This is a genomic window from Xenorhabdus griffiniae (assembly GCF_015163655.1).
GTDB classification, from domain to species: domain Bacteria; phylum Pseudomonadota; class Gammaproteobacteria; order Enterobacterales; family Enterobacteriaceae; genus Xenorhabdus; species Xenorhabdus griffiniae.
Window position 1 is genome coordinate 1 of record NZ_JADEUF010000022.1, and the last position, 43,077, is coordinate 43,077.

General features: G+C 44.0%; 43 protein-coding genes. 13 read left to right on the plus strand and 30 right to left on the minus strand.

The annotated features are described in order from the left end of the window. The 9 genes from IQ211_RS05535 to fkpA form a co-directional block, all read right to left on the minus strand. Nucleotides 1–327: GTP-binding protein (locus IQ211_RS05535; RefSeq protein WP_228011612.1), on the minus strand; the 327-nt coding region annotated here is incomplete at its 3' end. 70 nt (nt 328–397) lie between these two features. Next, nucleotides 398–2,506 (minus strand): elongation factor G, encoded by a 2,109-nt coding sequence (gene fusA, locus IQ211_RS05540; RefSeq protein WP_189759324.1) that lies wholly within the window; start codon nt 2,504–2,506, stop codon nt 398–400. Between the two features lie 93 nt (nt 2,507–2,599). Next, nucleotides 2,600–3,070: a 30S ribosomal protein S7 gene (rpsG, locus tag IQ211_RS05545; protein WP_047770766.1), complete on the minus strand. Its 471-nt coding sequence runs from the start codon at nt 3,068–3,070 to the stop codon at nt 2,600–2,602. 98 nt (nt 3,071–3,168) lie between these two features. Beyond that, nucleotides 3,169–3,543: a 30S ribosomal protein S12 gene (rpsL, locus tag IQ211_RS05550; RefSeq protein ID WP_010848548.1), complete on the minus strand. Its 375-nt coding sequence runs from the start codon at nt 3,541–3,543 to the stop codon at nt 3,169–3,171. Between the two features lie 210 nt (nt 3,544–3,753). Further along, the gene (gene tusB, locus IQ211_RS05555; protein ID WP_189759325.1) at nt 3,754–4,041 is read right to left on the minus strand and encodes a sulfurtransferase complex subunit TusB; all 288 of its coding nucleotides are present in this window, start codon (nt 4,039–4,041) and stop codon (nt 3,754–3,756) included. A 19-nt stretch (nt 4,042–4,060) separates the two neighbouring features. Beyond that, nucleotides 4,061–4,420 carry a sulfurtransferase complex subunit TusC gene (tusC, locus tag IQ211_RS05560; RefSeq protein ID WP_189759326.1) on the minus strand — a complete coding sequence of 120 codons (360 nt, stop codon included), beginning with the start codon at nt 4,418–4,420 and terminating at the stop codon, nt 4,061–4,063. Between the two features lie 34 nt (nt 4,421–4,454). Further along, nucleotides 4,455–4,850, minus strand: a complete 396-nt coding sequence (gene tusD / locus IQ211_RS05565) for a sulfurtransferase complex subunit TusD (protein ID WP_189759327.1) — start codon at nt 4,848–4,850, stop codon at nt 4,455–4,457. Continuing rightward, nucleotides 4,850–5,587, minus strand: coding sequence for a helix-turn-helix transcriptional regulator (locus tag IQ211_RS05570; RefSeq protein WP_189759328.1), 738 nt, complete (start codon nt 5,585–5,587; stop codon nt 4,850–4,852). Before IQ211_RS05570 ends, tusD begins: the two co-directional genes overlap by 1 nt. 482 nt (nt 5,588–6,069) lie before the next feature. After that, the gene (gene fkpA, locus IQ211_RS05575) at nt 6,070–6,834 is read right to left on the minus strand and encodes an FKBP-type peptidyl-prolyl cis-trans isomerase (protein WP_189759329.1); all 765 of its coding nucleotides are present in this window, start codon (nt 6,832–6,834) and stop codon (nt 6,070–6,072) included. A gap of 244 nt (nt 6,835–7,078) precedes the next feature. Between fkpA and IQ211_RS05580 the strand changes: the two genes are divergently transcribed. Next, entirely contained in the window at nt 7,079–7,297 is a 219-nt protein-coding gene (locus IQ211_RS05580) for a SlyX family protein (protein ID WP_189759330.1), read from the plus strand. 90 nt (nt 7,298–7,387) lie between these two features. Here IQ211_RS05580 and slyD read toward each other — a convergent pair whose 3' ends face one another. After that, nucleotides 7,388–7,924 (minus strand): peptidylprolyl isomerase, encoded by a 537-nt coding sequence (gene slyD, locus IQ211_RS05585; protein ID WP_189759331.1) that lies wholly within the window; start codon nt 7,922–7,924, stop codon nt 7,388–7,390. A gap of 248 nt (nt 7,925–8,172) precedes the next feature. Further along, nucleotides 8,173–8,376 carry a YheV family putative zinc ribbon protein gene (locus tag IQ211_RS05590; protein ID WP_189759332.1) on the minus strand — a complete coding sequence of 68 codons (204 nt, stop codon included), beginning with the start codon at nt 8,374–8,376 and terminating at the stop codon, nt 8,173–8,175. Nucleotides 8,377–8,625: 249 nt separating this feature from the next. Here IQ211_RS05590 and IQ211_RS05595 point away from each other — a divergent pair, with 249 nt between their 5' ends. Beyond that, nucleotides 8,626–10,581, plus strand: coding sequence for an ABC transporter ATP-binding protein (locus IQ211_RS05595; protein ID WP_189759333.1), 1,956 nt, complete (start codon nt 8,626–8,628; stop codon nt 10,579–10,581). Between the two features lie 400 nt (nt 10,582–10,981). On the opposite strand, the gene IQ211_RS05600 is transcribed toward IQ211_RS05595, so the two are convergent. Then, nucleotides 10,982–11,875 carry a LysR family transcriptional regulator gene (locus tag IQ211_RS05600; RefSeq protein ID WP_189759334.1) on the minus strand — a complete coding sequence of 298 codons (894 nt, stop codon included), beginning with the start codon at nt 11,873–11,875 and terminating at the stop codon, nt 10,982–10,984. A 1,164-nt stretch (nt 11,876–13,039) separates the two neighbouring features. Here IQ211_RS05600 and murQ point away from each other — a divergent pair. Further along, nucleotides 13,040–13,945, plus strand: coding sequence for an N-acetylmuramic acid 6-phosphate etherase (gene murQ / locus IQ211_RS05605; protein WP_189759358.1), 906 nt, complete (start codon nt 13,040–13,042; stop codon nt 13,943–13,945). A gap of 27 nt (nt 13,946–13,972) precedes the next feature. Beyond that, nucleotides 13,973–15,433, plus strand: coding sequence for a PTS N-acetylmuramic acid transporter subunit IIBC (murP, locus tag IQ211_RS05610; RefSeq protein WP_189759335.1), 1,461 nt, complete (start codon nt 13,973–13,975; stop codon nt 15,431–15,433). On the opposite strand, the gene IQ211_RS05615 is transcribed toward murP, so the two are convergent. Beyond that, complete coding sequence (locus IQ211_RS05615; RefSeq protein WP_189759336.1) at nt 15,430–16,035, minus strand: LysE family translocator; 606 nt, start codon at nt 16,033–16,035, stop codon at nt 15,430–15,432. The two genes, murP and IQ211_RS05615, sit on opposite strands and share 4 nt — an antisense overlap. A 188-nt stretch (nt 16,036–16,223) precedes the next feature. Here IQ211_RS05615 and IQ211_RS05620 point away from each other — a divergent pair, with 188 nt between their 5' ends. The 3 genes from IQ211_RS05620 (at nt 16,224) to crp (ending at nt 18,511) form a co-directional block, all read left to right on the plus strand. Continuing rightward, entirely contained in the window at nt 16,224–16,442 is a 219-nt protein-coding gene (locus IQ211_RS05620) for a YheU family protein (protein WP_074020044.1), read from the plus strand. Nucleotides 16,443–16,508: 66 nt separating this feature from the next. Further along, a complete protein-coding gene (locus IQ211_RS05625) occupies nt 16,509–17,378 on the plus strand; it encodes a phosphoribulokinase (protein ID WP_189759337.1) in 870 nt (289 codons plus the stop codon). A gap of 500 nt (nt 17,379–17,878) precedes the next feature. Beyond that, on the plus strand, nt 17,879–18,511 hold the full coding sequence (gene crp, locus IQ211_RS05630; RefSeq protein ID WP_086954621.1) for a cAMP-activated global transcriptional regulator CRP: 633 nt from the start codon (nt 17,879–17,881) through the stop codon (nt 18,509–18,511). A 60-nt stretch (nt 18,512–18,571) separates the two neighbouring features. Here crp and IQ211_RS05635 read toward each other — a convergent pair whose 3' ends face one another. From IQ211_RS05635 to IQ211_RS05650, 4 genes are all read right to left on the minus strand, one after another. After that, nucleotides 18,572–19,789: an aspartate aminotransferase family protein gene (locus IQ211_RS05635; protein ID WP_189759338.1), complete on the minus strand. Its 1,218-nt coding sequence runs from the start codon at nt 19,787–19,789 to the stop codon at nt 18,572–18,574. 123 nt (nt 19,790–19,912) lie between these two features. Beyond that, nucleotides 19,913–20,488 carry an aminodeoxychorismate synthase component II gene (locus IQ211_RS05640; RefSeq protein WP_189759339.1) on the minus strand — a complete coding sequence of 192 codons (576 nt, stop codon included), beginning with the start codon at nt 20,486–20,488 and terminating at the stop codon, nt 19,913–19,915. 280 nt (nt 20,489–20,768) lie between these two features. After that, nucleotides 20,769–21,335 (minus strand): peptidylprolyl isomerase A, encoded by a 567-nt coding sequence (gene ppiA / locus IQ211_RS05645; protein WP_189759340.1) that lies wholly within the window; start codon nt 21,333–21,335, stop codon nt 20,769–20,771. 217 nt (nt 21,336–21,552) lie between these two features. Further along, the gene (locus IQ211_RS05650; protein ID WP_189759341.1) at nt 21,553–22,512 is read right to left on the minus strand and encodes an AEC family transporter; all 960 of its coding nucleotides are present in this window, start codon (nt 22,510–22,512) and stop codon (nt 21,553–21,555) included. Nucleotides 22,513–22,701: 189 nt separating this feature from the next. Between IQ211_RS05650 and IQ211_RS05655 the strand changes: the two genes are divergently transcribed. Both IQ211_RS05655 and yihA read left to right on the plus strand, forming a co-directional pair. After that, nucleotides 22,702–23,607 carry a LysR family transcriptional regulator gene (locus tag IQ211_RS05655; RefSeq protein ID WP_189759342.1) on the plus strand — a complete coding sequence of 302 codons (906 nt, stop codon included), beginning with the start codon at nt 22,702–22,704 and terminating at the stop codon, nt 23,605–23,607. Between the two features lie 102 nt (nt 23,608–23,709). After that, nucleotides 23,710–24,333: a ribosome biogenesis GTP-binding protein YihA/YsxC gene (yihA, locus tag IQ211_RS05660; RefSeq protein ID WP_189759343.1), complete on the plus strand. Its 624-nt coding sequence runs from the start codon at nt 23,710–23,712 to the stop codon at nt 24,331–24,333. A 76-nt stretch (nt 24,334–24,409) separates the two neighbouring features. On the opposite strand, the gene spfP is transcribed toward yihA, so the two are convergent. The 5 genes from spfP to IQ211_RS05680 form a co-directional block, all read right to left on the minus strand. Beyond that, nucleotides 24,410–24,457 carry a small protein SpfP gene (spfP, locus tag IQ211_RS20315; protein WP_438361642.1) on the minus strand — a complete coding sequence of 16 codons (48 nt, stop codon included), beginning with the start codon at nt 24,455–24,457 and terminating at the stop codon, nt 24,410–24,412. Nucleotides 24,458–24,785: 328 nt separating this feature from the next. Continuing rightward, nucleotides 24,786–27,578: a DNA polymerase I gene (gene polA / locus IQ211_RS05665; protein WP_189759344.1), complete on the minus strand. Its 2,793-nt coding sequence runs from the start codon at nt 27,576–27,578 to the stop codon at nt 24,786–24,788. A gap of 409 nt (nt 27,579–27,987) precedes the next feature. After that, entirely contained in the window at nt 27,988–28,611 is a 624-nt protein-coding gene (gene dsbA, locus IQ211_RS05670; RefSeq protein ID WP_189759345.1) for a thiol:disulfide interchange protein DsbA, read from the minus strand. Between the two features lie 17 nt (nt 28,612–28,628). Further along, nucleotides 28,629–29,615, minus strand: coding sequence for a serine/threonine protein kinase (locus IQ211_RS05675; RefSeq protein ID WP_189759359.1), 987 nt, complete (start codon nt 29,613–29,615; stop codon nt 28,629–28,631). A 21-nt stretch (nt 29,616–29,636) separates the two neighbouring features. Then, nucleotides 29,637–29,906, minus strand: coding sequence for a YihD family protein (locus IQ211_RS05680; protein ID WP_189759346.1), 270 nt, complete (start codon nt 29,904–29,906; stop codon nt 29,637–29,639). 187 nt (nt 29,907–30,093) lie between these two features. Between IQ211_RS05680 and mobA the strand changes: the two genes are divergently transcribed. Together mobA and mobB are read left to right on the plus strand one after the other, a co-directional pair. After that, complete coding sequence (gene mobA / locus IQ211_RS05685) at nt 30,094–30,696, plus strand: molybdenum cofactor guanylyltransferase MobA (RefSeq protein ID WP_189759347.1); 603 nt, start codon at nt 30,094–30,096, stop codon at nt 30,694–30,696. Continuing rightward, nucleotides 30,693–31,217, plus strand: a complete 525-nt coding sequence (gene mobB / locus IQ211_RS05690; RefSeq protein WP_189759348.1) for a molybdopterin-guanine dinucleotide biosynthesis protein MobB — start codon at nt 30,693–30,695, stop codon at nt 31,215–31,217. Before mobA ends, mobB begins: the two co-directional genes overlap by 4 nt. Before the next feature lie 152 nt (nt 31,218–31,369). On the opposite strand, the gene lsrG is transcribed toward mobB, so the two are convergent. Genes lsrG through lsrA form a run of 6 tightly spaced genes read right to left on the minus strand, consistent with a single transcriptional unit; the run spans nt 31,370 to nt 37,256 of the window. Then, complete coding sequence (gene lsrG / locus IQ211_RS05695; RefSeq protein ID WP_189759349.1) at nt 31,370–31,678, minus strand: (4S)-4-hydroxy-5-phosphonooxypentane-2,3-dione isomerase; 309 nt, start codon at nt 31,676–31,678, stop codon at nt 31,370–31,372. A gap of 1 nt (nt 31,679) precedes the next feature. Beyond that, nucleotides 31,680–32,564 carry a 3-hydroxy-5-phosphonooxypentane-2,4-dione thiolase gene (gene lsrF, locus IQ211_RS05700; protein WP_189759350.1) on the minus strand — a complete coding sequence of 295 codons (885 nt, stop codon included), beginning with the start codon at nt 32,562–32,564 and terminating at the stop codon, nt 31,680–31,682. Nucleotides 32,565–32,610: 46 nt separating this feature from the next. Then, nucleotides 32,611–33,630, minus strand: coding sequence for an autoinducer 2 ABC transporter substrate-binding protein LsrB (gene lsrB / locus IQ211_RS05705; protein WP_189759351.1), 1,020 nt, complete (start codon nt 33,628–33,630; stop codon nt 32,611–32,613). A 53-nt stretch (nt 33,631–33,683) separates the two neighbouring features. Continuing rightward, nucleotides 33,684–34,694: an autoinducer 2 ABC transporter permease LsrD gene (gene lsrD / locus IQ211_RS05710; protein WP_189759352.1), complete on the minus strand. Its 1,011-nt coding sequence runs from the start codon at nt 34,692–34,694 to the stop codon at nt 33,684–33,686. Next, nucleotides 34,694–35,707 (minus strand): autoinducer 2 ABC transporter permease LsrC, encoded by a 1,014-nt coding sequence (gene lsrC / locus IQ211_RS05715; protein WP_189759360.1) that lies wholly within the window; start codon nt 35,705–35,707, stop codon nt 34,694–34,696. Before lsrC ends, lsrD begins: the two co-directional genes overlap by 1 nt. Continuing rightward, entirely contained in the window at nt 35,685–37,256 is a 1,572-nt protein-coding gene (gene lsrA, locus IQ211_RS05720) for an autoinducer 2 ABC transporter ATP-binding protein LsrA (RefSeq protein WP_189759353.1), read from the minus strand. Before lsrA ends, lsrC begins: the two co-directional genes overlap by 23 nt. A 238-nt stretch (nt 37,257–37,494) precedes the next feature. Between lsrA and lsrR the strand changes: the two genes are divergently transcribed. Both lsrR and lsrK read left to right on the plus strand, forming a co-directional pair. Next, nucleotides 37,495–38,505, plus strand: coding sequence for a transcriptional regulator LsrR (lsrR, locus tag IQ211_RS05725; protein ID WP_223281670.1), 1,011 nt, complete (start codon nt 37,495–37,497; stop codon nt 38,503–38,505). A 74-nt stretch (nt 38,506–38,579) separates the two neighbouring features. Next, nucleotides 38,580–40,172 carry an autoinducer-2 kinase gene (gene lsrK, locus IQ211_RS05730; protein WP_189759354.1) on the plus strand — a complete coding sequence of 531 codons (1,593 nt, stop codon included), beginning with the start codon at nt 38,580–38,582 and terminating at the stop codon, nt 40,170–40,172. A 79-nt stretch (nt 40,173–40,251) separates the two neighbouring features. Here lsrK and gorA read toward each other — a convergent pair whose 3' ends face one another. Beyond that, nucleotides 40,252–41,604 (minus strand): glutathione-disulfide reductase, encoded by a 1,353-nt coding sequence (gorA, locus tag IQ211_RS05735; protein WP_189759355.1) that lies wholly within the window; start codon nt 41,602–41,604, stop codon nt 40,252–40,254. Between the two features lie 194 nt (nt 41,605–41,798). Then, on the minus strand, nt 41,799–42,641 hold the full coding sequence (locus tag IQ211_RS05740; protein ID WP_189759356.1) for a 23S rRNA (adenine(2030)-N(6))-methyltransferase RlmJ: 843 nt from the start codon (nt 42,639–42,641) through the stop codon (nt 41,799–41,801). Nucleotides 42,642–43,077 lie beyond the last annotated feature (436 nt).

Consider the following 43,077-nt stretch of genomic DNA (forward strand, 5'->3'; position numbering starts at 1 on the left):
AGTTGCAGCAACTACCAGGATCGCGCCGTCCATCTGAGCAGCACCGGTGATCATGTTTTTCACGTAGTCGGCGTGGCCTGGGCAGTCAACGTGTGCGTAGTGGCGAGTTGGAGTATCGTACTCTACGTGAGAAGTAGAAATGGTGATACCACGCGCTTTTTCTTCTGGTGCGTTATCGATCTGGTCGAATGCACGCGCGCTACCGCCGTAAGTTTTTGCCAAAACAGTAGTGATTGCAGCAGTCAGGGTAGTTTTACCGTGGTCAACGTGGCCGATAGTACCAACGTTAACGTGCGGTTTGGAACGTTCAAACTTTTCTTTAGACACGACTCTATTCCTTAATACCGCTCCCCCGTCACAAAGATGAGGGAGCCAAAAAGATAGTAAACTCGAAAACTTATCTAGATTTACGAGCTTCGATAATAGCCTGAGCGACGTTGCTAGGCGCTTCGTTGTACTTCAAGAACTCCATGGAGTAAGAAGCACGACCTTGGGTCTGAGAACGCAGGTCAGTAGCATAACCAAACATTTCAGACAATGGTACTTGAGCACGAACAATTTTGCCCGTAGCTATATCATCCATACCATCGATCATACCACGGCGACGGTTCAGGTCACCGATGACGTCACCCATGTAATCTTCTGGTGTTTCCACTTCAACTTTCATGATAGGTTCCAGCAGAACTGGTTTCGCTTTCATGAAGCCTTCTTTAAATGCCATGGATGCAGCAATTTTAAAGGCGATTTCTGAAGAGTCAACGTCATGGTAAGAACCATCGAACAGGGCAACTTTAACGTCAACGATTGGGTAACCAGCCAGAACACCGCTCTTCAGCTGTTCCTGAACGCCTTTGTCAACACCTGGGATGTATTCTTTAGGAACAACACCACCAACGATTTCGTTCGCGAATTCGTAACCAGCACCACCGGCTTCCAGAGGCTCGATACGTAGCCAAACGTGACCGTACTGACCACGACCACCGGACTGTTTAGCGTGTTTACCTTCCTGCTCAACAGAAGCACGAATGGTTTCACGGTAAGCAACCTGAGGTTTACCTACGTTCGCTTCAACGTTGAATTCACGACGCATACGGTCAACCAGAACGTCGAGGTGCAGCTCACCCATACCTGCGATGATAGTCTGACCAGACTCTTCATCACTGCTCACGCGGAAAGATGGGTCTTCCTGAGCCAGACGGCCTAAAGCGATACCCATTTTTTCTTGGTCAGCTTTAGTTTTTGGCTCGATAGCAACAGAGATAACTGGCTCTGGGAATTCCATGCGCTCCAGAATGATTGGGGCGGTCAGGTCACAGAGAGTATCACCAGTGGTTACATCTTTCAGACCGATAGCAGCAGCGATGTCGCCTGCACGGACTTCTTTAATTTCTTCACGTTTGTTAGCGTGCATCTGAACGATACGGCCAAAACGTTCTTTTTTGTCTTTTACCGGGTTCAGTACGGTGTCACCAGAGTTAACCACACCAGAGTAAACGCGGAAGAACGTCAAGTTACCCACAAATGGGTCAGTCGCGATTTTAAACGCCAGTGCAGAGAACGGCTCTTCATCGCTGGAGTGGCGTTCTGCTGGAGTGTCTTTACCGTCTGGCAGCATACCTTTGATGGATTCAACGTCCGTTGGCGCTGGCAGATATTCAACAACTGCATCCAGCATTGCCTGAACACCTTTGTTCTTAAATGCAGAACCACAGGTAACCAGGATAATTTCGTTAGCCAGAACACGCTTACGCAGAGCTGCCTTGATTTCTTCTTCAGTCAGCTCTTCACCGCCCAGGTATTTATCCATCAGATCTTCTGATGCTTCTGCTGCGGATTCGATCAGGTTTTGATGCCATTCCTGAGCCTGCTCAAGCATGTCAGCCGGGATATCTTCGTATTCGAAGGTAATACCCTGATCTTCGTCGTTCCAGTTGATTGCTTTCATTTTCAGCAAATCAATAACACCGGTGAAGGTATCTTCTGCGCCGATTGCCAATTGCAGAGGAACAGGGTTGGCAGCCAGACGAGTTTTGATCTGCTCAACAACGCGCAGGAAGTTCGCACCCATACGGTCCATTTTGTTAACGAACGCGATACGTGGAACGTTATATTTGTTCGCCTGACGCCATACAGTTTCAGACTGTGGCTGAACACCACCAACTGCACAGTAAACCATTACTGCACCGTCAAGAACACGCATGGAACGTTCTACTTCGATAGTGAAGTCAACGTGGCCTGGGGTGTCGATGATGTTGACACGGTGTGGCTCATACTGCTTAGCCATACCAGACCAGAATGCGGTAGTCGCAGCAGACGTGATGGTAATACCACGTTCTTGTTCCTGCTCCATCCAGTCCATAGTAGCAGCGCCATCATGAACTTCACCGATCTTGTGGCTTACACCAGTGTAGAACAGAATACGTTCGGTGGTAGTGGTTTTACCCGCGTCAATGTGCGCACTGATACCGATATTACGGTAACGAGTTATAGGGGTTTTACGAGCCATTTTTTCCTCTCTCGTGGGCGTTCAATTTAGAGAACGGGTAGCCAGACAGCCACCCGGAACATATTCACTGCCGATGAAATACCCAATAGGGGATTACCAACGGTAGTGTGCGAACGCCTTGTTAGCTTCTGCCATACGGTGAACGTCTTCACGTTTCTTCACAGCAGCGCCTTTATTTTCAGCCGCATCAGATAATTCATTTGCCAGGCGCAGAGCCATGGACTTATCACCGCGTTTACGAGCAGCTTCAACGATCCAACGCATTGCCAGAGCATTACGACGAACCGGACGAACTTCAACTGGAACCTGATAAGTAGAACCACCAACACGGCGGGACTTAACTTCGACAGTCGGGCGCACGTTATCCAGTGCCAGCTCGAATGCTTCCAGATGATCTTTACCAGAACGCTGAGCCAGGGTCTCAAGCGCACCATATACAATTGCTTCTGCGACAGACTTTTTACCGTCTACCATCAGGATATTTACAAATTTGGCCAGCAGTTCAGATCCGAACTTTGGATCTGGCAGAATTTTACGTTGACCAATTACACGACGACGTGGCATGGAAATACTCCGTTTCGAATTTCAGGGTTGTCCAAAACTCTACGAGTTTATTTTGACATTAATGTGAAAAATGTTTGGCCTTACTTAACGGAGAACCATTAAGCCTTTGGCTTCTTCACACCGTACTTAGAACGACCTTGTTTACGGTCTTTAACACCGGCACAGTCCAGAGCGCCGCGAACGGTGTGGTAACGCACACCTGGCAAGTCTTTAACACGACCGCCACGGATCAGGATAACGGAGTGTTCCTGCAGGTTGTGGCCTTCACCACCGATGTAGGAAGAAACTTCGTAACCGTTAGTCAAACGCACACGGCATACTTTACGCAGTGCGGAGTTTGGTTTTTTAGGAGTGGTGGTATATACACGAGTACATACGCCACGTTTTTGCGGGCAAGCTTCCAGAGCAGGAACGTTGCTTTTCACAACTTTCGAGCTACGAGATTTGCGAACCAGCTGATTAATAGTTGCCATTATTAAAAAAGCTCCTGGTTTTTTGCTTCGTAAACACGGATTTTATCCTCTCTCTGTCATTATGACAAAACAAGAGGACGCGGAATTTTATTGCTGACTTGACGAGGTGTCAAGAAATATACAGTTTTTCTATATCGGCAAAATAATATCGGTAAGGTACTACTGGTAAAGCGCTGAGCGGGTAAAGTTACTGAAAAGTGCCATTCACATCTACCAGGCAAAATTTTGCTGATGTTTTACCGTTAAACTAACAAAACCATTGTAATCAATCACCCTTACACGGTCTGAAATCTGTTCAATCAGCCCACGTGCATTGAGATCTTCCTTCAAAACATAAATGCCTGCCCCGGTACGGAATAACTCAGCCAAATAACGGTTATCATTGATACCCAATAACACTCCATTTTGCATCAATAGAACATCATCAGTATCAGATACAAGACCAAGCATTGCATTGAAGTCGTCATGGTAAGGTGAGCGACTGACAGTATATAACATGTTACCTGCCTGAAATAGATTAAAATTTCAACACAAAATCATAGCCCGCCAACAATTTTCGGATTGTTGCGGCAGAAAGAAATTCAGCTTCCAGCACAAAATTGCTGGCTGGACTGCCTCCTCGCATCACCAGATCATCCAGACAAACGTAACATTTATCAATGTCATAAAGCGGCAAAACTTTAAAGGTTGAGATGTAGTCACGAGCCAGGATTTTATCCGGCTGCTGATCAGACAGTAATTGAAATACGCCATCAGAAATAAAGAATACACCGATCTGTTCAGTCAATGCTGACGTCGCAAGCAGTGCATCCAACCCTTCCCTACCGGCAGAAGAGCCGTGAGGAGCTTCAGTAAAAACAAAGGCAATTTTTTTCATCGATACCCACGAAGATTCCCAAACCTAACCAGCGCTAAAATTGTATGACACGATCACATAGCATCATGGCTTCCGCTAACGATCCCAATCCACTAAGCTCAAACCCTTCAGCTAAATTAGCAGCGGGTAGATTCAATTCACGGGCTTGTTGTTCATCTACGATACCACGGCGCAATGCCGCGGCAACACAAATAAACAGATCGAATTGATGTTGGACTGCCAATATCTGCCAGGCTTTGACCAAATCAAACTCATCATTGGCAGGGGCAACCAATTGATTGCCGTTTTGGACACCTTCGCGATAAAAAAACACGCTATGCAGTTTATGACCTGAGGCGATCAGCGCCTGAGCAAATTGGTAAGCACTGCTGGCTTGTTGAGTACCGTAAGCTGGCCCAGTGACCAGCAAACAATAAGACAGTGACGACATTACTTCTCCGAACCCGCACATTCACCATTTTTAAACTGGCGAATATAGAGGTATACCGTATGCTTGGAGATATTCAAACGATCAGCGACCTGATTGATGGCATCTTTAATATCAAAGATACCTTTCTCATAAAGGTTCAGCACTACCTGTCTGTTTTTCGCATTATTGGAAACATTGCGATCAGCATTCACTTCTTCAATAGTAAATTCCAGCGTTTGTGCGACCAGATCATCCACGGAAGAGGCAAAATTGACGTTTGAAGCAACTTCATGGGTTTTTTCTGGGATAAAGGTCTGAATAATTTCAGAGAAAGGCACATCAAGGTTCATATTGATGCACAAAAGCCCAATGACTCGACGCTGACGATTGCGGATAGCAATCGTGACAGATTTCATCAACGAGCCACTTTTAGCCCGTGTGAAATACGCCCTGGAAACGCTACTGTCTTCATCCGTAATATCATGCAACATTCGCAACGCCAGATCAGTAATCGGAGAGCCAATTTTACGCCCTGTATGCTCGCCATTAGCTATTCTGACGGCTGAACATTTAAGATCTTCCAGTGAATGAAGAACTATTTCACAATGCCCACCAATCAACATAGCCAGGCCATCAACAGCAGCTTCGTAAGATTTTAAAATTTCGTGATCAATTTCACTAAACGGTTGGTTTTCCAGTAAATCAATATCACTGTTATCAGTTGAGATATTATCACCAATTAATAGTGGGGTAGACATGTAATACACCATCCTTCAAATTCTGACTTTGCCTCACAAAAACACCAGGGCAAGATTTATTATAAAATCATATTACTGCAACTCAGCATCAACTACTTCGATAACTACCTGTTGTTACAAGCAAGTTAAATAGCCTTATGTGATAAGCTCAAAAAAACAAAAGGTTAAAATATTTGTTCTATATTCTATTCGGACTATTCAGAATAGTGACGTTAAAACCACATTGAACTGCCGTCAAGCTCTTGCTGAGTATAGCGCAGGGTTCTATCACAGCTTTATGCCGAATCCACCTGAAATACGGAAAGCAATATCCCATTTAATACCGTGGGAAATAATAAGCAAATAAATTTATTATTCTTTCCATGCTTATTACTAATTACTAATCAAATAGTGATAAATATCAGCAGCAAATCGAAAGGTGGAAGAAATGTATGATAAAGCAGGAGCCTCAAGCCCCTGCAAATATCTTTTAATTACAGGAATTATTTTGCCTTAGCAGCAGGCTTAATATCCAGTAATTCAACATTGAAAACTAAAGTGGAGTTAGCTGGAATTTTAGGTAAATTTGCCTGATCATAAGCTAGCTTAGGAGGAATAACTAATGTGATTTCCCCCCCCTTCTTCACATGCTGTATACCTTCTCTCCAACCCGGAATAACACTGTCCAAACGAATTGTCAGAGGCTCTTTACGGTCATAAGAGCTGTCAAAAACCTGACCATCAATCAAAGAACCTTTGTAGTTAACAACGACAGTATCAGTCTCTTTAGGTGCGTTACCAGTACCCTCTTTTTCAATTTTGTAAAGCAGCCCGGTTTTGGTTTCCACTACACCCGCTTGCTTAGCAAACTCTTTGCGATATTTAGCCCCTTTTTCACCATTTTCACTGGCTTCTTTTTCTACCTTGGCCAAGGCAGCACTTTTCACTTTAGATTCAAAGGCCTTCAAAGTTTCCTGAATTTCTTTGTCCGTCAGTTTGGCTTTATTATTTAATGCATCTTCAACACCGGCCAGCAACTGTTCTTTTTCTATATTGATACCGAGCGTTTTCTGCTCTTGCAATGAGTTGGCCATGTAGCCTCCCAAAGAAGCACCCAGAGCATAAGAATTTTGCTGTTCTGCTGTTTTAAAAGCATTATTTAGTTTTACTTCGTCTTTGGTTTCGGTGTTAGCAGCCAAAACCGAAGGTACGCTAAATGCCACCGCTAGAGTTGTTGCCAGCAGAGTTGTTTTAAACAATGATTTCATCCTATTCTCCAATAAGTTTGGGTGGGGTTACCATCAGCATAGGTCATAACGTTTACTATAACCGCCTAAGGAAACCAATGACAATATTTGCTATACCTTGCCATAAAAATCGTTGAGACAACATTAAAGCAAAGAGGTTTCGTGAGATCCTATTTCATTGGATATATGTGCATTATAGTGGCATCTTGATCGAATTATCGGTTCGTCATTTAAATTAATTGATTCAGAGGCAGGAGGAAAGATAATGGAGTTATCTGAATTTGAACGAAGATTTGAACAACTAGAAACCAAGCTTGCTTATCAAGAAGCCACCATTGAAGCATTGAATCAGGAAGTGATAAAGCAACAGATCGAAACTGACAGATTGAAAGAACAACTAAAATTAATTACTGAGCGTCTAAAAAACCACCAAACATCCATCATTGCACCACTTTCTGAAGAAACACCGCCCCCCCATTACTGATATTCATCAGGGAAGTTCGCTGCCAGGGAAGGCTAAACGCAAAATAAAAAAGAGAAGCTTAAAACCCGCTTCCCTTTTTCTGCTTAAATCTTAATGGCAGCTACCACCGCAGCATCCATGGTCACCGTGATCGTGATCATGGTGGTGATCACCACAGCCACCCTGACCATGTACATGGCCATGAGCCAATTCTTCTTCGGTTGCTTCGCGGATCGCAACAATTTCAACATTGAATTTCAGATTCTGGCCAGCCAGCATGTGGTTCGCATCAACAACTACTTCATCACCTTCTATCGCAGTGATTTCTACTGGAATAGGCCCCTGATCTGTGTCAGCCAGGAAACGCATACCAACTTGAAGATCATCAACACCAACAAACACATCTTTTGGTGCACGCTGAACCAAGTTGTCATCATACTGACCGTATGCATCTGCTGCTTCTACGCTCACATCAAAACGTTCACCCACCTCACGGCCTTCCAGTGCTTTCTCTAATCCGCTGATCAGAGAACCACGGCCATGCAGATAGTCTAACGGTGCGCTCACCGAGGACTCATCAACTAAAACACCGTCTTCTGTTCTTACTTGATAAGCCAGGCTGACCACCAAGTCTTTTGCTACTTTCATGACAACTCCTACATACCCGAGGGGAAAAACCCGTGAGGGAAAATTTTTACTGCTTAAAAAAATGCTGCCAATTGTAACGGAATTCTACGTTACTGTACCTAGGCAATAGCAAAATTTATCCACAATTCGTTGTATATACCAATCTCACTTCAAGATGCATGTAATTTCTCCCCGCGAAGCGGGGAGAAATCAGGTTTCATATCGTGTTGTAAATTGCAGCTTGAAGTTTAATGCGTATATGTATTGAGTTACTGTGGTGTAAAGATGCCAATGACCTGTTCCTGCTCTCTGACATGCGAGGTGACAGCTTCATCCGTCTGCCGCTGTATATGACCACAATGGACACATTCAACAACATCAACCTTATTCTCCTGCCACATTGCCAGCGTATCCTGTGATTGGCATTTCGGACAAACCGCTCCTGCAATAAAACGCTTACGACTAATTGACATAATTCCCCCTAAGACGTGTCAGAACCTCTATTTTCCGCTACCATGCACACCAGACACTTAAAATTGCATACATATACCCAATAGCTTTCAAATTGCGGCACATCGATCACTATACGCATCAACGGCCACTATGCATATCAATATACGATTGGTATGGGGAACGCAGTCAACAAAGCAGCAACTTGAAAGATGAAGGATATATAAATCTAACTATTAATTAACTTAACACATTATATATAGACGGCATCTATGATTGTTTTCTCTTCACTGCAAATCCGTCGTGGCATTCGCATCCTGCTGGATAACGCCAACGCAACCATCAATCCTGGACAAAAAGTCGGATTAGTTGGTAAAAATGGCTGTGGTAAATCTACCCTGCTTGCATTACTGAAAGATGAACTTCAAGCTGAAAATGGCTCTGTCACCTTCCCTAACAACTGGGCACTGGCTTGGGTTAATCAGGAAACGCCAGCCCTGGAAACATCAGCATTGGAATATGTCATCGATGGTGACCGTGAATTCCGGCAATTGGAACAAAAACTCAAAATCGCCAACGAACAAAATGACGGCCATGCTATAGCTCATCTTCATGGTTTACTTGATACTATTCAGGCATGGACAATCCGCGCCCGCGCCGCTAGTTTGTTGCACGGATTAGGTTTTTCCCAGATTCAGCTAGAACAGCCGGTACGTTCATTCTCTGGTGGTTGGCGTATGCGCCTCAACCTGGCACAAGCGTTAATCTGCCGCTCTGATTTGCTATTACTCGACGAACCGACCAACCACCTTGATCTGGACGCGGTTATCTGGCTGGAAAAATGGTTGAAGAGTTATACCGGCACCTTGATCCTAATTTCCCACGATCGCGATTTTCTCGATCCAATCATCGATAAAATTCTGCACATTGAGCAGCAAGATCTATACGAATATACCGGTAACTACTCTTCCTTCGAACGGCAACGCGCGGCCAAACTTGCCCAGCAACAGGCGCTATACCAAAGCCAACAGGAAAAAGTGGCCCATTTACAAAGCTATATTGACCGCTTCCGCGCCAAAGCCTCTAAAGCGAAACAGGCACAAAGCCGCATCAAAATGCTGGAACGTATGGAGCTTATCGCGCCCGCGCATGTCGATAACCCTTTCCATTTCAGCTTCCGCCAGCCGGACAACCTGCCAAATCCTCTCTTAAACATGGATAAAGTCAGTGCTGGCTACGGTGAAAAAACGGTATTGAACTCGATCAAATTAAATTTGGTGCCAGGTTCACGGATCGGCCTGCTAGGTCGCAATGGTGCGGGTAAATCCACACTGATCAAATTGCTGGCAGGAGAGCTGGCACCTCAGCACGGAGACATTGCCTTATCAAAAGGCATTAAACTGGGTTATTTCGCACAGCACCAACTGGAATACCTGCGGGCAGATGAATCTCCATTACAACATTTAGCCCGAATCGCTCCCCAAGAAACGGAGCAACAGCTTCGGGATTATCTGGGAGGATTTGGCTTCAAAGGCGATCAAGTGACCGATCCAAGCGGACGTTTTTCCGGTGGTGAAAAAGCGCGTTTGGTACTGGCTCTGATTGTCTGGCAACGCCCAAACCTCCTTTTGCTTGACGAACCGACCAACCACCTTGATCTCGACATGAGACAGGCATTGACTGAAGCACTGATTGATTTCGAAGGTGCGTTGGTCGTCGTATCGCACGACAGACATTTACTGCGTTCTACAACCGATGAGCTTTATCTGGTGCATGATGGCAAAGTAGAACTTTTTAAAGGCGATTTAGAGGATTATCAGCAATGGCTCACTGAACTGCAACGCCAGCAAATGCGGGATAGTCAGGAAAAAGAAAAATCAGAAACCGAATCTTCAACGAATGGCACTCAAAATTACAGTGCCCAAGAGCGTAAAGATCAAAAACGGCGTGAAGCTGAATTCCGTAACCAAACGCAGCCATTGCGCAAACAGCTTGCCACCCTTGAAAAACAGATGGAGAAACTGGGAACGGCATTGACGGAATTAGAAGAGAAGCTGTCAGACAACACACTTTACGACCATGATCGTAAAACTGAACTGACTGAATGCCTGCATCAGCAAACGCAAACAAAATCCAAACTGGAAGATACTGAAATGGAATGGTTAGACATTCAGGAACAGCTCGAACACATGACAGCAGAATTTAATGCGAGTCAAGGAGTCAGCTAAATTTTTCAGATACATACGCATTAAACTTCAAGTTGCAATTTACAACACGATATGAAACTTGATGCCTCCCCGCTTTGCGGGGAGAAATCACACGCATCTTGAAAGTGAGATTGGTATAAATAGGTTTTCATAATACTGAGAGTATCAGATGTTGGCGTTCCTTACCCCGCGCGCCGCGCGGGGTAAGGAATACGCCTATCATTTTGAAACGCTATTTATAATCGGGTATTGTCATTCAATGCCCGATTATTCCCTGTTTGCAAACAACCAGAATACTCACCGTAAAAAATAATAACTCATCAATTATGCAGGCGATGATTTATTTTACAAATTACACCTCAAGCTTGATTATAATAAGAAAAAAATGATATTTCGTATAAAACAAGTCATAATCAATGAGTTATATATTAGCAACTAAAGCAGAAAAGTTTTCAGCATCTTCAATCAAAGGTTCATCTATAGATTTTGCCCATACCACACCAAGATCAATTTTTTTATCCGTTTCAACGATTTCTAAAAAATTCATATAATACTCAGGAATAGAGCGAATAATCCGTTTAGGTACACAGGTATAGGCATTATTTTTTGTAATCATCTCTACTATCAACATGATATCATTTGTTTTTAATAGCAAATGCATATTGTCACCAGTATAAACAGGAAAAACATTGAGACAATCTGCTAACTCAGTCATCTCTTTCTTTTCTGGTGAATTTGTCGAAGTAACTCCGTTCCCAAACTGACTTAAAGCTGTTCTGCATCTAGATATCAGATGACTTCCTTTTTTAAAGATATAGATCAATCTTTCCGTAAACACCCTTTTTGCCTCTAATTGAGCAATAATAGATGATAGCGGCATCACTGCAACATGTAACATCCCTGCATTCAATAAATTTATCTGTTGCTCAACTGACAGTCCAGTCACCAATGACAGCACGACATTCCCTTTTTTTTCCACGATCTGATTCTCTATTTGGGAATAATTGTGGATAGGAAAACAAGAGCCAACGTATAAGTGCCTGACCATCTCCTCTTTTGAATCGAAATGAACCTGACTTTTGAATTGTTCATAATGAGATAAAAATTTCCGGGTATTTTCCAACGTCTTCTGCCCAAAATCTGTCAACCTTGTTCCATTTGGTCCCCTTGTAAATAGTGACGCACCAAGAATATCTTCCAACCCGTGGATTTTCTTCGTCAAGGCCGGCTGAGAAAGATAAAGCCTCTCAGAAGCCTTATGATAATTAAGCGTTTCAGCCAAAACGATAAAAGCTTCAAGATTGCGTATATCCATGTTCTTTAGCCCAATGATTGTTGAATAACTACAAAACATTACAGATTCATGGTGATAGCATTTTAACTTAGTGTTTTGCCAAAGGTTTTATCAGGTCAAATGGTCAAAATGTTAACTAATAAAATGTTAGTTAATAAGGGTACAATTCGCAAAATATTTATTATAATTATGTTTTAATTTCACTATTAAATTATTTCATGGATAACTAATTTTATCCTGCCAATATGAATATATTCCATGTTATCCATATTATTTATCACTCTATTTCATTCTCTAAAACTACAGCATCATTAATATTTATGGTCGAGATACAGCATACAAACAGATCCACAACTGAAAATTTTTCTTTTCTTGATAATCGGTTAAATCAAATGCCAGCGATATTGAAAGTTAAAATATCATATTGTGAAATTATTGTGTGAATAATTCAATTGAAAAACGAAAGAAAAGCATATATATCTGACTTACTCGTATAATGTAACAAACAGCAGATAGTTCACAGCCATTACATTATTCATAACCCAGCCATACGTTATTTTTATCGTCATTTCACCATTTACTCTTATTACGTGTTAATAAGGAGAGATAATGTTAAGAAATAACAATAAGGCAATGACAGGTTTATAGTATGCTGCTAATAACAATATACCAATCTAACTTCAAGATGCGGGTGATATTCCATATCGTGTTGTAAACTGCAACTTGAAGTTTAATGCGTATATTCTAATCCAACTTTAAATTTCAGCTTGAAAATCAATGCGATTTCTTATATCTCGCCGTGAAGCGGGGAGATATAAAACACATCTTAAAAAGCAATTGGCATATATACTTATTCTTAACAAGTTTATGATGTTTTTTATATCAGAATATTCTGTATTGGTATGTCATTTTATGGGTAAAATATGTTGATTTTTACCGAAAACACCAAGAATACAAACAGAGCCGAATTGCCGACCAATATAGTATACCAATCTAACTTCAAGATACGTGTGATATTTCATATCGTGTTGTAAATTGCAACTTGAAGTTTAATGCGTATAAAAGAGAAAGTCGAAAATCGTGTTTTTAATCTATTTTAGTGTATATTTCCTATTAAATGCTCAGTAAGATAAGCTGACGCATATAAATCACTTCTTAGTTTCAATAAAATATGGCAGAAAAATGATGAAAATCGACTTGAGCAATATGATAACAGAGAGTCGTAACCCCGCCAGTACCCACATTGATCAACTTTCAACACTCGATATGCTGCACGTCATCAACGATGAAGATAAAAAAGTGGCTATTGCTGTCGAAAAAACACTGCCTCAAATTGCCTGTGTGGTTGATAAAGTTGCCGAAGCATTTCGACAGGGTGGGCGCTTAATCTATAGTGGCGCTGGCACATCTGGGCGCTTAGGTATCCTGGATGCCAGCGAATGCCCACCCACTTATGGTACAAAACCAGAACAGGTAATCGGCTTAATTGCCGGCGGGCACCAAGCTATTCTGCAAGCTGTCGAAAATGCGGAAGATAATCGGCAATTAGGTACAGAAGATCTTAAGGCATTACACTTTAATCAACGAGATGTTCTGGTAGGGATCGCTGCCAGTGGCCGGACACCCTATGTATTAGGTGCAATGGAATATGCCAAATCAGTTGGTGCTACTGTCGCTTGTATCAGCTGCAATCCAAATAGCCCAATGGCGCAGTTGGCTGATATTGCTATCACGCCCGTCGTCGGGCCAGAAGTGATAACAGGCTCATCCCGCATGAAGGCAGGCACGGCACAAAAATTGATACTGAATATGATCACGACAGGTGCCATGATCCGTATTGGCAAGGTATATGGTAATTTGATGGTTGACGTAGAAGCCACCAATGCCAAATTAATCGAACGCCAGAAAAATATTGTCATGGCCGCCACGGAGTGCAGCAGAGAAATGGCAGAACAGGCGTTAAACGCCTGTGGTGGGCATTGCAAGACCGCAATTGTCATGATCTTATCGGGTATTAACGCCGAAGAAGCCAACGCATTATTGGCAAAACATCATGGACTTATCCGGCCAGCTATCTCAACAGACCGATAATCACTATCTCTTCAGAAGAGGTTAGTAATGAGTAAAATTAGTCAGGAAATGTTGGCTGAAATACTCAACGCCATTGGCGGGACGAGTAACATAGCACGCTGTGGAAATTGCATGACCCGCCTGCGGTTGACGCTAAGGGATAATTCACTTGCCGATATATTCAACTTGAAGAAGATTGCCGGTGTTTTAGGTGCCATCAAGACTGATGACCAGCTCCAAATTATCCTTGGCCCCTGCAAAGCCCAAACAGCAGCAGAGATGATAAAAACGCGGTTAAGTGATACTCACCATTCCTGTACATCAGAACCTACTCAACCTCATACTGACACGTTAAAAGATATCGCCATTTCCAATAAAAAACATCTCAAAGAAAAACAAACTCGTTCACTCCATAAATTTCTGGCTAAATTTGCCACTATCTTTACTCCCCTGATCCCCGGTTTTATCGCCGTTGGTCTGCTATTGGGTTTTGCTACCCTGTTGGAACAAGTTTTTATTAAAGAAGTCACTCATCCCAACGCTATATTGGTTGAGATAGTTGGCTATATGAAAATTTTCAGCAAAGGTATGTTCAGTTTCTTGGGGATCTTGATTGGCTACAATGCACAAAAAGCATTTGGGGGATCTGGGGTTAACGGAGCCATCATCGCATCGCTATTTGTGCTGGGTTATAACGCCGAAGCTACCAGTGGATTCTACTCCGGTATCAGTCATTTTTTTGGCTTCGCCATTGATCCACGAGGTAATATCATCGGGATACTGATTGCCTGTATTCTCGGTGCCTGGGTAGAAAAACAGATCCGCAAAATCATGCCATCTGATCTGGATATGATCCTGACTTCCGCAATAACCCTACTTATCATGGGTGCCATTGCATTTATTGTCATTATGCCCGTCGGCAGTTATCTGTTTACCGTGATGTCATGGTTGTTCATACACTTGAATGGTAACCCGTTCGGTACAGCTATCTTGGCCGGTCTATTCCTAATCGCCGTGATGTTTGGTGTACATCAAGGCTTTGTTCCCGTCTATTTTGCTTTGATGGAAGCCCAGGGATTCAATTCTCTTTTCCCCATTCTGGCAATGGCCGGAGCGGGGCAAATAGGCTCCGCATTGGCGTTATATGTTAAAGCTCAAAAAGGTTCCTTGCTGCGCACTCAGATCAAAGGCGCCATCATTCCAGGTTTACTTGGGATTGGCGAGCCGTTGATCTATGGTGTCACCCTTCCTCGCATTAAACCTTTTGTCACCGCTTGTCTCGGCGGCGCCATAGGCGGTTTTTTTATCGGCCTGATTGCCTGGTGGGGATGGCCTGTCGGATTAAATAGCGTTTTCGGCCCTTCCGGGCTGGTCGCCCTGCCACTGATGACATCCAACAGTGGCATCTTCACGGGCATGGCAATATATGGGGCTGGGCTAATCGTTTCTTATGTCGCTGGCTTCACGCTAACGCTATTCTTCGGGTGCAAAAATATCGACTTAAGTTAGCCAAACCAGATTAAAGGCACACAAGCGGCAGTCAGGACACCCATTACGATATTGAATGTAAACCACGCGCGGCGGCTTTTCAGTAACTGACCAATCAGTGAACCGAGAACCAGCCAGATTACACTGGCGAGGATATTGACGATTAACATCACTATACTGATGGCAAAAATGGAATAGTTATACAGCTCTCCAGCCAGACTGTAACTACTGATTGCGCCCAATCCCATCAACCAAGTTTTGGGATTTAAGAACTGCAATAGCCAACCTTGATAAATTTTGATTGGCTCTCTTGCCGATGCTGTAGTATCCAGCCGTTTATAATGCGAAGTGGCTGTCTTCCAGGCCAGCCATAATAAATACAGACATCCGAGTATTTTCAGCCCCGTATGTAAAGCAGGATAAATCAGCAGTAGCGCAGCAACACCAAACGCAGACAGCAGCAAAATGGTTTGCATTCCCAGAATAATACCCAGACAAAGCGGGACAGAACGGCGAATACCAAAATGAGCTCCCGATGATGTCAGTAACAAATTGTTTGGACCCGGTGTGACAGCGGAAATAAACATAAATATACTAAGCGAGAATATCAGGCTTAAAGTCATGGGTAGATTCCCCTCCCACCCTGGTAGTTAACATTTCTTTTCAAGAAAGATAACAGTATGTTATTTCACATACAAGATGACTAATCATGAAATCAATTCAAATTCATTATGAATCGTAGACTACAACTCCATTAGCAACGACTATGTTTACCCGATGATGAATGACAGTATTTTCAGGAGCAATCACAATGATTATCCCGTGGCAACAATTGGAAGCCGATACACTCCACAACTTAATTGAAAGTTTTGTCCTGCGGGAAGGTACTGATTACGGCGAACAGGAAAAAACGCTCGAACAAAAAGTGCAAGACGTCAAACGTCAACTTGAGCGAGGTGAAGTTCTGCTGGTATGGTCTGAACTACATGGAACCGTTAATATCTTGCCTAAAGAGATGTTCCGCCCGTAAAACTCAACTTGTTTGATTCATTCTAATTGACTGATTCGCCAATTTTATTAATTAAGGAGTCTGTTCATGTCTGCCAAACACCCCGTTATCGCAATCACTGGCTCCAGTGGAGCAGGAACAACCACGACCAGTGTCGCTTTTCGCAAGATTTTCCAGCAATTTGACGTAACAGCTGCACTGATAGAAGGGGATAGTTTCCATCGTTATACTCGTCCTGAAATGGATGCCGAGATACGGAAAGCAAGAGAACAAGGCAGACATATCAGCTACTTTGGGCCAGAAGCCAATGATTTCGGTATGCTGGAAAAAACATTCCTTGAGTATGGGGAAACGGGCCATGGCCGCTGCCGAAAATATCTTCATACCTATGATGAAGCCGTTCCCTATAACCAATCACCAGGTACTTTCACCCCGTGGGAAGCTCTGCCATCTAATACGGACGTCCTATTTTATGAAGGACTTCATGGGGGAGTTGTCACGCCACAACACAATGTCGCCAGTCATGTTGATCTGCTAATTGGCGTTGTGCCGATCGTCAACTTAGAATGGATACAAAAACTCATCCGAGATACGGGCGAGCGAGGGCATTCCAGAGAAGCGGTTATGGATTCCGTTGTTCGTTCAATGGATGACTATATCCGCTACATCACTCCTCAGTTTTCACGTACCCATATCAATTTCCAACGTGTCCCTACCGTTGATACCTCCAACCCTTTCTCTGCCAAAGCGATCCCCTCTCTGGACGAAAGTTTTATCGTGATCCGTTTCCGTGGACTCACGCAAATTGATTTCCCTTATTTGCTCGCGATGCTTCAGGGTTCATTTATTTCCGGCATAAATACTATCGTTGTTCCTGGTGGAAAAATGGGGTTGGCAATGGAATTAATTATGGCACCGCTTGTTAAACAATTACTGGAAGGCAAAAAAATCTCGTAATTTAATCTCTATTTAATTTTTAATAAAACAGGTAACAAAAAATAATGTTACCTGTTTTATTTAAATAAGCAGGTTATTTTTTGTGACAAAATTTTTTCCTTGTATACCAATCTAACTGCAAGATGCGTGTGATTTCTCCCCGCGAAGATATAAAACACATCTTGAAAGACGATAGGTATATAAATGTAAAATCAATAAAACCAACTCTTCTGCCTGATTTCTGGTAATCTGGCCGTCAGTTTAATATGCTGAAGCGATACAAGAGGAGACAGAAGCGCTTTCCTGTGTTACAAACAAGGTTACAAGCGTGGACTGGCAAGGTATATGGGTTAAGATCAATATGCCTAAATTTTGGCATCTTTATAATCCATATAAAATTCCCGCTTGTCAGTTTTTCAGCAGGTTAATATGTTAAGCTATTGACTTTATAAAGCCAGCCTGAAGAGGAACGACAGTTTCTCACATCATAAAGGCAGAAATAACAACAGAGGATAAAGCGAATGGTTCTCGGCAAGCCACAAACAGACCCTACTCTTGAATGGTTTTTGTCACACTGCCATATTCACAAATATCCATCCAAGAGCACGCTTATTCATCAAGGTGAGAAAGCAGAAACGCTTTACTACATTGTTAAAGGTTCAGTTGCTGTTCTAATAAAAGATGAAGAAGGTAAGGAAATGATTCTCTCTTATTTAAATCAGGGGGATTTCATTGGTGAACTTGGATTATTTGAAGAGGGGCAAGAACGTACTGCATGGGTACGAGCCAAAAGTGCTTGTGAAGTGGCTGAAATTTCCTATAAGAAATTTCGCCAGTTAATTCAGGTCAATCCTGATATTCTGATGCGTTTATCTGCTCAGATGGCAAGTCGCCTACAAACCACTTCTGAAAAAGTAGGTAACTTAGCCTTTCTGGACGTTACAGGCCGTATCGCCCAGACATTGCTCAATTTGGCCAAACAGCCTGATGCAATGACTCACCCTGATGGTATGCAAATCAAAATCACACGTCAGGAAATTGGGCAGATTGTGGGTTGCTCCCGTGAAACGGTTGGCCGTATTTTGAAAATGCTGGAAGATCAAAGCCTGATCTCTGCACATGGCAAAACCATCGTCGTTTATGGGACGCGTTAATTCCCAATAAACCGAAACTCGGCCAGTGCAATCCATGACTTCGCACTGGCTTTTTTACTGTTATTTGTTTAACCAACGGGATATCGCCATTTCCAGCCGCACCATACCCTCTGTAATTTCGTCCTCAGGGATAATCAGTGATGGTGTAAAGCGCAAGATGCTGTCTCCTGCACTTAATAACATCAATCCCAGTTCTGCCGCCTGCTGCAATATTTCTTTGGCCTTGCCCTGATATTCAGCTTTCAATACAGCCCCAATAAGCAAGCCCTTTCCGCGAAATTCACGAAAGATACCATATTTTTGGTTCATCTTTTCCAAAGCATGAATGAGCATATCGTGCCGTTTTTCCACGCCCATCAGCACTTCCGGTGTATTGATGATATCCAGTACGACACAACCGATACGACAAGCCAATGGGTTTCCACCATAAGTCGTTCCATGGGCGCCCGTTTCCATTGCCGCCGCGATTTTATCTGTCGTTAACATTGCACTGATGGGAAAACCGCCCCCCAGTGCTTTTGCCGTCGTCAGGATATCCGGCTGTACGCCATAATGCTGGTAAGCATATAACTGACCCGTGCGCCCTATTCCACTCTGGACTTCATCAAAGACCAACAAAGCCTGATGTTTATCACACAATTCCCGCACCCCATGCAGAAACGCCATTGTCGCAGGAGTCACTCCTCCTTCACCTTGGATTGGCTCCAAAACAACAGCACAAGTGTGATCATCGATTTCCGCTCTAACGGCATCCAGATCGTTAAAAGGCACATGAACAATATCGGCAGGTTTAGGCCCAAACCCCTCGGCATATTTCGGTTGCCCTCCCACCGAAACCGTGAAAAAGGTACGACCATGAAATGCCTGATGGAATGCAATGATTTTGGTTTTATTCGGATGATAACGGGTAATCGCATAACGACGTGCCAATTTAAATGCCGCTTCATTGGCTTCCGCCCCCGAATTAGCGAAAAAGACCTTTTGGGCAAAAGTCGCATCAATCAACTTTTGCGCTAAGGTTAAGGCAGGCTCATTGGTAAAAACGTTGCTGATATGCCACAATTTTTCACTCTGCTGTTTCAGGGCGTTCACCAAAGCCGGATGACAGTGCCCCAAAGCCAGAACAGCAATACCTCCGGCAAAATCAATGTATTCTTTACCCTGTTGATCCCATACTCGACTTCCTTGCCCTCTGACAGGAATAAAATTCGCCGGTGCATAAATAGGCAACATCACTTGATCATAGGTGTTTCTATTTGCTGCTTTATTTTCTACCATTTCCCTCACCTTATTTTTATATTTGCCATTTCGAAGTGAAATAATAGTCATAAAATATGAATAAAAAAATCAATTAAGAACAAATAAAAAAACAACAGAATGAGGGAGTATAGAGGTATCTGACTAATATCTGAGGAAATTATTCAACAATTCATGTCCCTGCTCACTAAGAATGCTTTCTGGATGAAACTGCACCCCTTCCAGTGGCAAAGTACGGTGACGTATTCCCATAATTTCATCTACGTCGCCATTACGCTGACTCCAGGCCGTCACTTCAAATGAAGCAGGAAGCGTTTCTGCGGCAATAACCAGAGAGTGATAACGCGTGACCGTCAATGGACGATCTAATCCTTTGAATACCCCTTGCTGGCTATGGTGAATCAGACTGGTTTTTCCATGCATTACTTCACGAGCTTTAACAACCTTGGCACCAAAAGCCTGACCTATTGCCTGATGCCCCAGACACACACCGAGGATGGGCAATTTCCCTGCAAAATGTGAAATCGCTTCCAACGAGATCCCTGCTTCATTTGGCGTGCAAGGCCCCGGAGAAATGACTAAATGAGTAGGCGCCAAATCTTCGATATCTTTAAGCTGAATCTCATCATTACGCTTAACTAAAACCTCTGCCCCTAACTCACAAAAATATTGGTATAAATTGAATGTAAAAGAATCGTAGTTATCTATTATTAGTAACATAGGAGTATATCCTACTGATTATTATAGTCTTATAAGTTGCCCTACCCCATTGGGGTATTATGCATTCTGTATAATAGTAAAATCAGGTAAAGCAGTATTAACAGCAATGGGGGGCTAATCATACCACAGAAGCACGTTTAAAATAGTGGTACGGCGACCGCATTACTATCATGCAACATGATGTAACAACGCAGAAATGGCAGAAAGAAGGGGGAATGTAAACGGTACTCAAACAACCAGTTATGATTATCCGAATACCGTATTATGGCGGTCCGGGCTGTTAAGGTTCAACCTTGGCAGACAAGATCACAATAGGTTTTACCGGTACATTTTGGTAAGGGCCAACATTTTCTGTTTTGACTTGAGAAATTTTATCAACCACATCCATGCCCTTGACGACTTTACCAAAGACCGCATAACCGAAGTCACGCTGCCCATGGTCAAGGAAAGCATTATCGGTCACGTTAATAAAAAACTGACTGGTTGCGCTGTCCTTATCGGCGGTACGTGCCATAGCAATAGTTCCCCGCAAATTCCGCAAGCCGTTATCTGCTTCATTTTTGATTGGCTCTTTGGTCTCTTTTTGCTTCATATCCTTTGTAAAACCACCGCCCTGGATCATAAAGCCTGGGATAACACGATGAAAAATAGTGTTGTTATAAAATCCCTCATTGACATACTCAACGAAATTCTTGGTAGTCATTGGTGCCTTATTGCTATCTAACTCAAGTTCGATTTCTCCAGCCGATGTTACCAGCTTCACGTGAGTTTCAGCGGCTAATGCTGGGACAGCTATCGCGCTGATAGCACATGCAGTCATAAGCGACACAAAAATACGTTTAAACATTGATGATTCCTTTATTTTTGAGGTCAACAATAAAACTCATAACAACAAAACCCATTAAGTGTAATTCCCTATGGAGTGAAGTTCCAAAGATTTACCTACATTTACGAGTCATATGACTTTTATATTCGCATATTTAAACAGGAGTTATTTTGAGAATAACCCCCATATTAATACGCTTTCCATGTCAAAGCGCATAAGCATCTATACCAATCTAACTTCAGCCGGATAACAATTGCAGAACGATTGGTATTGTCACCAGTGCGATAAATAGAGAAATAATAATAGAAAGGGAAATGGTTTCCTGTTTGAAACCATACTTATTAGCAAAAACATACACGCCTGCACCGATAGGCTGCGCAGCCATAATAATTGCGGCAATCAACCAAATATTGTCAGCTTGCTGCATACCAAACAGATAATAAGCGCAAATAAACGTAACCAACGGTTGTATCCCTAGTTTGAGTAACAACATTGGTACAACCAATTTTAATGCTTCCGCATTAATATGCTCTTTAACCTTAAGCCGCGATAATCCCAGTCCTAAAGCAAATAACGCCGTTGGGCCTGCGGCATTACCAAGAAATGCCGCCAATGATTGCAAAAATTTTGGTACGGGAATCTCGAAATAGACGAAGATTAAACCTGCGATGACTGAAATAGTCAGGGGGTTACTCAATGTCACCTTTAATGACCTAACCAGACTTCGGCTGATGGATATGTTGCTACCCGATTGACGAATAGAAAGAACATCGTAAGTAATAATGACAGCTATAATGGCTGGGATATTATGCAGGATCGTAGCTATAGCGGCAGGAAGCGCAGCAGATTCACCATAGACAGAGATTAGGATTGGAACTCCCATATATCCGGTAGTGCCATAACATGCTCCCATGCCTAAAAGAGAAGATTGAGGCAAACCAATCCCCATAATTTTGGCTACTAACACACCTAAAACATACACGACCCCAATGCCGGCCAAACTAGCAACAATAAATCCCCATTGTTGAAGTTCACTCACATCTGCACGTGCAATAGCCAGAAACAATAAGGCAGGGAGTGCAATATAAAGCACATAATCGTTGATTAATTTATCGGAATGTCCGCTATCAGGACGCAAACGACCAAAACAATATCCGATAAAAATAACCAGAAATATGGGGGCAACTATCATAAACATTTAGATTAATTCCATATGAGTGTTGATAAAACGTCTCGAAAATTTCCCTGGTGTATTAGACTTGCTGTCATTATTCAGAATAAATATTGGCTATTTTTTGATGATATTGCTGTAATCATTTAATTCTGTTAAATAAATAATTCCTTTCTTATCATTAAATTTATTAATGATGACAACAAAGGCGATACTATGAAACTGGATATTCGTACCGATCGTTTTGATGGGCGTGGTATAACGCTTGAGCAACTACGCGCGTTTGTATTCGTCGCGACACATGGTGGATTTGCTAAAGCTGGGGAAGAGTTGGGCCGCACACAACCAACGCTTAGCCTAAGTATTAAACGACTTGAAGAAGATATCGGATGTCGTTTAATTGATCGACGCCAAGGCACTATTATTGGATTAACCAATGAAGGTAAACAGCTATTACCCGCTGCCAAAGATATTCTTTTCCGCATGACCCAAGCGCTACAATCGGTAAGAAAATTCCAGTTGAGAGGCAAAATTGCACTTGGTGTCCCTGATGATTTCAGCATTAGAAACCTGCATAAAGCGATCTCCTGCTGTCTGGAGGAACATCCTGAATTAAAAATAGAAATTACCGCCGCTTCATCACCTGTACTTTCTGCCTTATTAGAAAAACAGCAATTAGATATGGCCATCACTAAAGAAATAGCGGGACAACCCATCAATACCAATCATAAAAGCATCTTGAGAATTGAACCGCTACATTGGGTTGCTGTAGAAAACAAGCACTTCAATAACCTACAAGAAATTCCACTGGTTATTTTTCCTGATGGCTGTGTCATTCGCCAATGTGCCATAAACGCACTGGAACATGTGGGTAAACCTTATTTTCTCGCGTATGTCAGTGCTTCATTTGAAAATGTGAAAAGTGCCATAGCACACGGTTTGGGCATTGGGTTGTTGCCACGCCACTCATTAACCGATGCTCTATGTGTATTATCTTCCGAACATGGTGTCCCTAATGTTCCTGCCATTCAGCTGGTTTTACATGTGACTGCCCAAGGTAAGTTATACACATTATTTGCCGACTACCTGCGCCATTCGTTGTCGGAAGAAATGTCGGTATAAATGTCGGTAAAATGTCGGCATAAAGTTACGTCTGTCCACAAGCGGTTGCTCTCGGTATAATCACCGCGCTATTTTTGTGTATTCCTCAGGGAGATAACCATTTTGACCATCAAGAACTACAACTATCATATGACCCACTTTATTACGAGTGCACCTGACATTCGCCACCTGCCTCAAGATGTGGGCATTGAGGTCGCGTTTGCCGGTAGGTCAAATGCGGGTAAATCCAGCGCCCTGAATGCACTGACCCGCCAAAAGAGCCTTGCGCGTACCAGTAAGACCCCTGGCCGTACCCAATTAATTAACCTGTTCGAAGTCGAAGAAGGAGTCCGTTTGGTCGACTTGCCTGGCTATGGTTACGCTGAAGTCCCGGAAGAGATGAAACGTAAATGGCAGAAGGCGTTGGGAGAATATCTCCAGAAGCGCGAATGCCTGTTAGGGCTGGTGGTTTTGATGGATATCCGCCATCCGCTGAAAGATCTGGATAGGCAAATGATTGAATGGGCGGTCGTGACGCAAGTTCCCGTCATGGTATTACTAACTAAAGCCGATAAACTGGCTTCCGGTGCCCGTAAAAGCCAACTGGCAAAAGTTCGTCAGGAATTGATCTCTTTGGATGGTGATATTCAAATTGAATACTTCTCTGCCTTGAAAAAAATCGGCATCGATAAACTAGAGCAAAAACTCAACCTTTGGTTCAATCAACCTACCATTGAAGCGGAATAACTCCGCTCCCTGTCCTGCCATCAATCGGGCATAAAAAAACGCCCCAGTCAAAAGAAATGACTGGGGCAGCTAATATTCAGCTAAATCCGATTACGTGAAGTAAAAGGTCTGAAAGATAGAACATCTTACCTCTGTACCCTACGCCGATAACTTTAACCTATTCTTTTCATCAAAAAAAGACTTTTTTGTAATTAATTTTCACTAATTACCTCGATTCAGCTGTTAACATTTAAGCAAATCAGGTTATTATGGCGTCATTAATGTAGTTTAATTACATATTTATGAGAGCTAGATCTAATCTAAAACCTAACTGAAATTCTTGTCACACGCCTTTTCACGGCGTCATTGAGATAATTACAGTTCATTAAATAAGCAGCATTTTCATAAAAATCATTCAATAAAAAAAACCGCATTTCTGCGGCTCTTTTTCTGCTGCTAAGATAAAAAGGAGATCAGTGTGCCTGATCCCAATTTTCACCAATCCCAACATCCACTTTTAACGGCACATCAAGCTGCATACTTTGTTCCATCAACTCCCTGATTTTCTGCCCTGCGGTCTCCAGCTCTGATTCATGGACTTCAAATACCAATTCATCGTGAACCTGCATGATCATACGCACATTTGGCTGTTCACTGACAATCCAGTTATCTACTGCAATCATTGCCAATTTGATGATATCCGCTGCCGTTCCCTGCATCGGTGCATTGATAGCTTCACGCTCTGACGCCTTGCGGCGCATAGCATTACGCGATTTGATATCCGGCAGGTATAACCGACGGCCTTCCAGCGTTTCGACAAATCCATGATCAGCCGCCTGCGCCCGTGTACGCTCCATATAAGTCAACACCCCTGGATAACGTTCAAAATAGAGATCCATATAGCGCTGTGCTTCACCACGCGGAATACCTAACTGGCGGGATAGACCAAACGAACTCATACCGTAAATCAGGCCAAAGTTAATCGCTTTAGCACTGCGACGCTGCTCGCTAGTCACTTGTTCCAATGGAACACCAAACACTTCCGCAGCCGTCGCACGGTGGATGTCCTTACCTTGGGCAAATGCTTCCAACAGACCTTTGTCCTGTGACAAATGCGCCATAATGCGCAATTCAATTTGTGAATAGTCCGCCGCCATAATGCGATAACCTTCTGGGGCAATAAATGCCTGACGGATGCGGCGCCCTTCACCATTGCGAACAGGGATGTTTTGCAAATTTGGATCACGAGAAGAGAGACGTCCCGTCGCCGTTACCGCCTGATGATAAGAGGTATGAACTCGATTCGTCAGTGGGTGCACCATCTGAGGCAATTTATCAGTATAAGTGGTTTTCAATTTTGCCAGGCCACGATGTTCCAAAATCACCCTTGCCAATTCATGGTGTTCTGCCAACTCTTCCAGCACTTCTTCATTTGTTGAAGGTGCGCCATTTGGCGTCTTTTTCAAGACAGGCAAGTTCATTTTTTCAAATAAGATGACTTGTAGTTGTTTTGGTGACGCCAGATTGAATTCTTCCCCTGCCAACTCGTAAGCGGATTTTTCCAGTTCATCCAAACGCGCAGTGATTTCCCTTGAATGTTCTGCCAATGTTTGGGCGTTGATCAACACCCCTGTTCTTTCCATACGGGATAGCACCGGCACCAGCGGCATTTCGATCTTCTGGAAAACTTTTTGCAGAGTTGGCGCATTTTCTAGCTGAGGGTACATGACCTGATGTAGCCTAAGAGTCACATCCGCATCTTCCGCTGCATATTTTGCGGCTTCCTCCAATGGAATTTGATTGAAGGTGAGTTGCTTTTTACCCTTGCCGGCAATTTCTTCAAATGTGGTGGTTTTATAACCCAGATGACGATCAGCAAGGCTATCCATATCATGCCGCCCTGCGACGCTGTTCAAAACATACGATTCCAGCATGGTATCGAAAACAATGCCATTTAAAGCAATGTCATAACGTGCCAAAACCCCACGATCAAATTTCAGGTTTTGACCAATTTTAGGCAGATTAGCGTCCTCCAGCAGCGGTTTTAATGCTGTGAGAACTTCATGCAGATCCAATTGCTGGGGCGCATCCAGATAATCGTGTCCCAATGGCAGATAAGCGGCTTCAACTTCTGATTCCCCCACGGCAATGGCAAAGGACATCCCCACCAGGTTAGCTGTTAAGGTGTCAAGACTGTCGGTTTCAGTATCAAAAGAGAACGCCGGTGCCTGTTTCAGTTTTTCAATCCACTGATCAAGGGATTGGCGTTCAAGGATGGTTTGATAATTTTCCGGTGAAATTTTAGCGCCAGCTGGTGCAACAGCCACTGGTTCTGACTTAGCGTTGGCTGAGGCAGGTTTTTTCCCATTGCCTTCCAGCCAACTGCCATTCTGTACGTCACTGATCCAACGTTTGAATTCATAATGACTAAACAGTGCCAGTAACGCCTCCGTATCCGGTGGCATAACAGAAAGCTCTAAACAGGTCTTATCCAGCTCAACGTCAGTTTTGATTGTCGCCAATTGGTAGGAAAGATAAGCCACCTCTTTATATTGTTCCATTTTACCACCCAGAGTTTTAGCTCCACGGAAACCAAGTGTGGCAATTTCATCAAGACGGGTATAGATCTCATCCAATCCGCCAATACCCTGCAATAGCCCCAGAGCGGTTTTTTCACCCACTCCCGGCACCCCTGGAATATTATCGGAAGAATCTCCCATGAGAGCGAGAAAATCGATCATCAATTCAGGCGGGATACCATATTTCCCCTCCACCTCTTCTGGCCCCAAGATAGTGTTAGTCATGGTGTTAATCAGCGTGATATTTGGCGTCACCAATTGCGCCATATCTTTATCACCTGTGCTAATCAGCACCGAACGGCCCTCTTTTTCAGCTTGCAAAGCCAATGTACCGATAACATCGTCAGCTTCAACCCCCGGCACAACCAGAATTGGCAGTCCCATCGCATTAACCATTTTATGCAACGGTTCAATCTGTAAACGCAAATCATCCGGCATTGGTGGTCGATGGGATTTATATTCAGCAAATAGCTCATCACGGAACGTTTTGCCTTTGGCATCAAACACAACCGCCACATGGCTGGGTTTATACTGAATAACCAAACTTCGTAACATGTTCAGTACACCATACATGGCGCCCGTCGGTTCTCCTGAACTGTTTGTCAGTGGTGGAAACGCATGGTATGCACGATAAAGGTATGAAGAACCATCAACCAAAATCAGGGGATTGTCTGCTATCTGTGCCATAAGATTTTCTTCGTTGTTCTGTGGGATGAATAAAGAATAGAATGCCATACTGTGTCGTTATAGACGAATTTTGCGGGAATTTTCTCGTACTAACTTGCATTTTATGACAAATATTCTGATGAGTTCTCTGTGGATAACTTTGTGCACAAAAAATGGCATATAAATCAGATTTATGTTTATAACCACAGAGAGTGGATAACAGGCGATAAAAAATCAATGAATTACGCAAAATATTAAATAAATATTACAACCGCTTTAAAATCACTGACTTGTGGATATTACCGGAATTTATGTTATGAAAGGTGTTTTTTGGCAAGTATTGTGCCAACTTTCTCATGGCTGGCACAATACCTATATTATTTTATATTAATACTCGCGTTTTTGTTTCGTCACGCCACCTTCTTGCAACTTATTTTTTGTTCACCAGATAGTTTACTACCTCAGAGAATTTCTGTGAGTAATCTAAAGCTGAACGAGTATCAATTCCACCATTGTTAATCAAATACTTGCCATTAACAAAGATCGACGGAACACCACGCAAGTTAAAATCCTGGGCTGACTGACGCTCTTTAGCGGCGACTGATTGCACGATAAAGCTGTTCAGGGCTGCATCATACTGTTCACCAGATACACCCGCTTTAATGAAGGCATTGCGGATATCTTCTTTGCTCTTAATAGTTTGGCTTTTCTGAATGCCATCAAACAAAATAGGTGTGACTTTATCTTCAATCTTCATGACAATGGCGACTGCCCAGGCATCAGTCAATGCTTTCCCCAAAGGTCCAAGAAAATCCACATGATAACGTTCATGAGTCACACCTGCCGGCAAGTTTTTTTCAACCGTAGCAGGAACATGATAAACATTTTCAAACTGATAGCAGTGAGGACAATAAAAAGAGAAAAACTCTACCACCTGAGGCTGATTTTCAACCGGATTTTTTAACTCGGTATACTGTTTGCCTTCAGAGAAACCGGAAGCAGATGCATTAAATGCCATAAACGCTCCCACCAGTGCTAGCCAAAATTTCTTCATAATGGTCTCCAAAAAAATTAATACATCGGGTTGAGCTGTAAAGGCGGCTCTTGTAACAGCCGAACTTGTTCAGAAAAAAGACTCACTTGCTTATGCCAAAAATCACTATCAGCCATCCACGGAAATGCTTTTGGGAAAGCCGGATCTTGCCAGCGACGAGCAACCCAGGCTAAATAATAGACCATTCGCATCGCACGCAGAGGCTCTATTAATGCCAAGGTCTTGGGATCAAATGCCATAAACTGACCATATGACTCAAGCAAGATATCCAACTGGATCAACCGTTCTTGCCGTGAACCACTCAGCAACATCCACAAATCCTGAATAGCGGGACCATTGCGGGCATCATCAAGATCCACAAACCAGGCTTCATCACGCCACAAGATATTACCAGCATGGCAATCACCATGCAGCCGTAATACTTGCCAATTATCATGCCATTGGCTTGCGACTGCCTGATTCAATTCATCTAATGCAGCCAGAAAATGCTGTTTATGTCGGGCGGGAATGAGTTCACATTCAGCCAGATATTGATACGGCTGATATAAATATTCATTCAAATTAAGGGTAGGACGAGCAGAAAATGGTTTCTTTGCCCCAATTTGATGCATTCTTCCCAGCAATCGCCCAACGTCTTCCAGTTGGTCAAAACTATCTGACTCGTACTGACGTCCTCCCACACTAGGAAAAATAGCGAAGAAAAAACCACCATAATTCAGTACTGTCTGTCCGTCAAACATTAACGGCGCTGCCACAGGCAAATCGGCCTGCTGCAATTCGTGTGCAAAATCATGTTCCTCCTGAATTTGCTGCTGGCTCCAGCGCAGAGGACGATAAAATTTCACAACATAGCGTTTGCGGTTCTCATCCATGAACTGATACACCCGATTTTCATAGCTATTCAGTTCGGTTAGACCAGAATCAAGGTACAGGCCAGACTGCCCCAATGCATCCATAATTAAATCTGGCGTAATATTTTGAAAATTAAAAGCCTTCGGTTCCATCACAACACAGTTCTCTCTTCATCAATCTTTAAGAATGCCCCGGGCACGCAACAACGCTGTTTTAAAATCCTCTTCATAATCTTTTTTCAACCCAGGGATTTCTGCACGGCTATCCGTACCACGCATTTTCAGGTGATAAATCAGAATATCATCCGTTAATTCAGATAACTGCCCTGTGAACCCCGCTTCATCAGCCAGTTTTTGCAAAAGCGCCAGCAGATTTAAATCCGGTTCATTCTTCCATACTGGATGTAAAAGTTCGATAACTTCATTGAGGCGGTGATAGGTCATTTTTAGTTCCTTATAAATCACGATACAAATTAGCAGGGTTAATGGCTTTGAGAAAGCATTGGTCTGTCAAGGAGCGTAAAGTTATACTGCCACCTCAAGCAGCATGATTAGATATTGATTCACAATTGAAAGACAAAGGGTATACCAAACATTAAATATTTCATTGCCCAATATCAGGTGATTTAACATGACGCATCCAAAAATCAGTGGCGCAATTCTGGCTGGGGGATTATCCACCCGCATGGGGGGAAACGACAAAGGATTGCTGCAATTTAACAATGCACCACTATATCAACACATTGCCACAAGATTACAGCCGCAGGTTCATGAGCTGTTAATTAATGCCAATCGCAATCTGGGGATTTATCATCAGAGTGGCTATCCCATCATACCGGATATCATTGCCGATTTTTCCGGGCCATTGGCAGGTATGTTGGCGGTTTTAAAAAACGCTATCCACGAGTGGGTGGTATTTGTCCCCTGTGATGTTCCCAATTTCCCTGAAAACCTGGTCGCAAAACTGTGGCACTACAAACAAGACGCCCGGGCTGCTTATGCACATGATTGCGAACGTGCGCATCCTACCTTGGTATTAATGCACCGCAGTCTCATTCCTCGTCTGGAAAGCTATCTCGCTTTGGGAGACAGGAAACTGATGTTCTTTATGCAGATGATCAAGGCAAAGGCGATCTATTTTCCCAATCCCAATGCGTTCACCAACTTAAATACCCCTGAAGAATGCCATCACTGGAAATACCATCATTGGGAACACCTTCAGGAGACGGCATGAACCACCGCCTCAACGACATAAAACTGCCGATTTTGGGTATTACGGCTTACAGTGGAACCGGAAAAACGACACTATTGAAGCAAGTCATTCCACTGTTACGCCAGCGACATATCCGCGTTGGGCTGATTAAGCACACTCACCACAATATGGATATCGATAAACCAGGCAAGGACAGCTATGAGCTACGCAAAGCGGGGGCTATACAAACGTTGGTTGCCAGCCAGCAACGCTGGGCTTTGATGACTGAAACCCCAAAGTTGCCGGAACTGGATCTTGGCTATCTTGCCAGTCGATTTGATGCAAATTTGTCGGATCTGATTTTGGTTGAAGGATTCAAACATGAACCCATTCCCAAAATCGCTCTTTATCGAGATGGCCTCAACCACACCGTTGATGAGCTTCTTGATCCCTATGTAATAGCAATTGCCAGCGATATTGCGCTGGCAACCGCCCTTCCGCAGCTTGATATTAACCAGCCGGAACAAGTGGCAGCGTTTATTACCGAGTGGCTACATCAATAACAGTGGTTATAACGATAAGAAATATTTCCTGTCACTCGATCTGTCATTTGTTTTTGCCTTATACCAATCTAACTTCAAGACGCGTGTGATGTCTCCCCGCTTCGCGGGGAGACATCAAGTTTCATATCGTGCTGTAAATTGCAACTTGAAGTTTAATGCGTATAGTTCCCTTCCGGCATCAAACCAATAAAAGTCGTTTTTTTGCGGGGTTCCGTCATCAATGCTTCCAACTTTTCGACACAGCGCAGGTAATGAGGCGTTTTCTTATGTGCCGCAACTGCCGCTTCGTCAGCGTAGGCTTCATAGATATAAAAGCGGGTTGGGATATTCTCATCACGCAATACATCGAACCGTAAATTACCTGGCTCTTTAACAGAGCCAAGGTGATTATCCCGAAATACTTCGATAAATTCGTCTATCTTGTCGGCTTTAACATTAATTTCCACTAATGTAACGTGCATATTATTCTCCCTTGGCTTTTTCACTCAGGAAAAACTCATAAGCCTGAGCAGGTTTCTCATTGTGATGCACCACGGCCTGCACAGCTTTCAGCATTGCAACAGGGGCTTCCGACTGGAAGATATTGCGTCCCATATCCACACCCGATGCCCCTTGATCAATCGCCTGATAGCACATATTTAACGCGTCCAGTTCCGGCAGTTTCTTACCACCTGCAATCACAATCGGCACAGGACAGCCCGCCACAACCTGCTCAAAACCGCTATCAACATAATAGGTTTTGATGATGTTTGCCCCCATTTCGGCTGCAATGCGAGTCGCTAACGAAAAGTAACGTTGGTCACGCGCCATATCTTTACCAACACCGGTCACCGCCATTGTTGGCATACCATAACGTGTCCCCTGATCCACCAGCTTGATAATGTTCTTGATAGATTGATGTTCATATTCTGAACCGATATAGACCTGTGCCGCAACCGCACAAACATTGAGGCGCAGTGCATCTTCCATCGCCACCGCAACAGCTTCATTGGAGAGTTCAGTCAGAATAGAGTTGGCCCCAGACGCACGCAGGACTACAGGTTTATTGGTTGCCGGGGGAACCTGACTGCGCAGGATACCGCGGGTGCACATCAACACATCGGTATGTTCAAACAACGGGGCGATATTGATATCAATACGTTCCAAACCTGTCGTTGGGCCCTGAAAATAACCGTGGTCAAATGCCAGCATCACCGTTTTATGGGTGGCAGGATTGAAAATCCGTGATAAACGGGACTGCATCCCCCAATCCAGCGCACCACAGCCTTTCAGTTCAAACAGCGTGTTCTGTTGTGGTGTGCTAATGCCAAAATCTTTACCATCTTTGATATCATCTAAATCTGCCATTTCTCCCTCCAGAAAGGTGTCAGGGGCTGCATACCAGCCCCATGCATTAGAAATCGTACTGATTGATATTGTCTTTGGTGAAAATTACCCGCTCCGGCATGACAACAATGCCATTGCCTTTCGCTTCATAACGGTATCCCTGTACACTGTTGGGTGAGATTTCAACATTGCCAATACCAGGAATATTCAATTTATCTCCCACATTCAGTTCGCCTTTTTGCAATATCTCATTGGTAACATGGATGGCTAGCTTGCCCTGCTTGACCACATCCCACAAAGCGAACTGTTTGACCGTACCATTTTCAACATAAGGACGCATGACATTCGGGGTACTGAACCCAACAATCGCGACATCTTGACGCTTCAGGTTTTCTGCAGCCTGAGCCGCCGCAGGCAAAGCGTTAGCATCTGGAGCAATAATCACATCCAAGTCCCCCCACGCTTTTAAAATGCCTTCCGCGGTTTGCAAAGATTTAGTGGCATCGTTATAGCCAAATCTGGTGGTGACAATTTCCCAATTCGGATGTTCCTCTGCAATCTTGGCCTTAGCTTCTTTTACCCATTGGTTCTGATCTGTCACTGTCGGGCTGGAATAGAAAAAGGCTACTTTCGCTTTTTCTTTCTTCACCTGATTTGCGGCCATATCCACCAAAATGCCACCCAACTGCTTTGGTGTTCCTTGATTGATATAGATAGAGCGGCATTCTGGCGCCGTATCGGAATCCCACGTCAATACTTTGACACCACGCTTCATAGCACGTTTCAAAGCTGGGCACAATCCATCCGGTGACACGGCTGAAACCACAATCGCATCATAGCCTTGGTTAACAAAACTATTAATAAGCTGAACCTGTCCCGCAACACTCGGCTCTGTCGGACCATCGTAAGTGACTTCAATACCCAGCGCCTTGCCTGCTTCCACCGCACCTTGCCCGCCACTGGTAAAGAACCCAACGCCGACCAATTTAGGGATAAATGCAATCTTTTCTGCCGCCTGAGCCCAAGAAACACATCCCAGACTTAATGCAGCAGCCAAAGCCAGCTTTTTTATTGTTGGTGCTTTCATGCCTATCTCCATTTATTTTTATTTCAAGATCATCTTTTATGTTTCAGAAAATGTTATTGCGAAACAGAAGCTCTTCGACGTTGCCACCAATCACAGATTTGATGGCGATGCAACGAAACAGACCGTCCTATCACCGCTACAATCAGCAAGGCACCAGACAACGCGCTGGATATCTGGTTAGTAATTCCCACCATCTGCAATCCTTGCTGCAAATAACCCACCAGCAAAACCGCCAGTGCCGTTCCTATAATCGAACCAGATCCACCATAAATATTAGCCCCTCCCAGCACGACAGCCGTAATCGCGGGCATCAGGAACGAACTTCCCAAATCGGAACGCGCCGAACCAAAATAAGAAACCAAAATAACCGCCGCCACTGCCGAAGCCAGTCCGGTCAAAGCGTATAACAAACATAAAATTCGATTTACGGGGATAGCACTGTAACGAGCAACACAGCTACTCTGCCCGATAAGAAAAACATTACGGCCACGGTGGGTGCGATGCATAAATAGCCAGAACACCAATGCAAAAAGGATAAAGATGACCAAAGGAATAGGTAGGTTGAGCAGCGTCAGATTGGCAAAATCAGTAAATGTATCAGGAAAACCACCAATGCCTTCATATCCCGTCGCGCCAGACAGTCCCGACAGCAATAAGGCGCTACCGCCAAACAGGTACATCGTGCCGAGCGTAATGACCAACGGATTTACACCCGTATAGAAAATCAGGGCCGCATTAATCAAGCCGCACAGCACTCCGACAAGTAAAGTAAAAGGAATTGCCACAATCATCGGCAAACCAGCTTGATACATCACACCTAATGCGATAGCACATAGGCCGATAATCGAACCAAAAGAGATATCAATACCACCACTGACAATCACCATCGTTAACGGCAACGCGATAATGCCGATGCAGATAAAATCACTGGTACTGAACAACAGCACGTTAATATCCAGCATCCTTGGATTAACTATGCCAAACAGTAAAATTTCCGCCACCAACAGCATCAAAAGCGCCGTTTCCCAACCATAACGTTGCCCATAACGTTGTACCCTATTCATTATGGCCTCCCGTTTCTTGCGGTGTGTTTGTTTATTGGTTCAAGGAAACGGGCGTAACGTTGCTGGCGTAAATTATTGCCAACGACATTACGCAAACGCCCATCCAGCACTAACACCACCAACAGGACAAGACCAGCAATAAAATCATTCCACCATGCCGATAACTTGAGGAGTACCAACACACTATCAATTTGTGTCAAAAAATATGCTCCGCAGATCGCCCCAAAGACAGTTCCCACGCCCCCCAACAAACTTATACCACCTAATACACAGGCAGCGATGGCTTTCATCTCCAGCCCATTCCCCGTTTGGTTCGGAATAAAGCCAATCTGAGCCACAAACACAATACCCGCCAATGCTGCCATCACGCCATTTACGGTGAATGCCGTGATGCGAATGCCATTGACGGGAGCGCCAAGCTGACGAGCACCTTGCAGGTTATCACCCGTGGCATAAAACCCGCGGCCAAACTCAGTTTTCTTTAACATCCACGCTATCGACAGAATCAATAACATCAACAACCAGCCAATTGGTGAAACACCCAATAGTATTGGTCTGGCGAGTTCTTTAACCTCAGCGGGCAAACCTTCGATCCATTTACCACCGGTTAACAACAGCATTAATCCACGGTATAAACAGAGTGTGCCCAACGTGGCAACAATCGCTGGAATTTTTAACCATGCCACCAACACACCATTAATAAACCCCGCCATGATGCCAACCAGCAACGTAATTAAACAGGCAATCGCCAGTGAAAGCCCTGTATTAAGCGACATGCCAAACACTACCGCACATAGTCCGGTAGTCGAACCAACAGACACATCAATATTGCGGGTTAACATGACCAGCGTGGCACCCATTGCTAATAAAATAAGAATTTGGGCATTACCGAAGATCATAGTGACCGTTTGGAGGCTGAAAGCATGGCTATCGAGACTTCCTAGCAAAGCAAACAGTGCCAAAATGGCGATCAATACTGTGGCCTCTCGGTTATTCTGGATGAATTTCAATATGACGTTCCCCAAAAGAAAGATGCATAATCTCGTCCACATTCATGTGGTCTTTATCAAGCTGTCCACAAAGCTCGCCGTGATGCATGACCAGCACGCGATCAGCCAACTGAACAATTTCATCAAGATCAGAAGAAATCAGGAGAATCGCCACCTGTTGACTGGCGATTTTGTGAATAAGCTGATAGATATCATTACGCGCTCCAACATCAACACCCCGCGTTGGTTCATCAATAATCAGGACGGTAGGCTTGGCTTCCAGGCATTTAGCAATCAGGATCTTTTGCTGATTACCACCAGACAGCGTACGTACAGATTGATCTACATTGTGGAATCGAATATTGAGTGCTTGACGATATCGTTCCAATACTCCGACATCGTGGGTGGAGCGTGTCCAGAAAGTGCTTCGGCTGTGCGTCAGCGAACAAACATTCCAACTCAAAAAGGCGTCAAGAAATAAGCCAAAAACTTGCCGATCTTCAGGCATATAAACCAATCCATGTTGCAAACGTTCTGCGGTATCGAGTTTATTGATGACTTGTTGTCGGAAACGAATTTCACCACTCGCTATCGGGCGCAATCCATATAGTGTCTCTGCCAGTTCCGTACGACCTGCTCCCACAACACCAGACAAACCAACAATTTCCCCCGCCCGTAGCGTCAGAGAGATGTCACGAAATCCCTCCCCACACAGAGAAGTCACTTCCAAAACGGGAGTTGCTGATAGGTTATCCGATACATTACTGCTAGCTTTCAAGCTCAATTTTTGATTATCAGCCAACGCAATTGATTTTACCGTAGGTGTAATCGCCTGAATTATTGCTTCCGTTGTAAAACGCTCAATCTCGCCGCTAAGAGCGATGCCCCCATCTCGTATCACACTGACATAATCTGCAATCTCACGAATTTCAGGTAACTTGTGGGAAATGAAAATAATCCCCACCTGTTGCTGCCGTAATTCCCTTATTCGTGCAAACAAACGTTCAGTTTCTGCGGGCGTCAATGCAGCAGTTGGCTCATCCAGAATCAAAATGCGAGAATTACGCATCAAGCCACGCATAATCTCCACCAACTGCTGATCTGCTACATTCAAACCGCCGGCTGGCATCTTCAAGTCAATTTGGCAATCAAGCTGAAGCAGTAATTCGTGCATTCGGCTTGTACTGGCTTGATGTTTTGGCAAACGAAACAGGATATTTTCCTGAACGGAAAGATTGGGAAATAACAAAGGTTCTTGTGGAACCAGATAAATGCCCAGTTGATGCGCCTTCGTCGGTGTCAAATAGCTGACAGTAGCACCATCCACAACCAACGTTCCGGCATCCGGCTGTTCAATGCCTGCAATGATTTTCATCAAAGTTGATTTACCCGCACCATTGCCACCTAATAATGCATGAACCTGCCCTGGCATCAGAAAGAAATCAATCTGCTTCAACACCATCAAACCAGAAAACTGCTTACTGATCCCACGGGCAACTAAAAGCGGAGCACTGTTAGTCGGGCTCAGGCAAAACGGATCATGGGAATTAGTGGCAATATTGCTCTGTGACATCACGTACCTCATGGCATTTTGGGTTTGCGTTTCTGACACCGATGCGAAATTGAACATTTATTTAATTTAAAAACATTTGTTCAAGACTCTAATGTAAAACTTAAGATTTTTTCAATAATTAGATCACATTTTGTGAAAAATTTAGACCCACATTAAAATATGTTCAAATTTTGCGATAAGCCTCTAGTACATTAGAGATATTTATGCTTATTCTTTCCTCGTGGATAAAGAAGTTATTATGTCGACCAAATTAAATCAGAAACAATCCGTCTCAGAGAAAAGCGTATTATCCGAGGAAATTGACTATTCAAGCTACAGCTACCCAGGAAATAGCATGAGTGAAGAAGAACTAATGGCCCGCATTGCCTGGTTTTACTATCACGATGGTCTGACGCAAGGAGACATCGGTGAATTACTCGGCCTCAGTCGCCTGAAAGTCTCCCGTCTGTTAGAGAAAGGACGGCAATCTGGCGTTATCCGCGTTCAGATCAATTCACGTTATGAAGGGTGTTTGGAGTTGGAAAATGCTTTGCAAAAACGCTTTAATCTCAAACAGGTTCGCGTATTACCTACCCTTGATGGCATGAATCTGAATGCCCGTCTTGGTATCGGAGCCGCTCACCTGTTAATGGCGCTGATTGAACCTCACCAGCTATTAGCAATTGGATTTGGTGAAACGCCGATGTGTACTTTGCAGCACCTGAGCGGTTTTATCTCATCACAACAAATTCGGTTGGTGACGCTGTCAGGCGGTGTTGGTCCTTATATGACGGGTATCGGCCAGCTTGATGCAGCCTGTCCTGTCAGCATTATTCCGGCACCACTGCGAGCCTCTACCCATCAAGTCGCGGCGACATTTCGCGAAGAGCGCAGTGTACGGGACGTGATTTTGGCAGCTTGTGCGGCCGATACTGCCATCGTCGGTATCGGCGCCATCAAACAGAAGCAACATGCAACTATCATGCGTTCCGGCTACATCAGCGATGGTGAACAATTGATGTTTGGCCGCAAAGGTGCTATCGGTGACATTCTTGGTTACTTCTTCAATATGGAAGGTGAGCTGATCAGCGACATTGATATCCATCAGGAACTGATCGGCATTTCATTGCCAGAAATGAAAACCATTCCTAATGTCATTGGAGTAGCAGGCGGCATTGAAAAAGCAGATGCTATCGTTGCTGCACTGAAAGGGGGTTACATTAATTCACTGGTGACAGAAGAACAGACCGCACAAGCTATGTTAATTTGATCGACGAATAATCTCTATCCATCCCCTGTGCCATATCGAATAAAAAGAAGATAACAACAGACGAGGATAGTATCATGAATCAACGCGCTCATGCTCACCCATCAAGGAAGTATTTGATGGCGCTTGATGCAGGAACTGGCAGTATCCGTGCAGTTATATTTGATCTCGAAGGGAATCAGGTTGCCGTTGGACAAGCTGAATGGATACACCATCCCGTACCGAATGTTGCGGGTTCAATGGAATTTGATCTGAAAAATAACTGGCAACTGGCCTGCCAATGTATTCAACAGGCGCTGCAAAAGGCGGAACTGCCTGCCAATGCGATTCAAGGCGTTGCTGCCTGTTCAATGCGGGAAGGTATTGTCCTTTATAATCGTGACGGCGATCCTATCTGGGCGTGCGCCAACGTAGATGCCCGCTCCAGTCATGAAGTCAGCGAACTGAAAGCGCTTTACAATAATACCTTTGAATATGACGTCTACCGCTATTCCGGCCAAACATTGGCATTAGGAGCCATGCCACGCCTGCTTTGGCTAGCGCATCATCGTCCTGATATCTATCAACAAGCCAGTACCTTAACCATGATCAGTGATTGGCTGGCTTATATGCTAAGTGGCGAACTGGCGGTTGATCCCTCTAACGCGGGCACAACGGGAATGCTGGATTTAGCCAGCCGCGATTGGCGCCCAAGCCTGTTGGAAATGGCAGGATTGCGTGCTGATATCCTCTCTCCTGTCAAAGAAACAGGCACCTTGCTCGGCTATATTACGGAAAAAGCCGCAGCAGAATGCGGCCTGAACAGTGGCACTCCCGTGATTATGGGCGGTGGCGATGTGCAACTCGGCTGTCTTGGCATTGGTGTCGTCAAACCTGCCCAAACTGCGGTACTCGGCGGAACATTCTGGCAGCAAGTCGTCAACCTGCCTGAACCCATCACCGATCCAAACATGAATATCCGCATCAATCCGCACGTTATCCCCGGCATGGCACAGGCAGAATCCATCAGTTTCTTCACCGGCCTCACCATGCGTTGGTTCCGCGATGCTTTTTGCGCAGAAGAAAAACTGCTGGCGGAACGACTGGGCGTTGATGCCTACAATCTGCTGGAAGATATGGCGGCACGAGTTCCTGCCGGTGCCTATGGTGTCATGCCGATTTTCTCCGATGTTATGCGCTTTAAATCGTGGTACCACGCTGCCCCATCTTTCCTCAATCTCTCGATTGATCCGGAAAAATGCAACAAAGCAACACTATTCCGGGCATTGGAAGAAAACGCCGCTATCGTCTCGGCGTGTAATCTCGATATGGTTTCGACCTTCTCTGGTGTCCAGGCAGAATCGCTGGTCTTCGCAGGTGGTGGCTCAAAAGGCAAACTCTGGAGCCAAATTCTGTCTGACGTTACGGGACTGCCTGTCCGCGTACCTGTGGTAAAAGAAGCAACAGCATTGGGTTGTGCCATTGCGGCAGGGGTTGGTGTTGGATTGTATGATTCCATGCCCGCAACAGGAGAAAGATTGGTACGTTGGGAGCGAGAATATCAACCGAATTTAAGCCACCGTGAAATTTACCAAAAAGCGAAAAAAGACTGGCAGGCGGTATATGCAGACCAACTGCATCTGGTGGATGATGGGCTGACGACGTCATTGTGGAAGGCACCGGGGCTGTAATTTTTGATTGGCCTCTTTAGTAATTAGAGGCCAATTTTGGTAAGCATATTCGATAAACGTGGCTCTGAACTAGTAACATTTACCTCATAGTCACAAACTCTTCCGCCGCCGTCGGATGGATAGCAACCGTATTATCAAAATCCTTCTTCGTTGCTCCCATTTTCAGCGCAACCGCAAAACCTTGCAGTATTTCATCCATTCCAAAGCCAATACCGTGAATACCAACTATCTTCTCATTGGCTCCTACACAAACCAGCTTCATACGGCATGGCTGACGGTGCTGCGTCACTGCGGTGTACATTGCGGTGAATGACGATGTATAAACCTTAACCTGATCTTCGCCATACTGAGCCTTTGCCTGTAGTTCCGTCAGACCTACCGTACCAATTGGCGGATGGCTAAATACCACTGTAGGTATATTGGTGTAATCCAGATGTTCATCAGGTTTGTTATTAAACAGACGTTCTGACAAACGACGCCCTGCTGCTACCGCAACGGGTGTCAATTCCACCGCGCCCGTGTTATCACCCACTGCATAAATACCGTTAACATTAGTATTCTGATACTTATCGACCTGGATATAGCCTTTTTCATTCAGTTCAACACCTGTTACGGCCAGATTCAGCTTATCGGTCATTGGCTCACGCCCAATCGCCCAGATCAGCGTATCAACAACTTGCTCCCGACCATCCTGCAATTTAACAGTCAGACTACCATCACTATTTTTCATCACAGACTGTAATATTGCTTCTGTATGCAGTATTGGCCCTTCAGTTTTGATGACTTCTAACAGTGTTTCCACAATCATGGGATCAAAAGAACGCAGAGGTGCGTGCTTACGGACAAACAGATGTGTTTCGCTACCCAGTGCATTCAAAACACCTGCGATTTCAACAGCAATATAGCCAGCACCGACCACAGCAACACGCTTCGGCATTTCATTTAGTTCGAAGAAACCATCTGAATCAATACCATATTCAGCACCGGGAATATCTGGACGTACAGGGCGACCACCTGTCGCGATCAGGATATGGTCGGCCGTGATTTTTTCGCCATTAACCTCAACAGTATGTACATCAATAAAACGGGCGAATCCTTGAATAACATCGACCTTATTGTTATTCAATACGCGTTCATATGACTGATGAATACGATCAATATAAGCCGTACGGCTAGCAATGAGTTTTTTCCAGTCAAAATGATTGACGGTAGTATCAAAACCATAATCGGGGCCATATTGATGAATAGATTCCGCAATTTGAGCAGCGTGCCACATCACTTTCTTTGGTACACAGCCCACATTAACACATGTTCCACCTAATGCTTTTGCTTCAATCAGGGCACATTTTTGCCCATACATGGCTGCACGGTTAATAGAAGCAATCCCGCCACTGCCACCACCAATTGCAATATAATAGTAATGTTTACTCATCTTAGGTCACTTCCGTCTAATCAATTAAGTTACTGCTAAAGTTCAGCCTGACGTCATTGTTACAAAAAATTATCACTCACAGTGGACGATTCTGACTCTTATTGCCATAGGCCACGGCTATCAAATGATATCGTGTCACAGTTTATTCAGAGGTCATCAAACTCTTAATAACGACGCCACGCTGAACCTTTACCTTATTCAGGGACAATCCACTCTACTGATGTATGTCCTGTGCCTTCAGGAACCAATATCTGATGCAACCACGGTAACACGACCTTCATCTGCTGTTCTAATTTCCACGGTGGATTAATGACGATCATGCCTGATGCCGTCATACCCCGTTGATCACTGTCAGGACGCACACCAAGTTCAATTTGTAAAATCTTACGAATACCCGTGGCTTCCAGTCCCTTTACCAAACGTTTAATCTGCTGACGAAGAACAACGGGATACCACAGAGCATAAGTACCAGTAGCAAAGCGCTTATACCCTTCCTGAATACCCTGGACGACATTCAGATAATCCGATTTCAATTCATAAGGCGGATCAATCAGTACAAACCCACGACGGCTTTTTGGTGGTAGTTTTGATTTCAACTGCTGGAAACCATCTTCCCGCAGGACACGAGCACGTCTGTCGCGGGAAAATTCCGTACGTAACAGGGGAAAATCGCTGGGATGCAATTCACTCAGATTAAGCTCATCATGCTCCCGCAATAAGTGGCTGGCAATCAGCGGAGAACCTGGATAATAACGTAAAGTGCCTTGTGGATTCAGCGCCTTCACAGCATCCATATACGCCACCAATTCTTCGGGGATATCATCACGCTGCCAAATACGGGCAATACCTTCCAGATACTCTCCCGTACGCTCGGCATGTTCCCCACTCAAGTGATAGCGGCCTGCGCCAGAGTGAGTATCCAGATACAGAAAAGGTTTTTCTTTAACTTTAAGCGACTCAATAATCAGGCTTTGTACTACGTGCTTTAACACGTCAGCGTGGTTGCCGGCATGGAAGCTGTGGCGATAACTTAACATTAATTTATTTCCTATTGATTTTTAATAAGTTTTAGTTTCACATAAGGCGAATAAATCAATTTATTACCCCACGAATTACCCCACAAGTCATTGCACAGGCACTAAAACACGACGAAGCATAGTAACAAAGTAAGTGCTGTCATCGCATCTTAAAAAGAGTCAATGTAGTCGAAAAGAGCTGATTTTCTTGCTTGGATAATAAAAACCTCCGATGATTCTTTTTCATCATTAAGAGCAATGTTAATCTGTATTTTTATTTTTTTATATACCAATCTAACTTCAAGATGCGTGTGATATCTCCCCGCGAAGCGGGGAAATATCAGGTTTCATATCGTGTTGTAAATTGCAGCTTGAAGTTTAATGCGTATAGCAACCATAATACAACACCCTGATGCATTATATTATATTGTTATTGTTTTTTGATATTTATGTTACC

What these genes read in the sequence shown, in the direction of transcription:
- fusA (WP_189759324.1), bottom strand. Translation starts at nt 2,506, where the DNA reads ATGGCTCGTAAAACCCCTATAACTCGTTACCGTAATATCGGTATCAGT.
- rpsG (WP_047770766.1), bottom strand. Translation starts at nt 3,070, where the DNA reads ATGCCACGTCGTCGTGTAATTGGTCAACGTAAAATTCTGCCAGATCCA.
- rpsL (WP_010848548.1), bottom strand. Translation starts at nt 3,543, where the DNA reads ATGGCAACTATTAATCAGCTGGTTCGCAAATCTCGTAGCTCGAAAGTT.
- tusB (WP_189759325.1), bottom strand. Translation starts at nt 4,041, where the DNA reads ATGTTATATACTGTCAGTCGCTCACCTTACCATGACGACTTCAATGCA.
- tusC (WP_189759326.1), bottom strand. Translation starts at nt 4,420, where the DNA reads ATGAAAAAAATTGCCTTTGTTTTTACTGAAGCTCCTCACGGCTCTTCT.
- tusD (WP_189759327.1), bottom strand. Translation starts at nt 4,850, where the DNA reads ATGTCGTCACTGTCTTATTGTTTGCTGGTCACTGGGCCAGCTTACGGT.
- IQ211_RS05570 (WP_189759328.1), bottom strand. Translation starts at nt 5,587, where the DNA reads ATGTCTACCCCACTATTAATTGGTGATAATATCTCAACTGATAACAGT.
- fkpA (WP_189759329.1), bottom strand. Translation starts at nt 6,834, where the DNA reads ATGAAATCATTGTTTAAAACAACTCTGCTGGCAACAACTCTAGCGGTG.
- IQ211_RS05580 (WP_189759330.1), top strand. Translation starts at nt 7,079, where the DNA reads ATGGAGTTATCTGAATTTGAACGAAGATTTGAACAACTAGAAACCAAG.
- slyD (WP_189759331.1), bottom strand. Translation starts at nt 7,924, where the DNA reads ATGAAAGTAGCAAAAGACTTGGTGGTCAGCCTGGCTTATCAAGTAAGA.
- IQ211_RS05590 (WP_189759332.1), bottom strand. Translation starts at nt 8,376, where the DNA reads ATGTCAATTAGTCGTAAGCGTTTTATTGCAGGAGCGGTTTGTCCGAAA.
- IQ211_RS05595 (WP_189759333.1), top strand. Translation starts at nt 8,626, where the DNA reads ATGATTGTTTTCTCTTCACTGCAAATCCGTCGTGGCATTCGCATCCTG.
- IQ211_RS05600 (WP_189759334.1), bottom strand. Translation starts at nt 11,875, where the DNA reads ATGGATATACGCAATCTTGAAGCTTTTATCGTTTTGGCTGAAACGCTT.
- murQ (WP_189759358.1), top strand. Translation starts at nt 13,040, where the DNA reads ATGAAAATCGACTTGAGCAATATGATAACAGAGAGTCGTAACCCCGCC.
- murP (WP_189759335.1), top strand. Translation starts at nt 13,973, where the DNA reads ATGAGTAAAATTAGTCAGGAAATGTTGGCTGAAATACTCAACGCCATT.
- IQ211_RS05615 (WP_189759336.1), bottom strand. Translation starts at nt 16,035, where the DNA reads ATGACTTTAAGCCTGATATTCTCGCTTAGTATATTTATGTTTATTTCC.
- IQ211_RS05620 (WP_074020044.1), top strand. Translation starts at nt 16,224, where the DNA reads ATGATTATCCCGTGGCAACAATTGGAAGCCGATACACTCCACAACTTA.
- IQ211_RS05625 (WP_189759337.1), top strand. Translation starts at nt 16,509, where the DNA reads ATGTCTGCCAAACACCCCGTTATCGCAATCACTGGCTCCAGTGGAGCA.
- crp (WP_086954621.1), top strand. Translation starts at nt 17,879, where the DNA reads ATGGTTCTCGGCAAGCCACAAACAGACCCTACTCTTGAATGGTTTTTG.
- IQ211_RS05635 (WP_189759338.1), bottom strand. Translation starts at nt 19,789, where the DNA reads ATGGTAGAAAATAAAGCAGCAAATAGAAACACCTATGATCAAGTGATG.
- IQ211_RS05640 (WP_189759339.1), bottom strand. Translation starts at nt 20,488, where the DNA reads ATGTTACTAATAATAGATAACTACGATTCTTTTACATTCAATTTATAC.
- ppiA (WP_189759340.1), bottom strand. Translation starts at nt 21,335, where the DNA reads ATGTTTAAACGTATTTTTGTGTCGCTTATGACTGCATGTGCTATCAGC.
- IQ211_RS05650 (WP_189759341.1), bottom strand. Translation starts at nt 22,512, where the DNA reads ATGTTTATGATAGTTGCCCCCATATTTCTGGTTATTTTTATCGGATAT.
- IQ211_RS05655 (WP_189759342.1), top strand. Translation starts at nt 22,702, where the DNA reads ATGAAACTGGATATTCGTACCGATCGTTTTGATGGGCGTGGTATAACG.
- polA (WP_189759344.1), bottom strand. Translation starts at nt 27,578, where the DNA reads ATGGCACAGATAGCAGACAATCCCCTGATTTTGGTTGATGGTTCTTCA.
- dsbA (WP_189759345.1), bottom strand. Translation starts at nt 28,611, where the DNA reads ATGAAGAAATTTTGGCTAGCACTGGTGGGAGCGTTTATGGCATTTAAT.
- IQ211_RS05675 (WP_189759359.1), bottom strand. Translation starts at nt 29,615, where the DNA reads ATGGAACCGAAGGCTTTTAATTTTCAAAATATTACGCCAGATTTAATT.
- IQ211_RS05680 (WP_189759346.1), bottom strand. Translation starts at nt 29,906, where the DNA reads ATGACCTATCACCGCCTCAATGAAGTTATCGAACTTTTACATCCAGTA.
- mobA (WP_189759347.1), top strand. Translation starts at nt 30,094, where the DNA reads ATGACGCATCCAAAAATCAGTGGCGCAATTCTGGCTGGGGGATTATCC.
- mobB (WP_189759348.1), top strand. Translation starts at nt 30,693, where the DNA reads ATGAACCACCGCCTCAACGACATAAAACTGCCGATTTTGGGTATTACG.
- lsrG (WP_189759349.1), bottom strand. Translation starts at nt 31,678, where the DNA reads ATGCACGTTACATTAGTGGAAATTAATGTTAAAGCCGACAAGATAGAC.
- lsrF (WP_189759350.1), bottom strand. Translation starts at nt 32,564, where the DNA reads ATGGCAGATTTAGATGATATCAAAGATGGTAAAGATTTTGGCATTAGC.
- lsrB (WP_189759351.1), bottom strand. Translation starts at nt 33,630, where the DNA reads ATGAAAGCACCAACAATAAAAAAGCTGGCTTTGGCTGCTGCATTAAGT.
- lsrD (WP_189759352.1), bottom strand. Translation starts at nt 34,694, where the DNA reads ATGAATAGGGTACAACGTTATGGGCAACGTTATGGTTGGGAAACGGCG.
- lsrA (WP_189759353.1), bottom strand. Translation starts at nt 37,256, where the DNA reads ATGTCACAGAGCAATATTGCCACTAATTCCCATGATCCGTTTTGCCTG.
- lsrR (WP_223281670.1), top strand. Translation starts at nt 37,495, where the DNA reads ATGTCGACCAAATTAAATCAGAAACAATCCGTCTCAGAGAAAAGCGTA.
- lsrK (WP_189759354.1), top strand. Translation starts at nt 38,580, where the DNA reads ATGAATCAACGCGCTCATGCTCACCCATCAAGGAAGTATTTGATGGCG.
- gorA (WP_189759355.1), bottom strand. Translation starts at nt 41,604, where the DNA reads ATGAGTAAACATTACTATTATATTGCAATTGGTGGTGGCAGTGGCGGG.
- IQ211_RS05740 (WP_189759356.1), bottom strand. Translation starts at nt 42,641, where the DNA reads ATGTTAAGTTATCGCCACAGCTTCCATGCCGGCAACCACGCTGACGTG.